The organism is Corynebacterium sp. ACRPH (genome assembly GCF_022347285.1).
Classification (GTDB): Bacteria; Actinomycetota; Actinomycetes; order Mycobacteriales; family Mycobacteriaceae; genus Corynebacterium.
In genome coordinates this window covers 1-45,249 of sequence record NZ_JAKRND010000019.1, presented here as the reverse complement: position 1 = coordinate 45,249, position 45,249 = coordinate 1, and the positions used below count along the sequence as shown (strand labels likewise).

Annotated in this window: 31 protein-coding genes, 1 tRNA gene and 5 pseudogenes; 15 read left to right on the top strand and 22 right to left on the bottom strand. The window is 60.9% G+C overall.

Annotation, left to right across the window (positions count from 1 at the left end; all coding sequences use genetic code 11):
• Positions 1-134: 134 nt before the first annotated feature.
• The 10 genes from MHX66_RS09390 to MHX66_RS09345 form a co-directional block, all read right to left on the bottom strand.
• The gene (locus MHX66_RS09390; RefSeq protein WP_080722665.1) at positions 135-815 is read right to left on the bottom strand and encodes an Abi family protein; all 681 of its coding nucleotides are present in this window, start codon (positions 813-815) and stop codon (positions 135-137) included.
• Positions 816-1,025: 210 nt separating this feature from the next.
• Positions 1,026-3,566, bottom strand: a complete 2,541-nt coding sequence (locus tag MHX66_RS09385; protein WP_239202509.1) for an esterase-like activity of phytase family protein — start codon at positions 3,564-3,566, stop codon at positions 1,026-1,028.
• Between the two features lie 149 nt (positions 3,567-3,715).
• Complete coding sequence (locus MHX66_RS09380; RefSeq protein ID WP_239202508.1) at positions 3,716-4,408, bottom strand: response regulator; 693 nt, start codon at positions 4,406-4,408, stop codon at positions 3,716-3,718.
• Positions 4,405-7,119, bottom strand: coding sequence for a DUF4118 domain-containing protein (locus tag MHX66_RS09375; RefSeq protein WP_239202506.1), 2,715 nt, complete (start codon positions 7,117-7,119; stop codon positions 4,405-4,407). Before MHX66_RS09375 ends, MHX66_RS09380 begins: the two co-directional genes overlap by 4 nt.
• Positions 7,120-7,264: 145 nt before the next feature.
• Complete coding sequence (gene kdpC, locus MHX66_RS09370; protein ID WP_239202504.1) at positions 7,265-7,858, bottom strand: K(+)-transporting ATPase subunit C; 594 nt, start codon at positions 7,856-7,858, stop codon at positions 7,265-7,267.
• 52 nt (positions 7,859-7,910) lie between these two features.
• Positions 7,911-10,124, bottom strand: coding sequence for a potassium-transporting ATPase subunit KdpB (gene kdpB, locus MHX66_RS09365; RefSeq protein ID WP_255717360.1), 2,214 nt, complete (start codon positions 10,122-10,124; stop codon positions 7,911-7,913).
• A complete protein-coding gene (kdpA, locus tag MHX66_RS09360) occupies positions 10,121-11,773 on the bottom strand; it encodes a potassium-transporting ATPase subunit KdpA (RefSeq protein WP_239202503.1) in 1,653 nt (550 codons plus the stop codon). Before kdpA ends, kdpB begins: the two co-directional genes overlap by 4 nt.
• Positions 11,770-11,862 (bottom strand): K(+)-transporting ATPase subunit F, encoded by a 93-nt coding sequence (gene kdpF / locus MHX66_RS09355; protein ID WP_034992682.1) that lies wholly within the window; start codon positions 11,860-11,862, stop codon positions 11,770-11,772. Before kdpF ends, kdpA begins: the two co-directional genes overlap by 4 nt.
• Positions 11,863-12,058: 196 nt before the next feature.
• Positions 12,059-14,440: a maltodextrin phosphorylase MalP gene (gene malP / locus MHX66_RS09350; RefSeq protein WP_239202502.1), complete on the bottom strand. Its 2,382-nt coding sequence runs from the start codon at positions 14,438-14,440 to the stop codon at positions 12,059-12,061.
• A 56-nt stretch (positions 14,441-14,496) separates the two neighbouring features.
• Positions 14,497-15,654 carry a YihY/virulence factor BrkB family protein gene (locus MHX66_RS09345; protein ID WP_239202501.1) on the bottom strand — a complete coding sequence of 386 codons (1,158 nt, stop codon included), beginning with the start codon at positions 15,652-15,654 and terminating at the stop codon, positions 14,497-14,499.
• A gap of 191 nt (positions 15,655-15,845) precedes the next feature.
• On the opposite strand from MHX66_RS09345, the gene MHX66_RS09340 reads away from it, so the two are divergent.
• Positions 15,846-15,918 (top strand) — tRNA-Glu (locus MHX66_RS09340).
• Between the two features lie 89 nt (positions 15,919-16,007).
• On the opposite strand, the gene MHX66_RS09335 is transcribed toward MHX66_RS09340, so the two are convergent.
• Positions 16,008-17,236 (bottom strand): IS3 family transposase gene (locus tag MHX66_RS09335; RefSeq protein WP_239202500.1). Its coding sequence is split into 2 segments (ribosomal slippage): positions 16,008-16,960 and positions 16,960-17,236, totalling 1,230 coding nucleotides; the frame shifts between segments, so codons are not numbered across the junction.
• 83 nt (positions 17,237-17,319) lie between these two features.
• On the opposite strand from MHX66_RS09335, the pseudogene MHX66_RS09330 reads away from it, so the two are divergent.
• Positions 17,320-18,632, top strand: a pseudogene (locus MHX66_RS09330) (ISL3 family transposase).
• Between the two features lie 14 nt (positions 18,633-18,646).
• A pseudogene (locus tag MHX66_RS09325) lies at positions 18,647-18,809 on the top strand (integrase core domain-containing protein); the annotation flags it as partial.
• A 561-nt stretch (positions 18,810-19,370) separates the two neighbouring features.
• Here the strand turns inward: MHX66_RS09325 and MHX66_RS09315 are convergent.
• Positions 19,371-21,140: a DUF262 domain-containing protein gene (locus MHX66_RS09315; protein WP_239202499.1), complete on the bottom strand. Its 1,770-nt coding sequence runs from the start codon at positions 21,138-21,140 to the stop codon at positions 19,371-19,373.
• 426 nt (positions 21,141-21,566) lie between these two features.
• The gene (locus tag MHX66_RS09310) at positions 21,567-22,256 is read right to left on the bottom strand and encodes a DUF1707 domain-containing protein (protein WP_239202498.1); all 690 of its coding nucleotides are present in this window, start codon (positions 22,254-22,256) and stop codon (positions 21,567-21,569) included.
• A 249-nt stretch (positions 22,257-22,505) separates the two neighbouring features.
• Between MHX66_RS09310 and MHX66_RS09305 the strand changes: the two genes are divergently transcribed.
• On the top strand, positions 22,506-22,676 hold the full coding sequence (locus MHX66_RS09305; RefSeq protein WP_239202497.1) for a hypothetical protein: 171 nt from the start codon (positions 22,506-22,508) through the stop codon (positions 22,674-22,676).
• On the opposite strand, the gene MHX66_RS09300 is transcribed toward MHX66_RS09305, so the two are convergent.
• Complete coding sequence (locus tag MHX66_RS09300) at positions 22,673-23,101, bottom strand: carboxymuconolactone decarboxylase family protein (protein ID WP_239202494.1); 429 nt, start codon at positions 23,099-23,101, stop codon at positions 22,673-22,675. The genes MHX66_RS09305 and MHX66_RS09300 overlap by 4 nt on opposite strands.
• A gap of 53 nt (positions 23,102-23,154) precedes the next feature.
• On the bottom strand, positions 23,155-23,889 hold the full coding sequence (locus MHX66_RS09295) for an IclR family transcriptional regulator (protein WP_239202492.1): 735 nt from the start codon (positions 23,887-23,889) through the stop codon (positions 23,155-23,157).
• A gap of 58 nt (positions 23,890-23,947) precedes the next feature.
• On the opposite strand from MHX66_RS09295, the gene leuC reads away from it, so the two are divergent.
• Together leuC and leuD are read left to right on the top strand one after the other, a co-directional pair.
• Positions 23,948-25,369, top strand: a complete 1,422-nt coding sequence (gene leuC, locus MHX66_RS09290) for a 3-isopropylmalate dehydratase large subunit (RefSeq protein ID WP_239202490.1) — start codon at positions 23,948-23,950, stop codon at positions 25,367-25,369.
• A 104-nt stretch (positions 25,370-25,473) separates the two neighbouring features.
• Positions 25,474-26,070 (top strand): 3-isopropylmalate dehydratase small subunit, encoded by a 597-nt coding sequence (gene leuD, locus MHX66_RS09285; RefSeq protein ID WP_034973007.1) that lies wholly within the window; start codon positions 25,474-25,476, stop codon positions 26,068-26,070.
• Positions 26,071-26,103: 33 nt separating this feature from the next.
• Here leuD and MHX66_RS09280 read toward each other — a convergent pair whose 3' ends face one another.
• On the bottom strand, positions 26,104-27,087 hold the full coding sequence (locus tag MHX66_RS09280; RefSeq protein ID WP_255717364.1) for an NUDIX hydrolase: 984 nt from the start codon (positions 27,085-27,087) through the stop codon (positions 26,104-26,106).
• A 175-nt stretch (positions 27,088-27,262) separates the two neighbouring features.
• Here MHX66_RS09280 and MHX66_RS09275 point away from each other — a divergent pair, with 175 nt between their 5' ends.
• Entirely contained in the window at positions 27,263-28,261 is a 999-nt protein-coding gene (locus MHX66_RS09275) for an NAD(P)H-dependent glycerol-3-phosphate dehydrogenase (protein ID WP_239202488.1), read from the top strand.
• Positions 28,262-28,341: 80 nt separating this feature from the next.
• Entirely contained in the window at positions 28,342-29,445 is a 1,104-nt protein-coding gene (locus MHX66_RS09270) for a D-alanine--D-alanine ligase family protein (RefSeq protein WP_239202487.1), read from the top strand.
• Positions 29,446-30,267: 822 nt separating this feature from the next.
• Here the strand turns inward: MHX66_RS09270 and MHX66_RS09265 are convergent.
• The gene (locus tag MHX66_RS09265; RefSeq protein ID WP_239202486.1) at positions 30,268-31,548 is read right to left on the bottom strand and encodes a DUF3515 domain-containing protein; all 1,281 of its coding nucleotides are present in this window, start codon (positions 31,546-31,548) and stop codon (positions 30,268-30,270) included.
• Between the two features lie 61 nt (positions 31,549-31,609).
• On the opposite strand from MHX66_RS09265, the gene MHX66_RS09260 reads away from it, so the two are divergent.
• Together MHX66_RS09260 and MHX66_RS09255 are read left to right on the top strand one after the other, a co-directional pair.
• A complete protein-coding gene (locus MHX66_RS09260; RefSeq protein WP_239202485.1) occupies positions 31,610-32,584 on the top strand; it encodes a thiamine-phosphate kinase in 975 nt (324 codons plus the stop codon).
• A 32-nt stretch (positions 32,585-32,616) separates the two neighbouring features.
• Positions 32,617-33,330 (top strand): uracil-DNA glycosylase, encoded by a 714-nt coding sequence (locus tag MHX66_RS09255; RefSeq protein ID WP_239202483.1) that lies wholly within the window; start codon positions 32,617-32,619, stop codon positions 33,328-33,330.
• 27 nt (positions 33,331-33,357) lie between these two features.
• Here the strand turns inward: MHX66_RS09255 and MHX66_RS09250 are convergent.
• A pseudogene (locus MHX66_RS09250) lies at positions 33,358-34,314 on the bottom strand (IS481 family transposase); the annotation flags it as partial.
• Positions 34,315-34,392: 78 nt separating this feature from the next.
• Positions 34,393-35,262, bottom strand: a complete 870-nt coding sequence (locus MHX66_RS09245; RefSeq protein ID WP_239202481.1) for an NAD(P)H-binding protein — start codon at positions 35,260-35,262, stop codon at positions 34,393-34,395.
• 84 nt (positions 35,263-35,346) lie between these two features.
• On the opposite strand from MHX66_RS09245, the gene MHX66_RS09240 reads away from it, so the two are divergent.
• Positions 35,347-36,054 (top strand): YafY family protein, encoded by a 708-nt coding sequence (locus MHX66_RS09240; RefSeq protein ID WP_239202479.1) that lies wholly within the window; start codon positions 35,347-35,349, stop codon positions 36,052-36,054.
• A gap of 26 nt (positions 36,055-36,080) precedes the next feature.
• Here MHX66_RS09240 and MHX66_RS09235 read toward each other — a convergent pair whose 3' ends face one another.
• The gene (locus MHX66_RS09235) at positions 36,081-36,545 is read right to left on the bottom strand and encodes a MarR family winged helix-turn-helix transcriptional regulator (protein ID WP_239202477.1); all 465 of its coding nucleotides are present in this window, start codon (positions 36,543-36,545) and stop codon (positions 36,081-36,083) included.
• Between the two features lie 13 nt (positions 36,546-36,558).
• Between MHX66_RS09235 and MHX66_RS09230 the strand changes: the two genes are divergently transcribed.
• The 3 genes from MHX66_RS09230 to MHX66_RS09220 all read left to right on the top strand — a co-directional run bounded on the left by MHX66_RS09230 (position 36,559) and on the right by MHX66_RS09220 (position 40,890).
• Positions 36,559-37,059 carry a VOC family protein gene (locus MHX66_RS09230; RefSeq protein ID WP_239202475.1) on the top strand — a complete coding sequence of 167 codons (501 nt, stop codon included), beginning with the start codon at positions 36,559-36,561 and terminating at the stop codon, positions 37,057-37,059.
• A 126-nt stretch (positions 37,060-37,185) separates the two neighbouring features.
• Positions 37,186-38,721, top strand: a complete 1,536-nt coding sequence (locus tag MHX66_RS09225) for a DAK2 domain-containing protein (RefSeq protein ID WP_239202473.1) — start codon at positions 37,186-37,188, stop codon at positions 38,719-38,721.
• A 3-nt stretch (positions 38,722-38,724) separates the two neighbouring features.
• Positions 38,725-40,890 carry an ATP-dependent DNA helicase RecG gene (locus MHX66_RS09220; protein ID WP_239202471.1) on the top strand — a complete coding sequence of 722 codons (2,166 nt, stop codon included), beginning with the start codon at positions 38,725-38,727 and terminating at the stop codon, positions 40,888-40,890.
• Here MHX66_RS09220 and MHX66_RS09215 read toward each other — a convergent pair.
• Both MHX66_RS09215 and MHX66_RS09210 read right to left on the bottom strand, forming a co-directional pair.
• Positions 40,887-41,777: pseudogene (locus MHX66_RS09215) on the bottom strand (IS481-like element IS5564 family transposase); the annotation flags it as partial. The gene MHX66_RS09220 and the pseudogene MHX66_RS09215 sit on opposite strands and share 4 nt — an antisense overlap.
• A gap of 39 nt (positions 41,778-41,816) precedes the next feature.
• The gene (locus MHX66_RS09210) at positions 41,817-44,702 is read right to left on the bottom strand and encodes a Tn3 family transposase (RefSeq protein WP_011116984.1); all 2,886 of its coding nucleotides are present in this window, start codon (positions 44,700-44,702) and stop codon (positions 41,817-41,819) included.
• Positions 44,703-44,827: 125 nt separating this feature from the next.
• Here MHX66_RS09210 and MHX66_RS09205 point away from each other — a divergent pair.
• Positions 44,828-45,163: pseudogene (locus MHX66_RS09205) on the top strand (recombinase family protein); the annotation flags it as partial.
• Between the last annotated feature and the right edge of the window lie 86 nt (positions 45,164-45,249).

The window sequence follows — 45,249 nt, the reverse complement described above, 5'->3', positions numbered from 1 at the left end:
ATCGAAAGTCCTGGCACCCGGCGGCAACACCCCCCCCGGATTATGGAAACTACAGGGCAGGTAAGCCATACCGGGACCAGCGACTATCCCCATTATCGGGGACACTCACAAGGTAACGGGCGTGCTTTGCTGGCCTAAGGCCTCGTGCGGCGCAAATCCGGAATCCTGGAATTCGATTCTATCCATTGTGCTGCTTGCGGATTGATCCAGTTAGCGACAAGAGACAGGGCGCCCTGCACTCGATCTAGCGCAGTATCTTCGAATTTCAAATTAGGTTTAACTATTGGCTCGTGATGTGCACAACGGTTTCGCAAGGTATAGATGACATCGACTTCGCATCTGAAATCCTGTAATGACGGCACGCCGATATGAGTTGACCTCTTTGTGGAGTTTGACTGGGGAATCGCATGTAGAGTTTTCTGGACCAATGGCCAGATGGTGGATGAGTAGGTATTGGTAAAAAGAAATCTCCAGAAATCAAAACTAAGCTCTGCGATAACTCGACCTGGTGGTGGTGATGTATTCCTGGCGGATCCGGCACGACGCTCAGCTTTTCGAATGGACTTCTTAGCCTGAGCATTGAACGGGATATCCGTATTCGTGTACCACTGATGTCCGTATTTTGAAGACACCGCTAGATCGACACAGTTACGGAGCAGTACCTCGACGTGCTGAATATCTTCGAGGAAGGCTTTGGTGATGCGTGTGTTCCAAAGGTAGAGAGCTTCCGGGTCGGAGTGGAAACTGTAGGTTTTCATCCGTTCTGGTGAAAACCACCTATCCAGGTTGTTTCCTGCGTTGCCGTTGGATTGCATACGTTTCAGTGTTAGGATTGCATTGAAAGCCCCGGAGCGATCCCTGCGTTTTAGACGTACATCACCGGGGTTATTGATTTTCTACAGATTTATTGGGGGTAGCAGGGGAGGGGTAAGTAGTGGGGTGAATAGCCAAGGACGCCTTAGCCGCACGGCATGCGGCCTCGGGGAACAAAGGCTCCCCGATCCGCCAGCTGGCTTTGAGCCTCGCTACTTCACCTTGCCCAGGCGTAGGAAGACGGTCTCGCCGGTGGCATCCTCCAGCGCGTCATTATCCGTCACCGCGTACATCTGGCCATCCGCCGCGATGGTGAAGCCCTCCAGCTTCTCCTGCGTCCAGCCATTGGTGGCGCGTAGCTTCGGCAGCACGTCCACGGCTAGCTCCTTGTTCACCATCGGCAGCGCGAGACCGTTCGCGCTAGCGGCTGCACCCTCAGCACGGCCCTCAGGCAGCGTCACCTTCATTACGCGCTTGACCTTCGCATCCGGACCGTTCAGCTTATCGCGCTCGATCACCAGCAGGTGCTTATCGTCCAGCGCGGTGATCTCCGACAGACCCATCCAGTCGCCCTTGCCGGCCGACTTCTCCAGCTCGTAGCCGAACCACTGCCACTGCTTGGTCTTCGTGTCGTACTTGCCGATGCGCGTGGTGTTGTCGCCTTCTAGCGCCTCGCGGTCCTTCGCCTCCGGGTCCTTCCACAGCGGTCGCTGCACGGCGACGAAGAGCTGTTCCACGCCGTTTTCGTCCTTTGTGGAACTGACGCCCTCTAGTCCCCACTTGCCGATGTGCTCAGCCACGTCGGCAGGTAGTTCGACCGCAGAGGTGATGTTGAGGTCTTTATCGGTGTGGAAGAGACGGTTATCCTTGCCCTTCTTGCCCTCGGAAGCGATCCAGAAGCCCCCGTCGGCAGCCACGGAAATTCCTTCGATGTCCAGATCCTCAGCCGGGGCACCGTCACGCTTCACTGCGCGGCGTTCGGTGATCACGGCCGGCTGCTTGGAGGCATCGATCGTGTAAACCCAGCCGTTCGCGTACGCGGAGTCGGAGGCCGCGTACAGGCGGTTGGCGTCCTTCGGATCGGCGGTCAGAGCACCCAGCGCACCCCAGCCGATCGGCGCATCGCCCTGGTCGGCGGAAACAATGGAGGGCTGGGATTCCTGGCCACCCAGACGATATAGCGTCACCGCGCTGCGCACGGCGTTGTCCGGCTCGTCGACCTCGCTGGATACAGCGAGCATGTTCCGCTCCGGGATCGGCAGGATTCCCTCCGGGCCGTTGGTGGTGAACAGCATCTGCACGAACTGCGGGTTCGCTGGATCGTTGACGTTGTACACGGCAACGAAGTTGGAGCGCTCGGAGCCGACGAAGGCGTAGTTGGTGCCGTTCATCTTGGCGGTGGCGATCCCCTCGATCTCCACGCCCTTCTTCTTGGCGCGCTTGTTGTTGTGCAGGCCGTGGCGGATGGCCAGGTTCTCCACGGAGTTGCCGGCATCCCAGACGATCTTGCCGGCCGTATCGAAGACGGTCCAGCCGCGGGTGCCGCCCTTCCAGTCGCCTTCGTTGGCGGTGGCTACGTGGTTATCGTCGATCCAGGCGATGGCGTCCGGCTCGCGCGGGGAGGCGGGCAGGGTGTCGGTGGGGTTGATGATCTTGTCGGACTGGGTGTCCACGCCCTTGACTTCGGCGCTGCCTGCGCTGAAGACGTTGGTGATGCGGTTGGACTGCAGGTCGATGATGGCCACACCGTTGTTCTCCTGCAGGGTGACGGCCAGCTGGTTCTTGCCGTTAATGCTGACGTACTCCGGCTCCAGATCCTCTGGGGTATCCAAACCGGCCTTCTTTACTACGTTCAGCAGCTTGCCGTTGTCATCCTCGAAGCGGATCGGGGTGGCCTTCCAGTCCTTGGCATCCCCGGACAGGTCGATGGTCTGCACAAAGCCGGTGGGCAGCTGCGGCAGGTTGCCGTCGTTGAGTTCCTCGTCGCGCTGGTTCTCCATGGCGATGGCGGCCTTGGGGCTACCCGGCGCGCCAGCGGGGGAGATGGCGATGGAGTCCGGCTGCCCCTGCAGGTCGATGGAAGAAACGCGGGTGCGGTCGGAGATGCGCACGATGTCCACACGCCCCTTCGGGTTGGCGAAGTCCCCGGCCGTCTCGTCGATTACCACCAGCAAGTAGTCGCCGTACACGGCCACAGAGGTCGGCTCGTCCTTGGCGTGCCCCTGTGCCTTCAGATCCAGGGTGCCCAGGCCCTTCGGAGAGCTCGGGTCGCTGATGTCGATGAAGCCGATGCGCTGCGCCAGGGCATCCGTGTGGATTAGCGTCTTGCCGTCCTTGGAGACCGTGGAGATCTCCGCCACGGTCTCCGCGGACTTGTCCTCGCCCTCGGGACGGTTTTCGTACACCGGGTAGGTGGCGGTGCGCTCAAACGTGGACTGTGCGTCCGGGGTGCTTGGGTTACCTGGGTTGCCCGGCTGCAAGGAGCCAGCAAGGCCGCTGGAACCGGGTGCGCTGGAACCAGGTAGGGATGAGCCGGCAGTAGACCCAGCAGAAGACCCAGCCGAGGAGCCGAAACTGGAAGATCCCAGGGTGGATTCGACCACGGTCTCGGAGCCTACGGTTGCGTGCGCTGCGGGGACTGCGGCGAAGGGAATCACCGCTAGAGCCAGGGAAATCCCTGTGACCTTGCGCTGGGAGCGCCGAGCACGCTGTGCACGCTGGGAGACCGAGTTTTTGAAGTTGTTGAGCTGCATGAAGAGCCGCGCCTATCTATGTGCGAATTATGAATAAAACCAGACACATGTTTCCACCTCTTTTTTGCGCCAGGTTTACGGCAACATGGCCGTCAGGTGAACTCATTCGCGGTGTTGGTTGACCCTTCGCCGGCGCTGGCGGCACCACGTCACAGCACCAGGCGGTAACCGATGCCCGTCTCGGTCGTGAAGTACTGTGGGTTACTCGGATCAACCTCCAGCTTCGACCTCAGCTGAGAGATATAGACCCGCAGGTAGTTCGTCTCCTTCTTGTAGGCCTGCCCCCACACCGCTTGCAGCAGCTCCACCTTTGTCACCAGAGTTCCGCGATGGCGGATCATGTGCTCGGCAATGCCCCATTCCCGCGGGGTCAGATGCACGTCCTGCCCGTCGACGGTCACCCGCTGGTTCGGTAGATCAAACACTACGCGTCCGTCGGAGGTCTCCACCACGGGCTCCTCCGGAATCGGCGCGCCGGGCGTCCTTCGCCGCGCCGCCCGCAGCCGGGCCAGCAGCTCGCCGACAGAAAATGGCTTGGTCACGTAATCGTCCGCGCCCTCATCCAGTGCGTTAATCTTGCCCGATTCGTCGTGGCGTGCAGAAACCACCAGCACCGGAATATCCGTCCAATTCCGCAGCGCGCGCAGCACTTCCAGGCCACTCAGATCGGGCAGCCCCAGATCCAGCAGTACCGCCTGCGGGTGCCACTTCGAGGCCACCTGAATCGCCTTCGTCGCCGTCGTCGCCACCTGCACGTTGTAGCCGCGCGCCCGCAGGGTTACTAGCACCGCGTTAGCTAGCGCTACGTCGTCTTCGACCATCAAAATCTTTTCGCCGCTCATGGCGCTTCTCCTTGTACTTTCTTCTGGACGCCACGTTCTTCACCGTCTTCAAGTTCCCCCGTTGCCGTTGGAAGGGAAAGAACCAGTGTGGCGCCTCCACCTGGGGTGTTACGGGCTTCGAGGCATCCGTTCATGGCTTCGGCAAAGCCACGGGCGACAGCCAAGCCCAAACCCAGCCCGTTGTGGTTGGCCGACTGATCGCCGAGGCGCTGGAAGGGGGTGAACACGTCCGTAAGGTGCTCCGAGGGGAAGCCTGGGCCGTGGTCGACAATTGCAAGCTCCACGGCGCCTGTTTCTGCGCCAGTCCGATCGTCGGCACCTGCCAGATCGTCGGCACCCGCTGCAACCTGCTGGGCGTGCAGTTCGATCCGGGAATTCGGCGCGTAGGTGCGAGCATTAACCACAATGTTCGCAATGATGCGTTGCACTAGACCGGCATCGCCTAAGACGGGCGGAACGGTGGCGTCAATAAAAGAATCGACGTGCTGTGTTGCCTCGGGCAGCTCCGCCAGAACTGCGTCGACCACGGTGTTGTAGTGCACCTTGGCGCGGTGCACGGCGACGGTGTTGGAATTCACGCGGCTCATGTCCAGCAGGTTGCCGATGACGGTCTCCAGCCGATCGGTGCTGGATTCGATGGTTTCCATCAGCAGCGATCGGGATTCTTCATCCAACTCCATGTCGTCCATGTTCAGCGCACTGACTGCGGCCTTGATACCGGCCAGGGGAGTGCGCAGGTCGTGGGACACCGCGGTGAGCAGAGCGGTGCCCACACGGTTGCCGGCCTCCAGCGCGGCCGTTGCCCGGCGCATTGCATCGATCTCCTCGCGGTCGTAAATCGCGGTGATCCGGGCGCCGTGAGCTTCGATCATCGCATCCTCGGCAGGGGTCAGGTCGCGCCCGTCGAGGACGAAGCGCATGCCATCACCTGCACCAACATGCGACGGTGCCTTTTTGCTAGGCCACGGCACACCGATACCACCCGGATCGGTGGTTGCCATCGTGACCCACTTCTTGCGTTCCTTCGAATACTGCTGCAGGTCTACCCGCTCCAGGTTGAAGGTTTCCCGCAAGCGAGCAAGCAGACTGCGGATGTCGTCGCCTTCGTCCAGCGCACCGCGTGCTAAGTCGGAGAGCACAACGGCCTGGCCGAGGCGCCGGTTGGCAATAGCGCGGCGCCTCTCTGCAATATCCACGACCACCGCCACCGCTGCAGAAATGACAAAGAACAGGACTATCTGCACCAGGTTCGCCGGCTCGGTCACCGTGAGGGTGTGATAGGGGTGTGTAAAGAACCAGTTGGCCATGACCGAGCCGATGATCACCGCCACGATAGCCGGGCCGAAGCCACCGGCCAGGGCTGCGAAAACTGCGATCGTCAAATAGCCCAAAAGGATGGAACCCAAGGCCCCGCTTTCGCGGAAGAACGGCAGCACGAGGAGCGTTAAGAGGATGGGGCCTGGCACGGCCAGCAACCACCCGATCCAGCGGCGCGTGGGGCTGAGCTGCTTCGAAGTATCCAGTCCCGTCCCGCGATCCCGGGTGAGCCCCATTAACTGGGAAGCTTTCCGAAGCACTCTCTTAGACATCTTCGTGGCATCGTCGTCGGACGAGACACTAGATGTAGAAACGATGTGCACGTCGATGCGTCCGGAACCGTCGATGATCTTGTGGGCAGTGGAGCTAAACAGCCGGCTCATGCGCGTGCCCAGGCCGATCACCAATTGTGAGGCGTTGACGGTCCGCGCGAACTCTAGCAGGGTGTTGGCAATGTCATCGCCTTCGATCACGCGCCATTGTCCGTCGAGGGATTCGGTGAGTTCCTGTAGGCGCCGCAGTCGCTCGGGGAGATCAACCCCCAAGGCTTCGTCGGCGCCGGAGACGTAGACCACCAGCATCTCGCGCCCGGCCACGCGCTGGGTGATGCGAGCCCCGCGGCGGATCAGCGCTTCGGAGACATCATCGCCGCGCACGGCGACCACCACGCGCTCCCGGGTCGGCCAGTTTTCCTTGATCTTTTTGTCTTCGCGGTATTTCGCCAGCCCCTCGTCGACCTTGTCGGCCAGCCACAACAGACTCAGTTCGCGCAGGGCGGTCAGGTTGCCTACGCGAAAGTAGTTGTTCAGCGCGGTTTCGGCCTGTTGCTGGCGGTAGACCTCACCGCGGGCCAAACGGATCCGCAAAGCGTCGGGGGAGAGGTCCACCAGCTCGATCTCGTCGGCGTCCCGAAGCACCTGGTCCGGCACGGTCTCTAGCTGGCGCGTACCGGTGACAGCCGAGACCACGTCGTTGAGGGATTCCAGATGCTGGATGTTCATCGTGGAGATGACGTCGATGCCAGCATCCAGCAGCGCGTACACGTCGTGCCAGCGCTTGATCGCCTCGGCCGGGCGACTGCTATCAGCGTTGTTCTCGCCCACTACGGTGTGTGCCAACTCGTCAACCAGGACGATCTCCGGGTGCGCTTCGAGCGCTGCCTCGAGATCCAGCTCCTCGTAGTGGCCACCGCGGTAGGGAACCGATCTGCGCGGTAGGGTCGGCAGCCCCTCGGCGAGCTTTCGGGTGCGCTCGCGGCCGTGATCTTCCACGATGCCGATCAGCACGTCCCGCCCGCGGTCGTACAGGTCGTGAGCTTCGCTAAGCATGGCATACGTCTTGCCCACACCAGGGGCGAAGCCGAGGTACACCTTCAAAGTGCCACGCTTAGTCATTGTCGTTACTCCTGTTTTTATCGTGCGCCGAAAATTTTTTTGGACGCCACGCGTCCGAGCGCTAGTGCCTGTTTTACACCGCCAGGCTGTCCGCGCCCGGAAAATGCGGGCACGTGTTTGTGCCCGCGCCAAGGGGCCTAGCGCGCTATAGCTCGCTGAGCGCCTTATTCAGCTTGACCACGTTCACCGGCGCACCGTCGGCGCTACCTGTGTAGTTGCCCTCGGTGGCCTCCGATACCAGCTGCTCCACTTTCTGCTGGTCCAGGCCGCGTTCCTTCGCTACGCGCGGAGTCTGTAGCTTGGCGTAGGCAGTGGAGATGTGCGGGTCCAGGCCAGAACCGGAAGAAGTCACGGCGTCCACCGGAACCTCGTCAGGCGAGACTCCTTCGCGCTGGGCGATTTCGTCTCGCTTTTTAGCGATAGCCTCCTGGTACTCCTTGCTGTAGGGGGAGAGGTTGGTCGCGGAGGACGCCATGGCGTCATAACCATTGTCTCCCGCAGCAGAAGGACGCGGGAAGAAGAAGCCCGGCTTTGTGACTTCCTGGGCGATAAGGGTGGAACCGGCGGGCTGGCCTGACGCATTGGTGATCATCGAACCGTCCGCCTTGGCGGGCATAATCCGCCCCACACCCACCATGAACGCAGGGTAAACGATGCCCAGGATCAGCGTGAGCAGGAAGAAAATGCGCACTGTTGTAGAGGCCAGACGCAGGCCATTGCCAGATGTTGCGCGTGCCATGGGATTACTGTGTTTCCTTTCAAAAGGGGCCGGCAAAAGCAGACCCGCAGGGTTAGAGTCCGAAGACTCCGGAGATAATCAGGTCGATGATCTTGATGCCGATGAACGGCACGATCACACCACCGAGGCCGAAGATGGTCAGGTTTCGCGAGAGCAGGGAGGCTGCGGAACCCGCGCGATACTTCACGCCCTTCAAGGCCAGCGGGATCAGCGCGATAATCACCAGCGCGTTGAAGATCACGGCGGACAGGATCGCGGACTCGGGGGAGTGCAGACGCATGACGTTCAGCGCGGACAGGCCTGGGAAGGCAACGACAAACATCGCCGGGATGATGGCGAAGTATTTCGCAATATCGTTGGCGATACTGAAGGTGGTCAGCGCACCACGGGTAATCAGCAGCTGCTTGCCGATGGCCACCACGTCGATCAGTTTCGTCGGGTCAGAATCCAGATCCACCATGTTGCCGGCCTCCTTGGCGGCGGTGGTGCCGGTGTTCATGGCCACGCCCACGTCGGCTTGAGCCAGGGCAGGAGCGTCGTTAGTGCCGTCGCCGGTCATAGCTACTAGGCGACCTTTAGCTTGTTCCTTGCGGATCAGCTCTAGCTTCTGCTCCGGGGTGGCTTCCGCCAGCACGTCGTCCACACCGGCCTCGGCAGCGATGGCCTTCGCGGTCAGCGCATTATCGCCGGTGACCATGACGGTGCGAATGCCCATCTTGCGTAGCTGCTCGAAGCGCTCGGTCATGCCGGGCTTTACTACGTCTTTCAGGTGAATGACGCCCAAAACTCGGCCGGTGAGGTCCTCACCCTGGGAACCCAGGGCGATCTCGGCGACAACCAGAGCGGTGCCACCACTGTTGGAGATGTCGTTGACGACGTCGGTGATGGAAGGCGGGACGTCACCGCCCAGGTTGGTGACGAGCTTGGCAACCTCGGACGCAGCACCCTTAACGATCTTGCGGCTCGTGGCATTGCTGCGGGCGGACCATTCTGTGTGTTCCCCAGCGCCGGCGGGCAGCTGAATGCCACTCATGCGGGTCTGAGCGGTGAAGGGGATGAACTCGGCCTCGCGGAAGGTTTCCTCGGGAATGACGAATCCAGATTGCTTCTCGGCGAGCTGCACGATGGAGCGGCCTTCTGGAGTTTCGTCGGCCAGCGAGGACAACTGGCAGGCGTATACGAGCTCTTTCTGGTCGATGCCTTCCATGGCCACGAACTCGCTGGCCTGTCGGTCACCGATGGTGATGGTGCCGGTCTTATCCAACAGCAGGGTGGCAACGTCACCGGCTGCCTCGACGGCTCGGCCGGACATGGCCAGCACATTGTGCTGCACCAGGCGGTCCATACCTGCGATGCCGATGGCGGATAGCAGCGCACCGATGGTGGTGGGGATGAGGCAGACAAGCAGGGCAACCAGCACCACAGGGGACTGTTCTGCGCCGTTGAAAGCAGCCATAGGAGCAAGCGCCAGAACCACGATCATGAAGATGATGGTCAGCACGATCAGCAGGGTGCCCAGAGCCAGTTCGTTCGGAGTCTTCTTACGCTCTGCGCCTTCGACGAGGCCGATCATGCGATCCATAAAGGACTCGCCCGGCTTGCTGGTGACGCGGATAGCGATGGCATCGGAGAGTACGCGGGTACCACCGGTCACGGCGGAGCGGTCACCGCCGGATTCACGGATAACGGGTGCGGATTCGCCGGTAACAGCGGACTCGTCGACGCTGGCGGCGCCCATAACGACGTCGCCGTCGGCAGGGATCACGTTACCTGCGCTCACCAGAACAATATCGCCTGGCAAGAGGGACTCGCTGGAGACTTCCTCGCTGACGTCCTTAATGCCTGCACCGGAGTCCTCCAGTGCGCGAGCCAGATGGGGATCGTTGACGTCGGAGCCGCCGAACTTGAGTGCATTGGATTGGGTGCGAGTGGAACGAAGGGCGTCCGCCTGTGCCTTACCGCGGCCTTCGGCAACGGCTTCGGCCAGAGTGGCGAACAACACGGTCAGCCACAGCCACACTGTGATTGACCAGGTAAACAGTGAGGGGTGCGCGATCGCCAAAATGAGGGTAAAAAGCGCGCCGACTTCCACCAGGAACATCACTGGTGTCTTGTACAGCAGGCGCGGGTCCATCTTCTTCAGCGCCAGCGGCAGGGCTTGCTTTAGCTGGGCTGCGGAGAACGCACCTTCGTTCTTCTTGTTGTGCTTGGCTGGAGCCGAGGCACGCTTCGCGGTGGAGCGGGAAGGGGCATTGAGGGTTGTCATGACAGGGCCTCCGTCAACGGGCCGAGAACCAGGGTGGGCAGGAAGGTCAGGGCACCAACGATGATGGCGATGCCGACCATCACTCCCACGAACTGCGGGCGGTGGGTGGGTAGGGTACCGGCGTTTTCAGCAGCCGGCTTTTGCTTAGCGAAGTCTCCTGCCAAGGCCAGAGCCATCACGATCGGCAGGAAGCGTCCCAGCAACATGCACAGACCCAGGGTGATGTTGAACCACGGGGTATCGGCACCGAAGCCGGCGAATGCGGAACCGTTGTTGTTGGAGGCCGATGTGTAGGCGTACACAATGTCGCTAAAGCCGTGCGGTCCATCGGCAGAAACTGACTCGCGGGTGTCCGGCAGCATGGCGGAAATACCCACGCCTGCCAGCACCAACGTTGGCATAACCAGGATGTACAGGCTCACCTTGGTGATCTCGGAAACGCCGATGCGCTTGCCCAGATACTCCGGGGTACGGCCGACCATCAGGCCGGCGACGAACACGCTGAGCAGGGCGATCATGAGCATGCCGTAAAGGCCGGTGCCCACGCCGCCGGGGGAGATCTCGCCCAGCATCATGTCCAGGATCAGCATGCCGCCCGCGAGTGGGTGGTAACTCGAGTGGAAGGAGTCCACAGCGCCTGTGGACGTCATCGTGGTGGTGACCGCGAAGAAGGAGGAAGGCAGCACGCCCAGGCGGTACTCCTTACCCTCCATACCGCCACCCTGGAATGCGGCCAGGGAGGTCTCGCTGGACATAACTACTGCCAGGGAGGAGAAGTACAGCACAGCCATGGCTGCCAGAACGGCCCAGCCCTGGCGGGTATCGCCCACCATCTTGCCGAAGGTGCGGGTCAGGCTGACCGGGATCACCAGGATGAGGAAGATCTCCAGCATGTTGGTCCATGCATTCGGGTTCTCGAACGGGTGGGCGGAGTTGGCGTTGAAGTAGCCACCACCGTTGGTGCCCAGCTCCTTAATGACCTCCTGCGATGCCACTGCACCGCCCGGGATGGTCTGCTGGCCACCCGTAATCGTCTCGACGGTGGTCGGGGCGTGGAAGTTTTGGATCGCACCCTGGGAGATCAGCAGGATCGCCCCGATGATTGCCATCGGCAGCAGGATGCGGAACACAGCACGGGTCAGATCCACCCAGAAGTTGCCGATCTGGCCGTTGCCCATGCGGTTGGCCAGGCCACGGATCAGTGCGATGGCCACGGTAATGCCTACCGCGGCGGAAACGAAGTTCTGTACAGCCAGGCCAGCCATCTGGGTGAGGATGGTCATGGCTTCCTCACCGGAGTAAGACTGCCAGTTGGTGTTAGTCGTGAAGGAAACAGCGGTGTTCCACGCCTGGTCCCAGTGCACGGGTTCCTTACCGTGGTTCAGGGGAAGCCACTGCTGCACGCGCTGCAACAGGTAGACGAACACGACGCTGATAGCGGAGAACGCCAGCAGGCTTGCACAGTAGCGAGTCCACTTCTGCTGGCCGTCGGGGTTTACACCGATGAGTCGGTAGAAGCCACGTTCGAAGCCATTGTGCTTCTTAGCAGTGAACGTGGTGGCCATGTAGTTGCCCAGCGGCACATAGAACGCTGCTAGGGCAATAATGACCGTGATGACAGGGATCCACCCTGTGATGCTGCCACTCATGAGAACTTCTCCGGGTTCAACAGGGCAACCAAAAGGTAGATGATGGCAAGGATCCCCAGGACCCCACCGACGATCAGTTCCCAGCTCATAGCTTATCCACCGCCTTCAAGGCGGCACCCATTGCGCCGAACAGCGCGCAGGTTACTGCAACCATTACAAAGTCAAAAAGCATGGGAATATAACAACACCGTTGTCACCCCATGCTTATGACTCTTTACGCTTTCTTAACGCCCCTCCTTAACACCGCCTTTTGACGCCCCGACCTGCGCCGGTGCAGGCGGATGATTATTCGCCATCGATCGGCGTTGGCTGCAGCTTCCAGACCTCAGTGGCGTAGTCGCGGATCGTCCGGTCAGAGGAGAACCGTCCCGATTCGCAGATATTCACCCATGCCTTCTGTGCCCAACCCTGTGGGTTCGCAGCGTAGTCAGCGGCCATGCGGTCGCGGACATCGCGGTAGTCTGCGAAGTCGCCCAGCACGTAATAGGTATCGGATGCGTCCTCGCCGAAGCCGTGAATCAGCGACTGCTTCAGATCGTAGAACCATCCCGTGTAGTCATCGTGCAGGGTGCCGTTATCCAGCGCATCCAAGGCGCGCTTGAGGCCGGGCACGGATTCGTACAGCTCGTAGGGCTTGTAGTCCGCGCGCAGCTCCGGCAGCTCCTCCTCGCGGGCGCCGAAGATGTAGGCGTTCTCCTCACCAACGGAATCCACGATCTCTACGTTCGCGCCGTCCATGGTGCCTAGCGTCAGTGCGCCGTTCATCATGAACTTCATGTTGGAGGTACCCGAGGCTTCCTTACCCGCGGTAGAGATCTGCTCCGAAATATCGGCGGCCGGCAGGATGTGCTCGGCGGGGGAGACGTTGTAGTTCTCCACGAACACGACCTTCAGCAGCGGGGAAACCACCGGATCGTTGTTCACCAGATCCGCGATCGCGTTGATTAGCTTAATGATGGCCTTCGCCCGCGTGTATCCCGGCGCGGCCTTCGCACCGAAGATGACGGTGCGCGGCGGCAAACCGCGCTGGTGGTCCTCCTTGATACGGAAGTACAGGTCCAGCACGTACAGGGCATTCAGCAGCTGGCGCTTGTACTCGTGCAGGCGCTTGATCTGCACGTCGAAGATGGAATCCGGGTCGATCACCACACCCTGGCGCTCGGCGATCCACTCGGCAAAGTCGTGCTTGTTGGCAGCCTTGATCTCGCGGAGTTCCTGCATGACGCTCTCGTCGGAGGCGTAGCTGCGCAGTTCCTTGAGATTGTCGAGGTCGGTGACCCAGGCGTCACCACCCGAAAGGCGAGTAAGTAGCGCAGACAGGCGAGGGTTAATCATCCGCAGCCAGCGGCGCGGCGTAACACCGTTGGTCTTGTTGTTGAACTTCTCTGGCCACAGCGCGTGCCAATCGCCGAGGGTATCGCGTTTGATGATCTCCGTGTGCAGTGCGGCCACGCCGTTGATGGAGTACGCGGCGTAGCAGGCGATCCACGCCATGTGCACCACACCGTGTTGGATCGGGGCCATTCTTTGGATGGTGACGCCATCAATGCCCTCCGCCGAGCGTTCGATGCGGAAGCGACGGTCGATCTCGGCGATGATCTCCCAGACTCGCCAGAACAGCTGCTGGAAGATCTGCTGATCCCACTGCTCCAGGGCTTCGGTGAGGACAGTGTGGTTGGTGTAGGCGAAGGTGTTGGAGACGATCTCCCAGGCTTCCTCCCAGCCCATGCCGTGCTCGTCCATCAGCAGGCGCATGAGCTCCGGGATGGCCAGCACCGGGTGGGTATCGTTCAGCTGCACGGAGTGGTAGTCAGCGAAGTTCTTTAGATCCCCGTGGTGGGCCAGATGGCTGCGGATCATCGCCTGCAGGGAGGCAGAGGTGAAGAAGTACTGCTGGCGCACGCGCAGCTTCTTGCCCTCGTAGGTTGTGTCGTTCGGGTAGAGCACACGGCAGATGTCGCTGACGCGCTCGCGCTCGATGATGGCCTCGGTGAAGTGCTGGGAGTTGAAAGCGTCGTAGTCGAACTCCTCCCACGGCTCGGCCTTCCACAGGCGCAGGGTGCCCACGTTGTGGGTGCCGTAGCCGGTGATGGGCATGTCGTAGGGGATCGCGCGGACCTTCATGTCGTCGAAGTGCACGATCAGCTGGTCGGAGGCGCGGCGGATGGTGAAGGGGTATTCCTCTTCGCGCCACGGGTCCGGGCGCTCGACCTGGAAGCCGTTGTCGAAGGACTGGCGGAACAGGCCATAGCGGTAGAGGATGCCGTAGCCGGTGACGGGGTAATCCTGGGTGACGGCGGAATCCAGGAAGCAAGCGGCCAGGCGGCCCAGGCCACCGTTGCCCAGGGCGGCATCGTTTTCCACTTCCAGGACGTCGGTGAGCTCGTGGCCGAGCTCGCGGGAGGCGGCCTGAGCCTCCTCCACCAGGCCGAGGTTGGTGAGGTTATTCAGCAGCGCGCGGCCCATGAGGAACTCCGCGGAGAAGTAGTGCTGCTGGCGGGTGGCGTTGTAGGTCTGGCGGGTGCGCTCCCAATCGTCGGCGATGCGTTCTTGGATGTTGCGGGACAGTCCCGTCCAGAACTTGCGGGTGGAAGCGTGCTCGGGGTTGGTGCCGGCGGCGGCGCGGACGTGGCCGCCAACGGTGGTGGAGTTCAGTTCGTGGCTCATAGGTACTGATTCTATGGTGCCGGCGGGGAACTCGCTGGTCGGGCGAGGGGCGGGGGTTAGGGTTCTTTGGGCTGTTCTTTTGACGCCGATTCGGTTCGCAGCTGCGCGGCCTGCTCCTCGATGCGGCCGTGGAGTTGGCTGAAGCCCTCCACCGCAGCGGAGGAGCGGGGCGGCACCTGGATGATGTGCTCGGAGTGCAAACCGGCCTGCAGTTCGCGCGTGCGGGCGATCTCCGCGTCCAGCTTCACGCCGAGGAGCAGCAGGGAGTTGCTGATCACCAAGCCGATGAGGCCGACAATGATGCCGCCCAGGGCACCATAGAGGCCCACGTAGCCGAAGTTGTTCAGGTAGACCCGCAGCAGCAGGCCAACGATGGTGATGCTGATTAGCGCGAACGCGGAACCGACTGTTAGCCACCGGATGCGCCCGAAGCGCACGTTGGGGGCGCCGTTATAGAGGATGGCGAGGAGTATTACCGCGACGAAGACAATCACCGGCCAGCGGACGTACTGCCAGACCGGCAGGAAATGCTCTAAGACGAAAGTAGTGAATCCCTGCCAGTTCAGGGGCTCGGCAATCTTGTCTAGCAGTGGCCGGGCGATGTCTTCGCGCAGGAAGTATGCGCCTGCGATGAAGACCAGTCCGATTACCAAGACCAAGGTGATTCCCCACATAGCCGCCCAGGTTCTGACGAGGCTGCGGCCTTCGCGCCGCCCATACATTTCGTTGGCCATACGGGAAAACGCGCGAACGTATGCGGAGGAGGAGAACAAGGCGAACAGCACGCTGATCACCAACATGGTGATGGATTGCTCCGTGGAGCCGATGACCGTGGAGACCACGGTTTGGGCATTGCTTTGGAAGTTATCGGGAATGTTCTCCGCGATGAACTCGTCGGTGAGGGCCGTGACCTGGTCTCGGTTCTGGTCGAGCACCAGCGTGGTGATTGCGTAGAAGGCCAGCAGGGTTGGCAGCCCGGTGAGCAGGGTGAAGAAGCTCAGCGTGGCGCCCTTGTCGAACAGTGCGTTGAAGAAGATCTCAAAGTAGAGGCGCTTGGCGATCACCTTCCACGTGGAAGGATCCAGCCAGCGGTGCTCCCGCACGACTTCCTCGTGATAAGTCTCGGATGACAGTGCCGGAGTAACCTGCCCACCGAGGGTGGGAACGATGCGTTCGTCGGCGGGATGCTCGTCCGGGGAATCTTCAACACTCATCAGTTATTGAAGATACCTGGTGATAGGCGTTTTTGTGGCAGGCCGCGGCGTGGTAGCGTCATAGTTTCTTTAGATATGCGCAAGGAACGCATAAACGACAAGAAACAGTGCGTCACCTGCGGATTAGGCAGGAAAAGGAACTACTGTGTAGAGTTACCTTTCGTTCGCAAGTAACGCAACGCACGAACAATGCCCCGTTCGTCTAGCGGCCTAGGACGCCGGCCTCTCACGCCGGTAACACGGGTTCAAATCCCGTACGGGGTACAAATTTTTAGCACGGCTTTCGGGTCGTGCTTTTCGCCGTTTAATCGGGTTAAAGGACAAAAGGTGAAGCGTCCTGGTTTTCGTTCCGCTTATTTAACGCCCAACGTTTGAGCGCCTGATCGTTGATAGTAGGCGTCCTCCATCTCCTGTGGAGTGATATATCCCAGGGATTGATGAAGTCGCTGGTTGTTCCACCAGTGCACCCAGCGAAGGGTGGCGATCTCGACTTCACCGACCGATGTCCACGGCCGGTGGGGATAAATCAGCTCTGTTTTGTAGAGCCCGTTGACCGTTTCAGCCAACGCGTTGTCATAGGAGTCGCCAACGGTGCCGACAGATGGATCGATACCCGCCAGGGCGAGCGCTTCACCGTAACGGATCGACACATATTGCAAGCCGCGGTCACTGTGGTGGACAAGCCCTTCTGAGCGAAGATCACCAGCGTGATACAGGGCGTGCTCAAAGGCCTCCAGCGGAAGTTCATCGGTACGCATGCTCGCCCGAGTCGCCACACCGACGATCTTCCTGGAGTACACATCGGTGATAAACGCGGTGTAGGCAAAACCAGACAAGGTGCGCACATAGGTGATGTCAACGACCCACAACCGGTGCGGTGCGGGAGCAGTGAAGTCACGGTTGACCAGGTCAGGGCGGCCATCCGGCACGTTGGCCCGAAGCGTTGTCATCGGTGTGCGGCCACGCCTGCGGCCGTGAATGCCAGCTTGCTTCATCAAACGCGCGGTCTGATCACGACCGATGTTCCAGCCGGCGCGCTGCATAGCCTTCCACATCTTGCGGACCCCGTAGACGCTGAAGTTGTCCTCGTAGACCCTCACCAATTCAAAAATGAGCAGCGCATCCGACAAACTCCTCGCCGACGGCGTTCGTGTTTTCGCTGCTCGGTAGCCACGAGAGGTGATGAACCCACATTCTGTCTCTTTCAATGTGCGACAGATAGCCTCGATTCCGAAGCGATCGCGATACGCATCGATGTATTCGATCATCTTCTGGTGGGACGGTCGAGTTCCGCCGCGAAAAAAGCTGACGCGGTTTTCAAGATCTCATTAGCCCTGCGTAGCTCCTTAACCTCTTTCCGGAGCCGCTTCACTTCGTCAGCCGTTGACTCGCCGGCGCCAATCTCAACATCGGACGAGGCCATATTCGGCTTCAACCAGTCGTTGAGCGTGTGCGCTGGAATGCCGAGCTTTTCACCGATCTCTACGGCTGCACCCCATTTCGAGCACCCTTCGAGCTCAACGAGGTCTTCAGCCAAACGCACTGCCTTGGCCTTGAACTCGTCACTGTACTGCCTTGGCATGATTCCAATCCTTCTCTAGAAATGATCGGAACTAAACCCAGGACACTTCACACAACCATCTAAACCCACCAGGGACCCGTACTGTGAAGCCTACTGGAAACCTCGTCGCCGACATTATCTGCCGTACCGCGGAAATCGGGCTTGCCATCACCGGTGCCGCTGATGCCGGACCGCTGACCATCATTGAGGCCACGCCAGTAACCGTTATCGGCGTGTGCCCGGACTGCGGACAGCAAGGAATGCTGCGCGACCACATCACCCGTCGACTCGTTGATCTTCCTGTTGTTGGATTTCCCACTAGGCTGCCGTAAAAGTCCCTAGATTCCGGTGCACAGCCGCCTCATGTAAGAGAAAGATCTTCCAAGAATCTTTAACCTGCGCTGATGACGGCGCCAAGCTCACTGACCGGGTTACCCGCTGGATCTTGCAACGCCTTGCTATTGACCGGATGAGTGTGTCAGCTACCGCCAAAGCACTCGGTGTGGGCTGGGACCTGGTCAATAAAGTCGCACTGAACGCCTGCCGCCAGCTTGTCTACGGCGACCCCTGCCACCTAGACGGGGTTCGCGTCCTCGGAGTCGATGAACATGTATGGAAACACACCAGAAAACCAGGCCAGGCATCAAACCTGGTGACCATACTCGTTGACCTCACCCCGCTGGTGGACGGGCGTGGGCCTGCACGTTTGTTAGACATGCGACCGGGCAGGTCCGCAGACGTGCTCAGCGGGTGGCTTAAGGAACGCAACCCCAGCTTCCGGGAGCAGATACAGGTAGTGACCATGGATGGGTTCACCGGATATGCCACCGCAGTCGAGGAGCAACTACCACAGGCGGACAAAGTCATGGACCCTTTCCATGTAGTGCATCTGGCAGCCGACAAGCTCACCAGTTGCCGACAAAGACTCCAACGCGAGACCACTGGGCGCCGCGGACGCAAAGATGACCCGCTGTATAAGCACCGGCGCACCCTGTTGACCAGGACGAACTATCTTACCGAGCGGCAAAAGCAACGCTGAGAAATGTTGTGGGCCACCGATGACGACTACGTGGCCCTAGAAGTAACGTGGTTGCTCTACCAAGACATGATCGCAGCGTACGCGCATCCGAAGAAATCGGAAGGCAAAGAGCTCATGGAACGCATCATCCACACCCTGCGTAAAGGATTACCAAAAGGCTTAGAAGAGCTCGCTCAACTGGGACGCACCCTGTGGCGTCGACGCAAAGATGTGCTTGCCTACTTTGATATCGGTGCATCCAACGGCCCCGTCGAGGCAATCAACGGCAGACTCGAACACCTACGTGGCATCGCCCTAGGATTCAAAAACCTCAACCACTACATTTTGCGGTGCCTGATCCACTCCGGACAACTACAGGACAAAATCAACGCACTCTAAAACTGGAAGGGCCGATTAACGGTCTCTACAAAGCGGAATTAATCCATGCGCACAGTCCGTGGACGTCGGTCGGAGAAGTCGAACTGGCCACCTTGCGGTGGGTTCCATGGTGGCACACCCAGCGTTTTCACGAAGCGTTGGACCTCGACACCCCAGGAAGTGGAAACCGAGTACTAGCTCACCGACCCCATCAACACAGAGCCATAAAAGAAACGGAACTATAAATCCAGGGCGCTTCAAATGTCCCGATGTGCAGTTTGGGGATGGCTACGTCAATGGAACCGACTTAGGGGTCGGTTTGGCCGTGGCGGTATCCGTTACGGGTGTTGGTTCGTTGTGTGGTGAGACGGTGGCGCACCCGGCACCGCAGGCGCTGTCAGCTAGGGCAGAAAGAATCCGGTTAATGAAGTCGCCGAGCATCTGGCACAGCAAATCTAAGGAGACCTGGGGCAGCAGCTTTTCGAGATAAGCAGTCGGGCGATTAAATAAGAAGCAGCGGGTATCGTGGGTGCATTCTTTTTGAAAATGGGTAAAAGTTGATTCGAAAGGTATCCACGGTGGTCGCCCTCATGCGCACTGACACGAGACATATTACGGGTTACAGATACACCATGCTAAAGGGCACAAACCTGAATGAGATCCAACTCAGGAAAAGGGGAAAATCTGTAGGGCTTACAAATAAAATGTATTAGTCCGTGCAAATAACCAAACTTTCAGATCCATAGTGCCGGGTTACCGTTATGCTGACCAGATCTCACATGCCAACCCGATTAATTCCTCTTGTCTTTCTCGGGCAAGTTTGTTATTCCATTGACCAGTTTCGACTGCTCTCTGGAGAACCTTGTCGTTGTCAAGGATATATTCGCTTAAAACTTGCGATTTGCTCTCAAAATCATCATTCCGAAGTTCGTTATTTACCTTACCTGGCAGTAGCATAAGGTTACCTAACTTAAACACCCATGCGTTTCGTCTACTTAGTTCTGATTTGCTCCCTTGGGGCTCTATATGTTCGATCGATTGTTGTGTGGAAAAATCCAAACTGCAGTTGACATTGGATCGAGCTATTTCCTCAAGTATGTATCTAATCCTGAATAGGTACTTACTTTTGTTACTAGAGTAGCTCAGTTTCTCTAGGCCCGTAGAGAACTGCTTATCTGTAACAGCCTTCCTGGATCCTTTCTCAAACTCGAGTCGTGCATTCCTGATATCATCGATATTCCGAGCTAAAGAAACTGCGGTTGCCGCCCTTCGATAGATTTTTCTGTGTGTTGAGGTGGAAGAGCGCTGGGAAATTGACCATCGGAACTGATAGTTCCGCACGTTTTCAAGGAATTCTAGTAGGACCTTTGTCTTAAACCAGTCATTCTCAAAATACTTTCGGAGTAAAGAAAGTAGCAACATATATGGTTGGGTAGCTTCGGTGACTAAGATCCCGTATAATTGACGGGTTATAGCGTCGTATCTTTGACGTGTCCACTTGCCATGTTGATCTAGTTCGTCAGCAATAACCTTCCAATCGTGGGATGAACCATTGCTGCCCAACGTGTTGTTCAGAGCATGGAATATCTTTGCTGAAGTCAGCATGTCGGTTAGGATTGAACGGCTAAGGCTTTCCTTTCGGGCACTGTCTGCCGTTTCTAACATGCTTTGTAGTGATCTTGTGATCCTCTTCTCTTCGATTGGGTCGTTAGAAGGTTGCGAACTTTGTGCGATCGAATTCCAATGGTAATAAAGGAATTGTTGGGGATCTAATTTAGTGTATTTGGAGTCCTCGACAAGCTTCATGACATTTTCCCAAAGTGCTTCCTCTTGATTTGCAGGCTCTTCGGGTAGGTTGGAAAAGAGGGTATTCTTGACTAGGTCGACTGTGGTCAAGCTTTGGCCGCGATCATTCAAGGTTTCAAAAATACTGAATGCATCTTGTCTACTGTCAGCTTCGATGTAGACAGCTTCAGCTCGAAGCACAGCGTCGCGTATTTGGTCTAGCTCTTCTAATGGATCTTCCGATCCTTTTATCGACTGCGTAATGAGTTCCTTAAATTTATTTTGTGCCTTAACCTCTTTGGAGTCGGGAGCCTGGCCATTAGGGTAAATGCGATCCTGCTCCGGGACTAGAACATTCTCAAAAAGTCGTTGTTGTGCGCCATTATCTTTGTTTGTTATTCGGTATCTTTTATTGCCGTCATCGTCAAGGTCTTCTATATAAGTTTGTATTCCGCATACCTTTCCGGGGGCGTCTAGTTTATTATATTCGTCTCTCAGGACTGATAGTAGAATAAGGGTGGTGGTGAGGCGTTGCTGGCCATCCACAATTTCTCTGTTGGAACCAACGCTCACGCTGACGACCATGCTCCCTAGGAAATGGCCGTGGTTGCTTGTTCTAAGATCGTTATAGAATTCTGTAACATTCAGTTCATTCCATGAGTACGGTCGTTGGTACCGTGGGATCGTGTGTTGGCCGAGTTTGAGAATTTGGCTTAGGGGTTTGGATGTTGCTTCGAACCGCATGTCCTCATCCTTGATGTTAGTCTGATCTTACTTATATTTATTCTAGCATAGCTGTTAGGCTATTACGTTTTTGAATTAGGTGCTAGGTGGTCGGGGTGTCGTTGATTATACTACGATTTTCCAGAGTAGACATCCATTGTTTGGGTGCTAAGAATATAGGATTGCTCGTCGTTGTTCGTTTAATCTATTGCCACAAATAGCGGTTGGTCTACTATTAAGATTATTTGTTTGTGTTTAGCGTTGAGCATTTTTCTAAATGCCTGTGGTTGAACCGCGTTCTATCCGGGTGCACGATACCGTGATCTTTTCATGGTTGTTTTACCCTTAAAGTTAGTCTTAAGCCCGAGATCGTGGATTGATTGGGTTTCGCTTTTCGGTGATTATGTTGGATTTGTGATTCCAATTTTTCTTAGTAAGATGACGTCCTTAACGCACAACCCTCACGGTCGCGCCGCCGAAAATCGACAGCCCGCGGATCAGCAGCAGGGGAGCGTCCTCCGGCAAACTATTCGGGTGAATCGCGCCGTTCTCCACCACCAGCTCGTTGCCGCCGAAAACAGCCAGGCCGCCCATATCAACGCGCACGCCCTCCGGCACCAGCACATCCGCACCACCAAAGCAGCTTTTCAGCCACAGCGTGGTCACCGGATCGCTAAACCGGCATTCCCGCAGGTCAAAGTCCGAACCGCCGAAGATATTGAAGTTCCAGTGAGCCTTCGGCACCTGCCACGCCGCCTTCGTCACCCCGCCGAATATCGCTAGGCTGAAGCCCGTCTCGGAGCCCCCGCCAGTCACCAGCGACCGCGACCGCGCAAGTACCATTTCACGGTGGCGTTGGGCGTCCGAAGCTTGGTGAGCAGCCCACTCCACGTCACTCGGGGCGCGGTGCGCAACCGCAGTGCTCGCGCCAGGTCCAAACAGCAAACCCGCAGGCTCGTCCACCAGATCGTCCAGCAAGTCCACCAACTCGCTACGCTGGGTCGCAGCATGCGCCTTGCCGGACCTCTCGTCGAACTCCGAGATGTTCAGCTGACCATCGGCCATCGCCCTGGACAGCGCGTCCACGGTGGCGGATCGTTCCTGGTCGGTACAGCGCTTGTCCTTGTACTCGCTCATGGTTTTACCCTACTAAAGGAGTCTCCCATTCTCTCCCCATATCGCGTAAATCTGGACTGGCTCTGGGGCACGCCACCCGGCAACGACGGCACGCCCGCCACTGTTCGCGCCACTCTTTTTGGTATTGACGCCCACACCTCAGCCGAAGCCTGGCTCCTTACCCTCTCGGCGGACGAGGACGGTCGGCGGGGTGAGGGAGGTTGGGGCGCCGAGCTGGTCAACCCCGACGATACGACTGGCCCGGCTCTGGTGGACATCACCTCCGCCGGCGAGGACGTGGCCGACGGAATCGAGGACGGCACGCAGAACCTCTATGAGTTCCTTGCCGAACGAGTCGCCCGTGCCGAGCGCGCCGAGGCTGGCGAAACCCGCGGCGCCGACGAGTTGACCGTGGAGTGGCTCGAGCTGCCGCGTACTTAATCCTCCAACGGGCCGAGCTCCGCGACCAGAACCTCCTGGGCTACCTTCATCGCCGACAGGGCAGCGGGGGCTCCGCAGTAGCCGGAAGCGTGGATGATCGCCTCCGTGATCTCCGTGCGCGTCAGGCCGTTCTCCAGCGCGCCGCGGACGTGCCCGCGCAGCTCCTCAGTCGCGCGCAGCGCCACCAGCATGCCGATGTTCAGCAGGCTGCGGTCGCGGCGGGCCAGGCCGTCGCGGGTCCACACGGAACCCCACACGGTCTCAGTGACGTGCTTCTGCAGCGCCTCGCCATCGGAGCCCGCGTTACGCTCGAGGGCAGCATCCACGAATGCGTCGCCCATTACTTCCCGGCGGACCTGAATGCCCGCCTCAAAACGCTTGTCGTCGGTGGCCGGATTCTGGCTTGCGGGGTTTTCGCTGGTCATGGTTGTGATTCTCCTAAGGGATGTGCGGTATTGTGTCTCTAAAAATTTTTCTGCTACTTCCGCAGCAAGTTCTCCAGCTGGCGGGCGGATTCCTTCAAGTCCGCGCCGAATTTCTCTGCCGGGTGCTCACCCATGCGGGCCACGGGGCCGGAGATAGAAAGGCAGGCAATCACCGTTCGATTCTGCGCGTCCGCCCCGAAGACCGGCACGGAGGCCGAAGCTAGGGAGGGGTCGCGCTCGGCGGAGGATTCCGCGATCCCCTCGTCGGCGATCTTCTCCAAGTCCTCGCGCGTGTACGCGGCATCCGGCAGCACCTGGTTCTGGAACGCTTCTGGCGCATAGGCAACTAGCAACTTGGCGGCGGAGCCCGCGGTCAACGTCATCCGATGGCCCACCGGCACCGTATCCCGCAGGCCGGTGGTGGGCTCGGCGTTGGCGATGCATACGCGCTCCATCCCGGAGAGGCGGTATAGCTGCACGGACTCGCCAGTCTTTGCCATAAGGTCAGGCAGGATGAACTCTGCGGCGTCCTCAAGACGAGAAGAGGTAGACGGCGCCATCTCGGACAGGGCCGGGCCAGTGACCCACGCACCGTCCACCCCGCGCTCGATCAACCTGTGCTTCTCCAGCGCGACGGCGATACGGTGCGCCGTGGCGCGTGGCAAGCCGGTGATGGCGCACAGATCGGAAAGGTTGCGAGGTTCTGCTGCGATGACCGTTAGAATGAAGATCGCACGGTCCAAAACTTGAATGCCGCTTGTTGCGGGAATTTCCGTATTGTGTCCCATGATTTGATACTATACATTCCATCCAGTGGAACTGTATAGCGGACACAGAGGAGAGACCGTGACGAACCAACCCTTAACCCTCGCGGAGAAAGTCTGGCGCGACCACATCGTTGCAGCCGGAGAAAACGGCGGCCCCGACCTGCTGTACATCGACCTGCACCTGGTGCACGAAGTTACCTCGCCCCAGGCATTCGACGGCCTGCGCCAGGCCGGTCGCAAGGTTCGCCGTCCGGACCTGACCATTGCCACCGAGGATCACAACGTCCCCACCATTGGCGTGAAGACCGGCGACCTGCAGGAAATCCAGGAGCCCACCAGCCGACTGCAGGTGTCCACCTTGCGCGACAACGCCAAAGAGTTCGGCATTCGCCTGCACTCCATGGGCGACATCGAACAGGGCATCGTCCACACTGTTGGCCCCCAGCTGGGCCTGACCCAGCCCGGCATGACCGTCGTCTGCGGCGACTCGCACACCTCCACCCACGGCGCCTTCGGCTCCATCGCCATGGGCATCGGCACCAGCGAGGTCGAGCACGTGCTGGCCACCCAGACTCTGCCGCTGAAGCCCTTCAAGACGATGGCCATTGAGGTTTCCGGCGAACTGCAGCCGGGCGTGACCTCCAAGGACCTGATCCTGGCCATCATCGCCAAGATCGGCACCGGCGGCGGCCAGGGACACATCATCGAGTACCGGGGCGAGGCCATCGAGAAGCTGTCCATGGAAGCCCGCATGACCATGTGCAACATGTCCATCGAGGCCGGCGCCCGCGCGGGCATGATCGCCCCCGACCAGACCACCTTCGACTACCTCGAAGGGCGCCCGCACGCGCCGAAGGGCGAGGACTGGGACGCAGCCGTGGAGTACTGGAAGTCCCTGCGCACCGATGACGACGCGCAGTTCGACACAGTCGTCCACATCGACGGCTCCGCACTGACCCCCTTCGTCACCTGGGGCACCAACCCCGGCCAGGGCCTGCCGCTGGCGGAATCCATCCCGCAGCTGGAGGACTTCACCAACGACAACGACCGCCTCGCCGCCGAGCGCGCCATGGAGTACATGGACTTGAAGCCGGGCACCCCGCTGCGCGATATCAAGATCGACACGGTCTTCCTCGGCTCCTGCACCAACTCCCGCATCGAGGACCTGCGCGCCGCCGCGGAGGTCGTCAAGGGCCGCTCTGTCGCCGAGGGCACGCGCATGATCGTTGTTCCTTCCTCCACGCGAGTGAAGATGCAAGCGGAAGAAGAGGGGCTAGACAAGATCTTTATTGACGCCGGGGCGGAGTGGCGCACCGCAGGTTGTTCCATGTGCCTCGGAATGAACCCGGACCAGCTTGCCCCGGGCGAGCGTTCGGCCTCCACATCCAACCGAAACTTCGAAGGCCGCCAGGGCAAGGGCGGGCGCACCCACCTGGTTTCCCCACCAGTTGCCGCCGCCACCGCCGTGACGGGCCACCTTGCAGGCCCGGCGGATCTGTAAGACAGACCGCTAGATACCCGCACAAGACCCGCCTAAAAATTTTTCGAGCCTCCCCGCCAGCGACCTAAGTAGCAGGTGGGGGGCAGAAAGCAGAAGAGAACACCATGGAAAAGTTCAACACCCACACTGGCGTGGCGGCACCGCTGAACCGCTCTAACGTCGACACCGACCAGATCATCCCCGCCGTCTACCTGAAGCGCGTGACCCGCACCGGCTTCGAGGACGGCCTGTTCGCCGGCTGGCGCAAGGACCCGGAGTTCGTTCTGAACCAGGAGCCCTACAAGAACGCCTCCGTGCTGGTGGCCGGCCCTGACTTCGGCACTGGCTCCTCCCGTGAGCACGCCGTCTGGGCACTGATGGATTACGGCTTCCGCGTGGTTCTATCCTCCCGCTTTGCCGACATTTTCCGCGGCAACTCCGGCAAGGCCGGTCTGCTGGCCGCCCAGATGGAACAGAGCGACATCGAGCTGATCTGGAAGCTCCTGGAACAACAGCCGGGCGCGGAAATCACCGTGAACCTGGAAGACCGCACCGTCACTCTGGGTACCCACACCTTCGGCTTCGACGTGGACGACTACACCCGCTGGCGCCTGATGGAGGGCCTGGACGACATCGGCCTGACCCTGCGCAACGAAGAGGCCATCGAGGCCTTCGAATCCCAGCGCGCCAGCTTCAAGCCGCGCACCATTCCTGCAAGCTAGCGCAGGCCAGCCCGGGTGCCGGGGAACTGGTCGCTACTTCACGGATAGCGGGCTGGCCAGGTAATCCAGCCCCAGCAGCTTATCCCCGGCGAAGTGCAGCACCCAGGTGCTGGACTTCTTCACGCGCATATCCTCAATCTCCACGTCGTGCTCGCCCGCGATGCGGGCCAGCACACCCGGGATCACCGTGCCCTGGGCAACAACCATGGACACCGGCGCGGCCGTGGCGGCGTGGAACGCATCCACCGCTGCATCCGAATCGGCAGCCCACCCGGCATCGCCCAGGTTGGCGTCAAAAGTAACTTCCAACCCTAAGTCCTGAGCAATCGGCGCGGCCGTGTGCTCGCAACGCACCGGAACGGCCGAAGAAATCGTCTCCGGGCGGTAGCCCGACAGCTCAGAGACCAGCAGCTCCGCCTGGCGGCGGCCCTTCTTGCTCAAGGGGCGCAGGTCATCGTCGCCGGCCCAACCCTCGCGGGCATGCGCCTTCGCGTGGCGAACGTACAGCACGCGGCGGTCACAACCCAGCTTCAGCACACCCATGGCGGCATCCACGACCTTCAGGTCGGCCTCGTAGCTCAGCAGCTCCTTGGCCTCCTCCGGGGAAACCCAGCGCAGCTCATCGGATTCATCGTTGGGCTCGAACTTGCCGGACAAGTGCTGGGCAGTCCAGTAATAAACCACCTTCGTGCGCGAACCAACCGGGTAGTGGACATAACCCAGAACCCAGCCCAGGCGCACGCTGAATCCGGTCTCCTCCCAGATCTCGCGCATGGCGGTACCCGGCAGATTCTCGCCCGGATCGACCTTGCCCTTCGGCAGCGACCAGTCGTCGTAACGGGGACGGTGGATGATCGCGATCTCCACGTCCGTGGACTCGGGAGAGTTAGGGGTGGAGGCGGCGGCGTCCGAAGAGAAGCGCCAAATAACCGCACCCGCGGCGAAGGTCGGGCGGGCGAACTCCTCGCTGGGGCGGGATCCGATGCGGGTCACGTGGCCCTGATCGTGCCGCGACATGGCCAGGGACGTAGAAAGATCGCCAGTTCCTGTGTGAGTGATCACTTTTAAAGGGATCCCTTTCGATAGACTATTGCCGACAATCGTATAACGAACCCAAAAGTTATACCGAACTCAGCCAGACAAGTAGGCACGCAGTATAGGCGCACAGCGCAAGTGGGAAGGCGACAAGCAGATGGTGCAAGTAGCAGTGATGGGCGCAGGCTCCTGGGGCACGACGGTTGCCAAGGTTTTTGCTGACGCCGGTAACGAGGTCCGCCTCTGGGCGCGCCGCGCCGAAGTCGCCGACGACGTGCGCGACAATCACCGAAACAGCGCCTACCTGGGGGACATCGAACTGCCGGACGCGATGACCGCGACGGCCGACCCAGCCGAAGCACTGAGCGGCGCGGAGATCGTGGTGCTGGGAGTACCGTCGCAGTCGCTGCGCGAAAACCTGCAGAACTGGAAGGGGCTCATCGGCCCGGATGCCTCCTTGGTGAGCCTGGCCAAGGGCATCGAACACTCCAGCGGCCTGCGGATGAGCCAGCTGATCTCCGAGGTCGCGGAAGTGCCCAGCGAGCGCGTTGCCGTGCTGACCGGGCCGAACCTGGCCCGCGAAGTGGCCCAGGGGCAGCCCGCCGCAACCGTTGTGGCCTGCACCGACATGGACCGCGCGAAGCTGATCCAGGCGGCCGTGGCTGCACCGTACTTCCGCCCGTACACCAACACGGACGTCATCGGCTGTGAAATCGCCGGCACTTGCAAGAACATCATCGCCCTGGCGGCGGGCATTGCTGCGGGCATGGGGTTCGGCGACAACACCGCCGCCACCGTCATCACCCGCGGGCTGGCGGAAACGACCCGCCTGGCTCTGAAAGTCGGCGCCGACGCGCGCACCCTCAGCGGGCTGGCGGGCATGGGAGACCTGGTTGCCACGTGTACCTCCAAGCTCTCGCGCAACCGCAGCTTCGGCGAGCGCCTCGGCCAGGGCGAAAGCCTGGAAGAAGCTGCCAAGGCCACCAAGGGACAGGTGGCCGAAGGCGTGGTCAGCAGCCAGTCCGTCTTCGAGCTGGCGGAGAAGGTCGGCGTAGAAATGCCTATCACCGAGGCCGTTGTGGGGGTATGCCACGAAGGTGCGGATGTGCAGCAGATAATGATGGGGCTGCTTGGGCGCAGCAAGAAGGCCGAGTAGACCTAAGCAGACTGGCAGTTCGGTTGAAGGGGCGGGGCGGTGAGGATGTGGCGTCCTAAAAACGGCTAAGGTAAAAAGCCGTGAGTAACGAAGCCAAGAAGCACGCACGCACCACCGTCGCCGTCCTGTACGGCGGCCAGTCGACTGAGCACTCCGTATCCTGCATTAGCGCAGGTGCGGTGATCGACCACCTGGACCCGGAGATTTACGACGTGGTTCCCGTGGGGATCACCGAGGCCGGCGCGTGGGTGCCCGGGACGACCGACACCTCCCAGCTGCGCGCGGACGGGCGGGACATGCCGCGCGTGGAAGACGGGGGCGTGCACGTGCAGCTGACGTTTGGCGGGGCTGGAACTGACGCGGCGGGCGAGATGCGCTACGTGACTGGCCCGCAGGCAGGCGAAGTGTTTGCGCAGGTGGACGTTGTTTTCCCGGTGCTGCACGGCATGAACGGCGAGGACGGCACCGTGCAGGGCGTGCTGGATCTGGCTGGCGTGCGGTACGTCGGCAATGGCGTGCTGGCCTCGGCGGCGGGCATGGACAAGGACTTCACCAAGCGGCTGGCGCGCGAGGCTGGCATCCCGGTGGGCGAGGAGCTGATCCTGTTCCAGCCCCGCGAGCTGACAGCGGAGGAGAAGGAGCGGCTGGGGCTGCCCGTGTTCGTGAAACCGGCGCGCGGCGGATCCAGCATCGGCATCTCCAAGGTGGACAGCTGGGAGGAGTTCGATGCCGCCGTTGACCTGGCCTTTTCCCACGACAACAAGGTGATCGTGGAGGCCATGATCCACGGCGCCGAGGTCGAGTGCGGTGTGCTGCAGCACGCGGATGGCTCGATCGTGTCTTCTGTTCCGGCGATGCTGAACGGCACTGAGGATGGTGCCGAAGGGTTCTATGGTTTCGACGCCAAGTATGTCGACTCCACCGTTTCCGCCACCATTCCGGCGCCGCTACCTGCGGAGACGATCAAGGAGATCCGTCAACTGGCCATTCGCACGTTCAACGCGCTGGGGTGCGACGGCATCGCGCGTGTGGACTTCTTTGCGACGGAAAACGGACCCGTGCTGAACGAGATCAACACGATGCCTGGATTTACGCCCATCTCGATGTATCCGAAGATGTTCGCCGCTGAAGGTGTGAGCTTCGGCGACCTGGTCAGCGCGCTGATCGCCCGCGCCCTGGCCTAGCTGGGTTGCTGGCTCTAGCTCTGATTTAGCTGGGAGTAGCTGCCCGGCTCTGGCTTAGCTGGCTGGGTCTGATTTAGCTGGCTGGCTCTGGCTGGAGCTGGTTTAACTGGGAGTAGCTGCCTGGGGCTTTGCTGGCTGGCTCTGCCGCTGTTGCAGAAGTGAAGGTGATAGACAAATGCGGCTGTAGGGGCGGTTGTTAGTTCCTTTCGGGATGTACATCGGGCGAGCTTCCGGTGCAGATGTCGCTAGAACGGGAATCTGTTATTGATACCAGTTTTCTTTAACCTAAACCTGCAGGTCAGAGACTCGATCTAATTTGCGGGGATTTGGTCGCGGCGACATATTCCCGTTCTAACGACATTTGGTGCCGGGGTGTGCCTATTCTTTCGCCAGCTGCGGGGATGGATTTCTGTTCTGATGACATTGAGGCTGGGATGTGCCCATTACTAGCCGGCACGAGGGGGAAGTGCCGGAATGGCTGCAGATTTTTGGACCGCGGAGAGGAGAAGTGCCGGGATAGCTGCCGTTTTGGGGCCGCGGAGGGCGAAAGTGTCGGAAAAGTTGCAATTTGTTACTGGGACGTATTTTCAATATTGCAAACATGCAGGTCAGGAGCTTTTTGCTTGCGAGGGTGAGAGTAGCGTTTTGACGTTTTGCAACTTTTCCGACATTTGGCACTGACGGCATGGTGTGAGTGAGGTTCCTGTTGCAGGTGGGAAGCGCGGGGCTGCGGATGTGGAGTGTGGGACTGCAGAGGTGGCGTGTGCAGGGCCGCTACTGCTGGACCTGGGCGGGGCGGCTACCGTCGGGGGCGCCAGGCTGCTACTGCTGAGCCGGGGTGGACTGCTTCTCAGTCTGCTTGAGGGAAGAAGAGATTGCGCTGGTCACGGAAGTGATGACCTTGTCGCCGGCGGATTGCGGCATCGCCAGCCCCACAATCTGCTCCCGGCCCAGGGCATACCAGTGGCCCATCGTCGACCCGCGGGAAAGCGAGGGGTCGGAGAACCACGGAACGTCATCTACCTGGGTTAGGTTGGCTCCCGGCTCATAGGCCTCAGGCATCTCCAGGCCACAGCGAATGACCACCGGCTCATGCCCTTCGGCCAGGTAAGTCGCCGAGCCGCTGGGAGCCTTGTCGAACACCGACTCGTCCACACCCTCGGGCAGCGCATCGGGGTTCTTCACCTTGGAGCCACCATCAGATGCAGCGCCGTTGGACTTCCCGTTGCCGGATTTGTCGTCGCCGGTATTCCCACCAGACTTGCTACCGGTCGAAATGTGAACCAGGCGCCAATCGCCCAGCGAATCCGGCAGAGATTCCAGGAACTTGCGGCACGCTGGGGACTCGGTCGCGCCACCGGATGTGCCAGCCTCGCCGGAGCCACCGGAATCACCGGATGTGCCAGCCTCGCCGGAGCCACCGGAGCCACCGGAGCCACCGGAGCCGCCAGCGCCGCCAGCCTCGCCAGTCTCGCCAGTCTCGCCAGAGCCACCGGATGCGCCAGCGCCGCCGGAACCACCGGTGCCGCCGGCCACCGGAGCCTCGGACAGTGGGTAGGGGGCGGGCTTTGCTGGAGAGTTGGCGTCATAAAGAGAAGAAAGAGTAGAACCAACCCCCTCGAGCGCGCTGCCCACGTCGGAAGAAGCCGTCACCGCGACCGCGGGCGAACCCCCGACCGCGTACCAAGTACGCAGGTCAGAGCCCGGGGTGGCATCGGAAACGGCGGTCCAGCGTGCATCGCCAGAAGTAAACACCGGCGATAGCACTGTGTACTGATCCGGCACATTCACCCCGCAGCGCACAGACAGCTCCGCGCCCGAAGAATCACGATAAGCCGCGGCCCCATCTGGCGCTGGATCCCGCACCTCCACGGAGCGGAATCGATCTAAGTCCCGCGGCAGTGCCGCCACGAAATCGGCACACACCTGCGACGATGCCTCCGGCGCATCCACCGGCCCCATCGCCACCGGAGCGTAGACCTTCTTATCCATCGTGATCTTCGCCGCCACGATCACCACAACAATCAGCAAAATAGCCAGCACCGTCGACAACACCAGAAGGTACCGCGGGGTGGACACGGGAGAGGTGGAATCGTCACTCATAGCGCACCATCTTAATTAGACTTGTCGCGGTACCCCAAGCATCACTCGACTGAAAGGCCGCATGCGTACTTCACTCACCGTCGCCGAGGCCGGCGAGGCCGCCACCATCGCGGCGATCCGCCAGGCTGCACCGAGTTCTCTTAATGGTGATGACGCCGCAGTGTTGGAGCCCACAGGCACCAATTCACGGCACGTGTGCTCGACGGACATTCTCGTTCAGGACCGGCACTTCACCTTCGACTACTCGACTCCGTGGGAGGTCGGGGTGAAAGCTGTGACGCAGAACTTCGCGGACATTCAGGCGATGGGCGCCAGGCCGACGGCGATCCTGATGGCGATCGCCACGCCGGGGGATTTGCCGCTGCAGACGGTGGCGGATATTGCGCGCGGCATTGACGAGGGAGCCTCCCCGTGGGCGGCGGAGCTGGTCGGCGGGGACGTTGTGACCAGCAAAGACTTGGTCATTTCCATCACCGCCTTGGGTGAGATCTCCGGGCCTGCTGCAGCACTGACCTTGGACGGCGCGGGCGTGGGGCAGCGGATTATCGCCAGCGGGCCGATCGGTTACAGCGCGGCGGGCCTGGCGATCCTGCGCCACTACGGCTCGCGCAAGGCGATCCCGGCGGACGATCCGATTCTCAACGAGCTGGCGGATTGGCACTGCGCCCCGCGTCTGGAGCCAGGCCGCGGCTCTGTTGCGCGTGCGACGGGGGCAAGCGCTATGACAGATAATTCCGATGGCTTGATCGTGGACCTGTGTGCCATCGCGGAGCGCTCCGGGGTGTGCCTGGATTTGGATGGGGCGGCGCTGGTACCCGATGAGAAGCTGCGGCATGCAGCTCAGATGACTGGCAAGAATCCTCTGGAGTGGATCTACACCGGCGGTGAGGACCATACTCTCCTTGGAACTACGGACGCCCGCATGCCCAGCGGCTACCGCCGCATCGGGACTGTGCGTAGCCTTTCGGATGAGGGAGACTATGTGTTGGTCGACGGCGGGCGCCCGCCGTTTACGTCCGGCTGGCAGTCGGTGTAGTTGAGACGGCACAACAAGGCGAGGGAGCAGGCGTGAATTCTGTACGGGAGCAGGCGCACCAGCTGATCGAGCGGATCCACCCGGCGTGGTATCTGCCGGGGCTGCAGTCGGTGCTGGAGGGCGCGCTGGCTGAGGGGCACCAGGTGGCCCAGCAGGCGCGGGGGCAGCAGGTGCAGGCGGGACAACGAGCGCAGATCCTGCCCGCGCCAGAAAAAATTTTGCGGGCTTTCGAGGCCGACCCCACGCAGGTGAAAGTGCTGATCGTCGGCCAGGATCCGTACCCGACCCCTGGGCACTCCGTGGGGCTGGCGTTCTCCGCGGAGCTTCCCGCGGGCGAGCCGCTGCCGAAGTCGCTGAAGAATATTTACACCGAGTACGCAGATGACCTCGGCCTGCCAGCCCCCACCAGCGGGGATCTTTCTCCGTGGGCCGGCCGCGGGGTGCTGTTGCTTAACCGCGTGCTCACCGTCCAGGCGGGGAACGCCGGTAGCCACCGCGGCCGCGGCTGGGAGGCCATCACCGAGGCCGCCGTCCGCCAAGTCGCCGCCAACCCGCACTTCGCCGCGATCCTGTGGGGTAAGCAAGCTCAGCAGCTGGCGCCGCTCATCGGCGCGGAGCGCTGCGTGATATCCCCGCATCCCTCGCCGCTGTCCGCCTATCGAGGCTTCTTCGGTTCGCGTCCCTTCAGCAGGGCAAATGCGATCCTGGAGGCATCGGGTGGCGCCCCGGTCGACTGGCGGCTTTAGCTGTACTGGCTGGGGACGTTGATAAGTCTTGAGAACGGGGGGCTGGTTGTTGCAAGCGGTGTGCGGCCGGTGCTGGTTGTAGTGGTGCAGCCACGGCAGTAGAGCGTCTCGGCGTTGCTGCTCGCTGGTGTAGCAGCGAGCGTACGCCCAGCCGTCGGCCATGGTGCGATGGAAGCGCTCGACCTTGCCGTTGGTCTGAGGCCGGTAAGGGCGCGTGTGCTTCGGCATGGTCGAGAGAGCTTCGCAGGTGCTGTGCCACAGGTTGGACCGATAAGCACCTCCATTGTCCGAAAGCACTCTCTCTATGGTGACGCCGTGCTTGGCGAACCACTCCACCGCGCGGCACAGCACACCGACTGAGGTCGCAGCTGTTTCGTCATCGTGGACCTCGGTGAAGGCGACGCGGGAATGGTCGTCAAGGACGGTGTGAACGAACGAGTATCCGAGCTTTGGACTACCGTAGGCACTGAGTGACTTGCCCGGTGTTGCGGCGCGATGCTTCTCGCCATGGCGACGACCGACGTAGCGCCAGCCGCCACCGTCAGGGATGTTTCCGAGTTTCTTCACGTCGACATGTACGAGTGACCCCGGGAGGTCGTGCTCGTACCGCCTAACCGGCTCATCCGTAGCTCGATCGGTTTACGAGAGGCGATTGAGACCCGCCGAGCGCAGGATACGGTGAACCGTCGATGGGGCAACGTGGAGCCGGCCGGCGAGCCGAACGGGTCCTTCTCTCAACCGCATCCGCAGGCTCACGCACCGCTTCACCACATCCTTGCTCGTCCTTTTCGGTGACGACTTCGGCCGAGAGGATCGATCGTGCATGGGCTCACCGGCACGGTAACGGTCGACCCATCTCTTCACGGTCGGCCATGTCACCTGGAAACGAGCAGCGACCTCACTGATCGGCCATCCTTCGTGCACCACGAGACGAGTGGCTTTGAATCGGTGACGCGGCGCCAAGGCCGCGTTAGCTTGTGGCATTCGATCTCCTGGAATTAAGCAGGCGGCCCTATATGGGATTGCCTGTCGATGGCAATTTCCCCTGCACGTTCAATCTCTTCAGAGAACGGGGATGAGCTCCTCATGGAGCCAACCACGCAGATGCGTCGACGTGGTGGTCAGCGGGGTGCGATTCTGCTCGGGGATGAAGCCCTCACGTAGACCGGTGGACATCTCAAGGATTGCCTCGGCCATGTCCGGTGGCATCCCTACCTGGAGATACTGTTCACGCATCTGGGCATCGCTGATCTGCTCGACTCGGACCTCCCGGTCGAGCTCTTCTGAAAGGATTGTCGCGACCTGGGACCATGTCAGGTCCTCAGGGCCGTGAACTGCCTGGACATGGCGTCCGCTCCAGTTGCGATTCAGCAAGATGAGCGCTGCTACCTCAGCAATATCTCGCGGGGCTACCCAGCTCATCGGAAAGTTGGGTGGCAGTACGGTCTGGAGGTGCCCCGTTCTGATCGACGCCAGGTCCAACAGCAGATTAGTGAAGAAGAACCCGCAGCGAAGGTGAGTGACGTCCACGTCACAGGCATCGAGAGCGACTTCCGTCTCGGCCAGGCCATCGATTTCACCGGCACCGTGACGCTTTTCCGCGCCAACGCTGCTCTGGAAAACAACCCGTCCGATCCGGTTCGCCTCAACTGCGGCGACGATTGACTCCGTCGCACGCCGGTAGTCTGCCAGAGGAGCCGACGAGGTGGTTGGGGGATCGACCCAATAGATCGCATCTATACCAGCGGTGGCTGAAACGATCTGGTCAGGGTCGAACGAGTCTGCTTTTACCACGTCCGCATACTCCGCAACGGAGGTCGAGATTTTCTCCGGGTGGCGGGTGAGTAACAGCGGTCTGACTCCGGCTCGGATGAGCATGCGCGTCAAGTGTTGACCAACGTTCCCCTGCGGAGTCGTGATGGCGATCGTCATGATGATTCCTCTCTTCCGTTCGTGCTTCCACTCTAGAGGCAGATCCGGCCTGATCCTGTCCGCAATTTCTGGAACCATGGAGACATGGACACTCCATCGACGCGATCACTCAAGTTGCTGGCGCTGCTCCAGTCAGGAGGACAATGGGGTGGTCGCGAGCTGGCAGATAAGCTGCAGGTCAGCGAACGAACCGTGCGTCGGGATGCCATGCGGCTGCGCGACCTGGGTTACGACGTTCGCTCCCGCCCGGGCCCCGGCGGCACTTACGCTCTTCGGCCGGGTATGAAGATTCCGCCGTTGCTGCTGACAGCGGACGAGGTCACGACGATCATCACGAGCCTGTTGGTTCTCGAAGCGTGGTCGCCCGACGACGCCACCGCTGTGACAGCACGCGCCAAGCTCGAGCAAGTCCTGCCCAAAAAGCTGAAACAGAGGGCTGCGGCGGTGGCCCTGTCGACACAAGTCTCTCGGGAACCTCCAGCGTCCGTGGATTGGAATCTCGTGGGCACGATCGCCGACGCCATCGCGACAAGTTCGCGGGTCACCTTCGGCTACACCGACCAGCATGGTCGTCGTTCGCACCGGACCATCGAACCGTATCGACACTTCCTGCGCCAGCAACGCTGGTACCTCATTGCCTACGACCTCATGCGCGAGGACTGGCGCATCTTCCGCCTCGACCGCGTAGAGGATGTGGCAACCTTCCCTGGACCTCATGACCCGCCAATATTCCCGTGGCACTCGATCGAGGACTGGCTGACAAGCGACTTCGGAGCCACCTACGAACACTGAACTAATGTCTCCGGTCAGTACATTTATCAACGATGGCCGGGTCCGTTCGTTGCTTTGTCGGATTGTGCAGCCTCGAGTTTTCCGAGGAGTTCTTCCAAGTTGGTCAACTCTCTATGGGTGAGTCCCTGGAAAAATGAGTCACGTCCTTGACGCAGGGCAGGCTGAACATCGTCCCACCACTGCTGGCCAGCGGGTGTCAAACAGAGGAGTCGTGATCTCGCATCGGCGGGGTTTGATCGAGCTTGAACCCACCCCACCGCCGTGAGCTTTTTGATTGTGGCGCCGATGTTTCGCGGGTCAACGGCTGTAACCATTGCTACGTCGTTTTGTGTTCGTTCGCCTTCCGCGATCGCCGCCATGGCTGTGAACTGCGTGGTGGTAATTCCCTGCTCTGTGAGGAGAGCTGCCCATGCTCTCTCGGCACGGCGTCCAAGTGTGGCCAACAGGAAACTAGCGCCTTGGCGGTACTTGACTTTGCTTGAATTATTCATATTTTATGTATACATGACTTCGTTGAAAATCCCGACTGGACACAACACCATAAACCCCTTCGCCATCGTCCCCGACTCCGTGAGCTTCATCCACTTCGTGGAAACAGTTTTCGATGGTCGAGAAGCAGCGCATGTTCGCACGCCGGATCGAGATGGTTCGATCATCCATGCGGAAGTAATGGTTGGAGATGCCACCATCATGCTTTGTGATCGAAAGCAAGATTGGCCGTTCACGCCAGCCCTCCTGCAGGTCTACGTTCCTGACGCCCAGGCGTGCCTCGATAGGGCTGTAAAGGAAGGAGGCCGCGTCGTTACTCCAATTAGCGATTTCTACGGTGGCTATCGTCTCGCAAGACTTCTTGATCCGTGGCAAAACCTCTGGTGGCTCTACGAGCCGACGGCTCAACCGCAAAACCAGGACGAGCGCGACAGTGACACCGAGTGGCACGATAGCGAGCCGAGTGCCGTCTACAGCACTCTCATGGAGACTATGTGCTCTATGGGTGAACGATAAACAAGTCAACCCCCCACCTGGATTCGCGTTGGATGCGGGAGATCTACATCACTGGCACGGAAGGAATAACGCGCCGCGATCCCGCAAACCGCACTGCTGTCTGGCTGGTTCGCTAGGGTAGTGGGAGTGAAATCTAGCAAGGCAGAGGCGCAACCGGTGGCAGAAGCACAACCGGCGAATCAGGCGCCCACTCAGCTCGACGCGCGCGTCGTCGCCCAGTGGGCTCGCCTCTCGGCCAGCCGGCTGCGCGAGCAGAGCCAGGCGATCAACGCCCTGAATGTCTTCCCGATCCCGGATTCCGATACCGGTTCCAACATGGCGCACACCATGACCACCGCAGTCTCGACGGTCGACGCGCTGGAGGAAGGCGCAAGCCTCCCCGAGGTCACCATCGCCCTGGCCACCGGCGCGGTTCGTGGCGCCCGTGGAAACTCCGGCCTGGTGCTCAGCCAGGTGATGCGCGCCCTCGCCGAGGCGGCCTCGCAGGGACACATCGACGGCCCCGCCGTGGCGGACACGCTCTCGCAGTCTGTGGGCTTCGTCCGCACCGCAATCTCCACGCCTGTCGAGGGCACCGTCATCAGCGTGCTCGATGCCGCCGCCACCGCCGCTCACGAGGCCGAGCCGAACCTCGCGGACGTCGCCACCCGCGCCCTCCACGCCGCCGAGGAAGCCCTGGCCAACACCCCCAACCAGCTGCCCGTCCTCGCCGAAGCGGGGGTCGTGGACGCAGGCGGCCAGGGCCTCGTGGTGATCCTGCAGGCCCTGGTTGATGTTCTGGACGGTGCGGGTCTTATTGAGGACGCCCCCACGCCCGACCACGAACGAACCCAGCAAGAGGTCGAGGTGATGTTCTTCTTCGAGGGGAACCTGGATGCCCTGCGGGAGCTGCTGGAAGCCCACGGCAATTCGGTGATCGTCGGACCCCTGAGTCCGGAATCCGGCACCGCGCACGTGCACACCAACCGCGCCGGCGAGGTCATCGAAAAGGCCTTCGCCCTGGGAACCGTCACCGACCTGCGTATCGAGGTTCTGCCCGCCGACGGGGAAGCCGCCGACAGCGGAAAGCCAAGCACACCAGCCCCCGCGAGCAACCAGGCGCGGGCGGAAGACAAAGGGCCGTTCATCGTGGCGCTCACGCCCACCGGCGGCGTCGCGCGACTTTTCGAGGCTGCGGGGGCGGTGGCGGTGGCGTCACCAAACAACAAAACCCTGGGTGAAGCAGTGCAGGAACTGGGCGAAGGGCCGGTTGCCGTGTTGACCAACGGGCAGGACGTTGCCGCGCTGCAGGGGTTAGACGGGACGCGAGAGGTCGACATCATCGATACGAAATCGCTGGTCGGCGGGCTGGCGGCGCTGGCGGTGAACGATCCCAGCGTGGACTGGGACGACAATGTCGAGGAAATGATCGACGCGGTAGAGGCGCAACGCTTCGCCACGTGCCCGCCCGACACCATGGTCGATACCCTCAGCACCATGTTGGCCGACGGTGGCGAGCTGGTGACCCTGCTGTGGAGCGACCCGGCGACTGACCAGGCCGCCATCGATGGGCTGAAAGCAACCTTCGCCGAGCTATACCCGGACGTGCAGATCGACGACCATCACATCGAACTTCAAGGCAACGATTACGACCCGTGCCTGGTGCAGATCGGGGTGGAGTAGCCCATGCTGGGGTGGCAGGACTCGCGCCCACTATCGGTTGCGATCTCCAACGACCGCGCGAAGCGGCTGGCCGACAAGCCCGGCATCAAAACCATCGCCGATGCAGTGCTGAACTTCCCCGTCACCTACGCGCGGCTCGGCTCGCCGCAGGGGCTGGACGAGCTGCGAGTCGGGGAGAAGTACACCTGTGCCGGGGAGATCCTCAGCGTGGGGGAGAAAGACAACCACTCCGGGCGTGGGCCCAGAAAATTTTTGACGTTTACCTTCACCGACGGTGTGCGGAGCTTCCGCTCCGCGTTGTTCGGGAATGTGGCCTACCACCGAAAGCGCATCAAGCGGGGCTCGATGATGCTGTTGCACGGCAAGCTCTCCGAGTTCAACGGCCAGTGGGAGCTGAAAAACCCCAGCTACGTATCCATCCTGCCCGCCCTGGATGCGGAGTTCGGCATGTTCGGGCCACTGAAGACGATTGTGGACGTCATGGGCTCCGAGACCGCCGCCCAGGAGCTGCTGGCCAAGCCGTGGATGGCCGGATACAAGCGCCGCCCCGGCACTTCCACCGCAGAAATGCTGGGAGTGATGGACCACGTACTGCGGGTCATGGACGAACCCGGTGAGTTCCTGCCACTCCCGCGCCGCAACCCCGGCGCGCCCGCCTGGCCCACGGATGGAAAGGGCCGCCCGCTGATTAGCTTCGCCGACGCACTACGGCACATCCACCAGCCGAGCGAAGCCGGCCCCGAACCCGCTCGGCGCAGGCTGAAGTTCAACGAGGCGCTCGAGCTGCAGTTGGTCATGGCTCTACGGCGCAATGACGCCACCAAGCGCACCGGCATGGCGCTCGCGCCGGGCGAAAACGTGGAAAAGCTGATCGCAGGGCTGCCCTTCGACCTCAGCGCGGGGCAGAAGATGGCGCTGGAGGACATCGGCTCCCGCCTGGGCGGAACCACCCCGGCGAACCTGCTGCTGCACGGTGAGGTCGGCTCCGGCAAGACGATGGTGGCGTTGATCAGCATGCTCTGGGCCGTGGACTCCGGCTATCAGTGCGTTTTCATCGCGCCGACGGAAATCCTGGCGGTGCAGCACGCCCGCAGTCTGGTGAAGATGCTGGAGAACACCGACGTGCGAGTATCCGTACTGGTCGGCAGTCAGAAGCAGGCAGAGAAGCAGCGCACGCTCCTGGACCTGGTCTCCGGCCAGACCGACATTGTGGTCGGCACGCACGCGGTGATCCAGGACTCGGTGGAGTTCTACCGTCTGGGCATGGTGATCGTCGACGAGCAGCACCGCTTCGGCGTGCAGCAGCGCAACAAGCTGCGGGAATCCGCGCCGGTGGATGCCACCCCACACATGATGGTCATGACCGCCACCCCGATCCCGCGATCTGTGGGCATGACGATGTTCGGAGACCTGACGCCCATCACGCTGGTCGGCAAGCCCGGCGGACGCGGGGCGATCGAAACAGTGGTGGTACCCGCCGACAAATACCGCTGGGTGCGGCGCGCCTGGGAGCGCATGGGCGAGGAGATCAAGGCCGGCGGCCAGGCCTACGTGGTAGCGCCCCGCATCGAGGGTCGCTCTGGTGTGGAGGAATGGTGTGAGCGGATCGCCACCGAGGAACTGCCCGGCTGCCGAGTGGCGATGCTGCACGGCAAGATGGACCCCGCCGACAAGGACCAGGTGATGCAGGACTTCGCCGCCGGGAAGATCGACGTGCTGGTCGCCACCACCGTCATCGAGGTCGGCGTGGACGTACCCAACGCCTCCATGATGATGATCCTGAAGGCAGAGAACTTCGGCTTCTCCCAGCTCCACCAACTGCGCGGGCGCATCGGCCGCGGGCGCCGGGACTCGCTGTGCCTGCTGCACACCACCGCCGCGCCGGATAGCCCCTCCTTCCACCGCCTGCAGGTGGTGGCGCAAAGCAACGACGGATTCCGCCTGGCGGAGGAAGACCTGAAGATGCGCACCGAAGGAGACATCCTGGGCCAGGACCAGTCGGGGCGGTCGGCGCGAAGGGCGTCACTACTAGACCTCAGCACCGACGGCGAGATCATCGAATCGGCGCGCGACTACGCAGAAGCGCTGGTGGCCTACGACGAACAGCTGGCGCGCTCGCTGGTGGTGGACATCGAGATCGACGACCAGGACTACATCGAGAAGAGCTAGGTGTGATGTCCAGGGACGTTGTTGAGTCGGTCGAAGGGTACGCCGCCAATCGCAGAGTGGTGTCGGTGGTGGTTGTAGAAGTGGAGCCAGCCGGGCAGCGCCAGGCGTCGTTCGGCCTCTGAACCGTAAAACCTGGCATAGGCCCAGCCGTCCCCGAGCGTGCGGTGGAATCGCTCGATCTTCCCGTTCGTCTGCGGCCGGTAGGGGCGTGTCCGCTTGTGTCGGATGCCGAGCCGAGCGCAGAAGTCCCTCCATGCGTGGGATCTGTATGCCGACCCGTTGTCGGATAGGACTCGCTCGACGGTCACGCCTCGTTCGGCGAACCAGGCCACGGCGCGTTCGAGAACTCCCACCGCTGTGCTCGCCTGCTCATCCGACCAGATTTCTGCGTATGCGACGCGGGAGTGGTCGTCGATGACTGTGTGAACGAACGCCGTCCCGGTGCGCGGCTTGTGATCTTTTCCTCGTGGTAATCCCGGAGTCGCGAGCTTGTTCCGTGCGCCTTGCTGCCGACCTACGTAACGATGTCCACCGCCGTCGGGGATGTTGCCGAACTTCGTGACATCGACATGAATCAACGATCCCGGATGAGGATGCTCATATCGCCGCAATGGCTCGCCAGTGACACGATCGATATGCGAGAGGCGGTTCACGCGGCAACGGACGAGGACCGCGTGAACAGTCGACGTCGAGAGACCAAGTCGCGCAGCGATCTGGGCTGGCCCCAGTCGAAGCCGCCAGCGCAGGTTGATGATCTTCTTCTTGACATGCTCGGGCGTCCTGCCTGGGATCCGGTGCGGCTTGCTGGAGCGATCCTGCATCCCAAACTCACCCTCTTCCCGGTAGCGGCCTGCCCATTTCCGGGCAGTGATCGGGGAGACCATGAACATCTTGGGGTCGTTTGCGGGAGGGGGCGGAATCCTACGCTAAGGCTTTGGCCAGCGATATTCTCCGGTGAGATTGATGTGTTCCCATCCGAGCGGCGAAACATGGGCCAAGAGATCGGGCGATAGCAGCTTTCCATCGCGTTTCTGGTTTGCAACGACCTCGCCGAGCTTCATGGTGTTCCAGAAGATGATGATGGCGGCGAGCAGATTCATGCCGGCGATGCGGTAATGCTGGCCTTCGGCGGAACGGTCGCGGATTTCACCGCGGCGGTGGAAGCTGATTGCCCGCTTCAGCGCATGATGAGCTTCGCCTTTGTTGAGCCCGATCTGGGCACGCCGTTGGAGTTCGGCATCCAGAATCCAGTCGATCATGAACAGGGTGCGCTCGACGCGACCGACTTCCCGCAGGGCTGTCGCGAGCTCGTTCTGCCGCGGATAGGAGGCGAGTTTCCGCAGAATCTGGCTTGGCGCGACGGTCCCGGCAGCAATGGTGGCGGCGATGCGCAGGATGTCGGGCCAATTGCGCTCGATCATGGCTTGGTTGACCTTTCCGCCGATCAACGCTCGCAGGTGCGCCGGGGCGGCCGACGGATTGAACGCGTAGAGCCGTTTGGATGGCAGGTCGCGGATGCGCGGAGCGAACCGGTAGCCGAGAATGGCACATGCGGCAAAGACGTGATCGGTGAAGCCGCCCGTGTCGGTGAACTGCTCGCGGATATGGCGTCCAGCATCGTTCATCAGCAGGCCATCGAGGATGTAAGGCGCTTCGCTTGCCGTTGCAGGAATCACCTGGGTTGCGAACGGCGCATATTGGTCGGAGACGTGGCTATAGGCTTTCAGGCCCGGGGTATTGCCATATTTCGCGTTGACCAGGTTCATGGCCTCACCTTGCTCTGTAGCGACGAAGAACTGTCCGTCGCTCGAAGCCGACGTGCCCATGCCCCAGAACCGGGCCATGGGTAACGCTGCCTGTGCCTCGACCACCATGGCCAGCGCCCGGTCATAGGCTTCGCCCTCGACATGCCACCGTCCAATGCGGATCAATTCCCAGAAGGTGTGGGTGTTTGTCGCATCCGCCATTTTGCGCAAGCCGAGGTTGATCCCTTCCGCCAAGATAACGTTCATTAGCCCGATCCGGTCAGCGCAGGGTGCTCCTGTGCGCAGATGGGTGAACGCTTCGGTGAAGCCGGTCGCCGCATCCACCTCCAGCAGGAGATCGGTGATGCGCGTGGGCGGGATCTGCTTGTAGAGATCGAGCACCAGATCTTCGGCGCCTGTCGGCGCGGCGGCTTCGAGTTTCTCGATATGCAGAACGCCGTTTTCAATCGACCCGCCCGGGATCGTGCCTGCGCGAGCGGCACGGCCAAGCTCGCGCAACCGCATGTCGAGGCGAGCTTGCCGGTCTGCCAGCCATTCCTCCGGCCGCAATGGCACAGCGAGACGACCGCCTTCCGCGATGGCTTGTGCCGGAACGAGTGCGTGTTTCAGATCGCCATAGCGCCGGGACCTAGTAAGCCAGACATCTCCGGAGCGGAACGCATCGCGCAGATGGAACAGCACCGCGATCTCCCATAGGCGAGCGTCGCCAGCCCTCTGGGCCCGAAGGTGGCGATGCCATTTCGAGCTGGGCCGCAAGAAGCTGGTCATCGCGGCATCGTTCAAACCGGTACGAAGGGCCGTCACCGCTTCCAGAAGCGGCAGTGCAACGGGCGCAGCTCGCAGATCGAGCAGGCGCAACATGCGTGGAGCGTATCGGCGGAAGCGGTGATAACCGTCGAGCACATGATTGAGCGGATCGTCGGCCATGGTGGCGGTCAGCCTGGTTGCCATTGCAACAAGGGTTTTTAAGCCGTCCCACCCTGACCCACTCGCGATGACATCGCCCAGCGGCTGGCCATCATCCTGTGCATCGACCAGGGCGCCCCCGATCTCGGCGAAGGATTTCAGGGTGTCACGCACCACCCCCGCTTCGTCTGCGACCTTTGCATGGCAAATACGCTCCGAAGCACGGTAGAGACGGCCGACGATCCGGTCGTGGGTTTCGACCACTGCGTCGGCCAACATCGCCTGCCATTCCGAGACGCAAACAGCCAAGATCGCAAGCCGCCTGTCCTCCGGGAGATCGCGCATGCCGTCGGCATAATACCGTTCACCCTGCCTGCGCAGACGAGTCACCCGATGGGCAGGAACGCCGGCAAGCAGATCCTCGGGGAGATCGACGCGTTGCAGATATTCGAGCCGGTCGAGCAGCCGGTTGGCCGACGAAGAGTTCGAGCCAGGCTCGAACTGGCGCAGCCACACAAAACGGGTCACCCGATCATCAGCCGTCTCCTCGAGCAATGCCAGCAACTGTTCTCGGATCGACATAGGCAGCCGACTGGCGATCCTCGTCTCGATGCGTCGCTCGGCATCGACGAGAGCCGCGGCACAAAGCCGCTCGATCGTGGATGTCGCGGGAAGGACAGTGCGGGTGCGTCGGCACTCGGCTACGAAGCGACGGGCGATATCCTCGTTCGACACCGCCATCTCGGCTTCTCGGAACAACCATTCCTTCAGCTCGCTCGCACCACGTCCGGAGAAGGTGCGGAAGCCGTAGAGCCCCCGTAACTCGGCAAGATGCTCGTGCCGTGTTTCCTCGCGGGCAGCATAGTCTACGAGATCGTCGGCACCCAGGCCAAGCTGCGCTCCGATAAATTCGATGACCTCTGCAGGGATCAGTTCGCCTGGAGCCAGCACCCGGCCGGGATAGCGCAGGACACACAATTGCAGGGCGAAGCCGAACCTGTTGTGAGCGCGCCGACGCAGCCTGATATGCCCAAAGTCTTCATCACTCAGCGTATAGTGCTTGAGCAAATCCGTCTGTGAAGTCGGCAAGCGCAACAGCGCGTCTTTCTGCCGATCGGTTAGAGTGACGCGACGCGGCATACATGTTCCTTTTTCAAAATCTGATAGCGTTCAAGACGCTTTGTTTATGAAGCTGGTTGAGATACATTTCCAGAGGTCAATGCAATCGTGGCCGAAGCGCCGCCTCAAACCAACGTTTGTGATACATGCTGATCGGATATGCCCGCGTCTCCAAAGCCGATGGCTCGCAGTCTCTCGACCTGCAGCACGACGCCTTGCGCGCCGCAGGTGTCGAACGGGACAATATCTATGATGATCTTGCTTCCGGCGGTCGTGATGATCGCCCTGGCTTGACTGCCTGCCTCAAGTCATTGCGTGACGGCGATGTGCTGGTGGTCTGGAAGCTCGATCGCCTCGGACGATCGCTTGCCCATCTGGTCAACACGGTGAAGGAGCTGTCAGACCGCAAGATCGGCCTGCGGGTTCTGACTGGAAAGGGCGCTCAGAGGCACTGTTGCAAAGTTAGCGATGAGGCAGCCTTTTGTCTTATTCAAAGGCCTTACATTTCAAAAACTCTGCTTACCAGGCGCATTTCGCCCAGGGGATCACCATAATAAAATGCTGAGGC

Coding starts and splice junctions, on each gene's coding strand:
- MHX66_RS09375 (WP_239202506.1), bottom strand. CDS start 7,119: ATGACTAAGCGTGGCACTTTGAAGGTGTACCTCGGCTTCGCCCCTGGT.
- MHX66_RS09280 (WP_255717364.1), bottom strand. CDS start 27,087: ATGTCGCGGCACGATCAGGGCCACGTGACCCGCATCGGATCCCGCCCC.
- MHX66_RS09210 (WP_011116984.1), bottom strand. CDS start 44,702: ATGCCGCGTCGCGTCACTCTAACCGATCGGCAGAAAGACGCGCTGTTG.
- malP (WP_239202502.1), bottom strand. CDS start 14,440: ATGAGCCACGAACTGAACTCCACCACCGTTGGCGGCCACGTCCGCGCC.
- MHX66_RS09235 (WP_239202477.1), bottom strand. CDS start 36,545: ATGAATAATTCAAGCAAAGTCAAGTACCGCCAAGGCGCTAGTTTCCTG.
- MHX66_RS09260 (WP_239202485.1), top strand. CDS start 31,610: ATGCGTACTTCACTCACCGTCGCCGAGGCCGGCGAGGCCGCCACCATC.
- MHX66_RS09240 (WP_239202479.1), top strand. CDS start 35,347: ATGGACACTCCATCGACGCGATCACTCAAGTTGCTGGCGCTGCTCCAG.
- MHX66_RS09390 (WP_080722665.1), bottom strand. CDS start 815: ATGCAATCCAACGGCAACGCAGGAAACAACCTGGATAGGTGGTTTTCA.
- MHX66_RS09315 (WP_239202499.1), bottom strand. CDS start 21,140: ATGCGGTTCGAAGCAACATCCAAACCCCTAAGCCAAATTCTCAAACTC.
- MHX66_RS09385 (WP_239202509.1), bottom strand. CDS start 3,566: ATGCAGCTCAACAACTTCAAAAACTCGGTCTCCCAGCGTGCACAGCGT.
- MHX66_RS09380 (WP_239202508.1), bottom strand. CDS start 4,408: ATGAGCGGCGAAAAGATTTTGATGGTCGAAGACGACGTAGCGCTAGCT.
- MHX66_RS09265 (WP_239202486.1), bottom strand. CDS start 31,548: ATGAGTGACGATTCCACCTCTCCCGTGTCCACCCCGCGGTACCTTCTG.
- MHX66_RS09220 (WP_239202471.1), top strand. CDS start 38,725: ATGCTGGGGTGGCAGGACTCGCGCCCACTATCGGTTGCGATCTCCAAC.
- MHX66_RS09295 (WP_239202492.1), bottom strand. CDS start 23,889: ATGGGACACAATACGGAAATTCCCGCAACAAGCGGCATTCAAGTTTTG.
- MHX66_RS09275 (WP_239202488.1), top strand. CDS start 27,263: ATGGTGCAAGTAGCAGTGATGGGCGCAGGCTCCTGGGGCACGACGGTT.
- MHX66_RS09230 (WP_239202475.1), top strand. CDS start 36,559: ATGACTTCGTTGAAAATCCCGACTGGACACAACACCATAAACCCCTTC.
- kdpA (WP_239202503.1), bottom strand. CDS start 11,773: ATGAGTGGCAGCATCACAGGGTGGATCCCTGTCATCACGGTCATTATT.
- MHX66_RS09300 (WP_239202494.1), bottom strand. CDS start 23,101: ATGACCAGCGAAAACCCCGCAAGCCAGAATCCGGCCACCGACGACAAG.
- MHX66_RS09345 (WP_239202501.1), bottom strand. CDS start 15,654: ATGAGTGTTGAAGATTCCCCGGACGAGCATCCCGCCGACGAACGCATC.
- MHX66_RS09245 (WP_239202481.1), bottom strand. CDS start 35,262: ATGACGATCGCCATCACGACTCCGCAGGGGAACGTTGGTCAACACTTG.
- MHX66_RS09310 (WP_239202498.1), bottom strand. CDS start 22,256: ATGAGCGAGTACAAGGACAAGCGCTGTACCGACCAGGAACGATCCGCC.
- leuD (WP_034973007.1), top strand. CDS start 25,474: ATGGAAAAGTTCAACACCCACACTGGCGTGGCGGCACCGCTGAACCGC.
- kdpC (WP_239202504.1), bottom strand. CDS start 7,858: ATGGCACGCGCAACATCTGGCAATGGCCTGCGTCTGGCCTCTACAACA.
- kdpB (WP_255717360.1), bottom strand. CDS start 10,124: ATGACAACCCTCAATGCCCCTTCCCGCTCCACCGCGAAGCGTGCCTCG.
- kdpF (WP_034992682.1), bottom strand. CDS start 11,862: ATGAGCTGGGAACTGATCGTCGGTGGGGTCCTGGGGATCCTTGCCATC.